Genomic DNA, 56,467 nt, shown 5'->3' on the forward strand with positions numbered 1-56,467 from the left:
TCGCAGCGCTCGCCAAGCTCGCCAAGGAATTCAACGCGCGCTATGTCGCGATCGCCGACACCTCCAAGCTCGCCGAGCTCAAGGCTGCGCTCGCGGGCACCAGTACCGAATGCGGCGCCGGCGAAAGCGCGGTGATCGAGGCCGGCGCGCGTCCGGCCGACTGGGTGATGGCGGCGGTCAGCGGCGCTGCCGGGCTGAAGCCGGCGCTCGCCGCGGTCGATCGCGGCGCGCATGTCGCGCTCGCCAACAAGGAGTGCCTGGTCTGCGCCGGCGACTTCTTCATGCAGCGCGCGGCAAAAGCCGGCGCCTGCATCCTGCCGGCCGATTCCGAGCACAACGCGCTGTTCCAGGCGCTGAGCTCAGGCAATCGGGACGAGCTCGTCCGCGTCATCATCACCGCGTCCGGCGGCCCGTTCCGGACCTGGAAGCCCTCAGACATCGAGCAGGCGACGCTCGAGCAGGCCCTGAAGCATCCGAACTGGAGCATGGGCCAGAAGATCACGATCGATTCGGCCTCCATGATGAACAAGGGGCTCGAGGTGATCGAGGCGTCCTATCTGTTCGCGCTCTCGCCGGACGAGATCGACGTGCTGGTTCATCCGCAGTCGATCATTCACGGCATGGTCGAGTTTTCCGACCGCTCGGTGGTGGCCCAGCTCGGCGCGCCCGACATGAGGACGCCGATTGCCCATTGCCTCGGCTGGCCCGATCGCATCAAGGGCCCGGCGGCCAAGCTCGACCTTGCCAAGATCGGCCAGCTGACCTTCGAAGCGCCGGACTTCGAGCGCTTCCCTGGACTGCGGCTGGCCTACGAATCGCTCCGGACCGGGAAGGGCGCGACCACCGTCTACAATGCCGCCAACGAGGTCGCCGTGGCCGCCTTCATCGGCGGCAAGATCCGCTTCGGTGCGATTGCCCGGCTAGTCGAGGCGACCCTCGAGGATTGGATCAAAGGCGGCAACCAGGCGCCTCTGACCTCCGCAGACGATGCAATCTCTGTTGACCATGTTGCGCGAAATAGGGCTGCCGCCCTATTGCCTCAAATTGCCTTAAAGGCATCCTAGTTGGTTCGGGACCAGGGCCTTGCGGCGCTGGGTGAGGGAATTCGATGATCGACTTTTTCGTCCATAGTTTCAATACGTTGAGCCATGGGCTCCTCGGCTACGCGGTTCCCTTCCTGTTCGTCCTGACCATTGTCGTGTTCTTCCACGAGCTCGGCCATTTCCTGGTCGCGCGCTGGGCGGGCGTACGCGTGTTGACCTTTTCGCTCGGCTTCGGCCCCGAGCTGGTCGGCTTCAACGACCGCCATGGCACCCGCTGGAAGATCTCGGCGATCCCGCTCGGCGGCTACGTCAAGTTCTTCGGCGACGAGAGCGAGGCCTCGACCCCGTCGGCCCAGACGCTGGCGTCTATGTCGGCCGAGGAGCGCGCCGGCAGCTTCCACCACAAGAAGGTCGGTCCCCGGGCGGCGATCGTCGCGGCCGGACCAATCGCCAATTTCATCCTGGGCGCGCTGATCTTCGCCGGAATGGCGCTCTATTACGGCAAGCCGAGCACGATCGCCCGGGTCGACGGTGTCGTCGCCAACGGCGCGGCGGCTGCCGCCGGCTTCAAGGTGGGCGACGTCGTCATCCAGATCGACGGCAAGCCGATCGAGAGCTTTGCCGACATGCAGCGAATCGTTGCGATGAACGCCGGTTCGGCTCTTACCTTCCAGGTGAAGCGCGACGGCGCCGTCGTCTCGCTGACCGCGACCCCGGCGCTGCTGGAGCGCAAGGACCCGTTCGGCAACAGCCACCGTCTCGGCGTTCTCGGCATCGAGCACAAGTCGCAGGCCGGGGAGGCCTCGACCACCCCGGTCGGCGTCGGCGAAGCGCTCAAGATCGGCGTCGAGCAGGTCTGGTTCATCATCACCAGCACTTTCAAGTTCCTGGGCTCGCTGTTCGTCGGCCAGGGCAATCCGAACGAGGTCAGCGGCGTCCTGGGAATCGCGAAAATGTCTGGGCAGGCGGCCAGCGCTGGGTTCCAGTTCGTGATCAATCTCTGCGCGGTGCTGTCGGTGTCGATCGGCCTTTTGAACCTGTTCCCGATCCCGCTGCTCGATGGCGGCCACCTGATGTTCTATGCGGCCGAGGTGGTCCGGGGCCGGCCTTTGTCCGAGCGGACCCAGGAAATGGGGTTCCGAATCGGGCTTGGCCTGGTGCTGATGTTGATGGTGTTTGCGACCTACAACGACATCCTGCGGATGGCAGCTTCCTGATAGGGGCTTTTTTGTGGCGTTGCTGTTGAGCAACGTCTTGGAATGAAATTGAAATTACGGCGCTTTCGGCCGTTTGCGGCGTCGGCGAAATTGGCTACAAGCGGCCTGAACTTGGGGAATCTCCGGACCGGCGTTGGGGTTGGGTCTGGCAGGGAATGATAAGGGCGCGTTGCGCGATGAAGTTTGGACTGCGACTCCGGGGGGGCTTGCTCGCGACCCTGATCTTGTTCGGCGCGCCGGTGGTTGCCCCGGTTGGGGCTGTTTTCGTGTCTTCGTCTGCGCTCGCCCAGACCGTTCAGTCGATTTCCGTCGAAGGGAATCGCCGCGTCGAGGTGGAGACGATCCGCTCCTATTTCAAGCCTGGTCCCGGCGGCCGGCTGGATCAGGCCGCCATCGACGACGGCCTTAAGGCGTTGATCGAGACCGGCCTGTTCCAGGACGTCAGGATCAACCGCGGTTCCGGCGGCCAGCTCATCGTCTCCGTGGTGGAAAACCCGGTGATCGGCCGCATCGCCTTCGAGGGCAACAAGAAGATCAAGGACGAGCAGCTCACCGCTGAAGTCCAGTCCAAGGCCCGCGGCACCTTCTCCCGCGCCATGGTGCAGTCGGACACGCTCCGTATCGCCGAAATCTATCGCCGCTCCGGCCGCTACGACGTGCGCGTCACGCCCGAGATCATCGAGCAGCCGAACAACCGCGTCGACCTGATCTTCACGGTCGAGGAGGGCGTCAAGACCGGCGTCCGGTCGATCGAGTTCGTCGGCAACAATGCCTTCTCGTCCTACCGCCTCCGCGACGTGATCAAGACGCGCGAGACGAACCTGCTGAGCTTCCTCGGCAGCGGTGACGTCTACGATCCCGACCGCGTCGAAGCCGATCGCGACCTGATCCGCCGATTCTACCTCAAGAACGGCTTCGCCGACGTGCAGGTCGTGGCGGCGCTGACCGAATACGATCCGGAGAAGAAGGGCTTCAACGTCACCTTCAAGATCGAGGAAGGTCAGCAATACCGCGTCGGCGCGGTGGATTTCCGCAGCAGCATTCCGAACTTCGATCCGAGCTCGATGCGCGCCTATTCGCGCCTCAATGTCGGCTCGCTCTACAACGTCGAATTGGTCGAGAAGTCGGTCGAGGAGATGCAGATCGAAGCCTCCCGCCGCGGCTATGCCTTTGCCGTGGTCCGGCCCGGCGGCGATCGCAACTTCGAAGCGCACACCGTGTCCGTCGTGTTCAACATCGACGAGGGCCCGCGCACTTATATCGAGCGCATCAACCTGCGCGGCAACACCCGCACGCGCGACTACGTGATCCGCCGCGAGTTCGACATCTCGGAGGGCGACGCCTACAACCGCGCGCTGGTCGACCGTGCCGAGCGGCGCCTGAAGAACCTCGACTATTTCAAGAGCGTGAAGATCACGACCGAGCCGGGCTCGTCGAGTGACCGCGTCATCCTGATCGTCGACATGGAAGAAAAGTCGACCGGCGACTTCTCGGTCTCGGGCGGTTACTCCACCACCGACGGCGCGCTGGCCGAAGTCTCGATCTCCGAGCGCAACCTGCTCGGTCGCGGCCTGTTCGCCAAGGCTGCGGTGACCTATGGCCAGTATGCGCGCGGCTACTCGCTGTCGTTCGTCGAGCCGTACCTGCTCGACTACCGCGTCGCGCTCGGCCTCGACCTCTATCAGCGTGAGCAGAAGTCCAACAGCTACATCTCCTACGGCACCAAGACGCTCGGCTTCTCGCCGCGCCTCGGCTTCTCCTTGCGTGAAGATCTCTCGCTCCAGGTGCGCTACTCGATCTATCGGCAGGAAATCACCCTGCCGGGCTACCTGGCGAACTGTAACAACGTGGTTGGTTCGGCGGCCTTCAATCCCAGCCCGGCCTTCTCTGCTGCCACCGGTATACCTCTGGATCCGTCCACCAACGGCCTCGGCTGCTACAACGATGGCGAAGCCTCGCTGCCGGTGCGCAAGGAGCTCGCCAACGGCAAGACGCTGACTTCGGCGCTCGGCTACACGCTGACCTACAACACGCTGGACAACAACAAGAACCCGACCGACGGTCTGCTCGTCGACTTCCGGCAGGACTTCGCCGGCGTCGGCGGCGACGTCTCCTATCTGAAGTCGGTCGTCGACGCGAAGTACTACACTCCGCTCGTGTCCGACATCGTCGGCCTCGTCCGCTTGCAAGGCGGCATGCTGAACAAGATCGGCACCGATCTGCGCATGCTCGACCACTTCCAGATGGGCCCGAACCTCGTCCGCGGCTTCGCCCCGAACGGCATCGGTCCGCGCGACTTGAACCCGTTCGGCACGCAGGATGCGCTCGGCGGCACCCAGTATTGGGGTGCTTCGTTCGAATTGCAGATGCCGTTCTGGTTCCTGCCCAAGGAAGTGGGTCTGAAGGGCGCCGTCTATGCCGACGCCGGCGGCCTCTACGACTACAAGGGACCGACGAGCTGGACCACCACCAACGAGGTCAATGCGCCGGGATGTATCCCGTCGAGCATCAATCCCTCGAGCACGGGGACCTGCACCGGTCTCGTCTATGACGACAGCAAGGTCGTTCGCTCGTCGGTCGGTGTCGGCGTGATCTGGCAGTCGCCGTTCGGACCGCTGCGCTTCGACTACGCCGTGCCGCTCAGCAAGGGCAAGTACGACCGCACGCAGGAATTCCGGTTCGGCGGCGGCACCACGTTCTAATTCGATCAGCACGGCACGATCCGGATCACCGGAACCGGTTTCGGAAAGGGATCGTGCCGATCCAGGACATGAGGCATGATGCGGCCTGACCGCTTCATGCCGAAGCCGGACCGCGACGGGGTGGAATGGCGCAGCCGATCTTCTTCACAAAGCCGCCTGCCGCAGCGTTGGCCGACATTGCCACGCTGACAAAGGCGCAGCTGGTCGACCCCGCGAGGGGCGGCCACGTCATCACGGGCCTTGCTTCGCTCGACGAAGCGGGCCCGATGCATCTGGCGTTCTTCGACAACCTCAAATACGCCGATCAGCTCAGGGCGACCAAGGCGGGGGCCTGTCTGGTCAGTCCGCGCTTCGAGGCCGAGGTGCCCGAACATGTGGCCGTGCTGCGGGTGGCGCAGCCATTCCGCGCCTTTGTCCGGATCGCGCGGGAATGGCACGCCGACGCGCTGCGGCCGCAATCCTGGGTCGGCAACGACGGTATCGCGCCATCGGCCATCATCGATCCCACGGCCCGGCTCGAGGACGGAGTGGTCGTCGACCCCCTGGCCGTGATCGGCCCGGACGTCGAGATCGGCAGTGGCACTGTGATTGGCGTCGGGGCGGTGATCGGTCCCGGCGTCAAGATCGGCCGGGATTGCAATGTCGGCGCCCGGACCGCTATCCAGTGCGCCCTGATCGGCAACAACGTGCTGATCCATCCCGGCTGCTCGATCGGCCAGGACGGCTACGGCTTCATCTTCTTCGGCCCCGAGGGCCATCTGAAGGTGCCGCAGACCGGGCGCGTGCTGATCCAGAACGACGTCGAGGTCGGGGCCAACACCACGATCGACCGCGGGTCCTTGCGTGACACCGTGATCGGCGAGGGGACCAAAATCGACAATCAGGTCCAGATCGGCCACAATGTGACGATCGGCCGGCACTGCCTGCTCGCGGCCCAGATCGGGCTCGCCGGCAGCCTGACCATCGGCGACAACGTGGCGCTCGGAGCGAAGGTTGGCATCAACAATCACCTCAAGATCGGCGACGGGGCGCAGGTGACGGCGATGAGCGCGGTCAAGGACGACATCCCGCCGGGCGGCCGCTGGGGCGGGCACTTCGCCAAGCCGACCAAGCAATGGTTCAAGGAGATCATCGCGGTGGAGCGGCTGGTACGCGACAGCAAGGCCGATCCGAAGGACGAGGGACGGGAATGACGGCGGAATCACCTGTTAAGTTCGAGCTGGTGGACATCAACGCGATCCTCCAGACACTGCCGCACCGCTTTCCGATGCTGCTGATCGACCGCGTGATCAACATCCGCGCCGATTACAGCGGCATCGGCATCAAGAACGTCACCTTCAACGAGCCGGCGTTCCAGGGACATTTCCCCGAGCGTCCGGTCTATCCCGGCGTCATGATGATCGAGGCGATGGCGCAGACCGCGGGCGTGATCGGCATCAAGTCGGTCGAGGGCACCGAGAAGCCGCGGGCGGTCTATTTCCTCACCATCGACAAGTGCAAGTTTCGCAAGCCGGTACTGCCGGGCGACACGATCGAGTATCACATGCGCTCGCTCGGCCGCCGCAAGACCATGTGGTGGTTTCACGGCGATGCAAAGGTCAACGGTCAGGTCGTTGCCGAAGCCGACGTCGGCGCCATGCTGACCGATTGAGCGGCACTGGGCTCAGGTGCAATCGTAGCGGCTGCCGGTCGTCTCCCGCCTGATAGTCCGGTTGAAGAACTGGCCCATGGAGGGCGCGCCGAGGAGGCGTTCGACGGTGTCGGCCGTCACGCCGCAATAGCGGTGATAGGCGCCGTTGCTCGCGACGATCAGGTCCTGCTGCGCGCGATCGTAACAGACCCGCTGAAGCACCGTGCTGCGGGTGATGTCCCGGCACTCGAATGTCCGCAGATCGACCAGGCGGCGTTCGCTGGTCTCGACCGCCTCCGACACGATCGGAGTATCCGCGAGCTGCGCCAGCAGAAGGATCAGGGCCCTGACCACGATCGTTGAAGCTCCACATGAACCTGGCGGGGACGGGAAGGCCGCGTCATCCGGCACTTGAAACACGGCGAGATGATACGTCACTGGACAGATCGGGCATAGTCGCGCTAACCAGCCGAAAACCGAGCGACTTCAATACATAACCCGACCTTCTTGACGAGTAAGATTGGCTTGATGAGCAAGATTGATCCCACCGCGCGGATCGCGGACGGCGCCGTGATCGGCGAGGGCACCGAGATCGGACCCTATTGCATCATCGGCCCGAACGTCGTCATCGGCGCGAACTGCAAGCTGATCGGGCAAGTCACTGTCATTGGCCATACCTCGCTCGGCGATGGCTGCGTGATCTCGCCGTTCGTTGTGCTCGGCGGCGCCCCGCAGGATCTCAGCTATAAGGGAGAGCCGACCCGGCTCGAGATCGGGTCTGGCTGCACCATCCGAGAAGGTGCGACGATGAATGTCGGCACGACCAAGGGTGGCGGGCTGACGCGCGTCGGCAACGGCGGTTATTTCATGAACAATAGCCATGTCGGCCACGACTGCATGGTCGGCGACAACGTGATCTTCGCGACCTCGGCAACGCTCGGCGGTCATTGCGAGATCGGCGATGCCGTTTACATCGGTGGCCTGTCCGCCGTGCACCAGTTCACCCGCATCGGGCCCTACGTCATGGTCGGCGGGGTGTGTGGCGTACGCGACGACATCATTCCGTATGGATTGGTCAACGGCCAATATGCGGTATTGGAGAGTCTCAACCTGATCGGCATGAAGCGTCGCAAGTTCACCAAGCAGCGGCTTGCCACCGTACGTGCGTTCTACCAGAAGCTATTCCATGGCGCCGGCACCTTCGCCGAGCGGCTGGAGGCGGCGCGGCCGCTCGCGGGCGAGGACCCCGCGATTGCCGAAATCCTCGACTTCATCGGCAAGGGCAAGCGCCCGCTCTGTCTTCCCGCCATCGCGAAGTGATCTTGGAGTGATCTTGGGATGGCCGCGGGCACGACATCGGCGGCTTTGCAGGTTTCGTCACCGGTCGGCATCGTCGCCGGCGGCGGTGCCATGCCGTTCGCGGTCGCCGAGTCGCTCGCCGCGCACGGCATCACGCCGGTGCTGTTTCCGCTGCGCGGGGCCTGCGATCCCCAGCGAGTGGAGAAGTTCCGGCATCGCTGGATCTCCGTCGGCCAGCTCGGACGCGCGATGCGGCTGTTCCGCGAGGAGGGCTGCCGCGACCTGATCTTCATCGGCACGTTGGTGCGGCCTTCGCTGTCCGAGATCCGGTTCGACTTCACGACGCTGCGCCTGCTCGGCAATGTCATCCGCGCCTTCCGCGGCGGCGACGATCATCTGCTGTCGGGTGTGGGCCGCATCCTCGAGCAGGACGGCTTCCGGATGGTCGGCATCAAGGACGTTGCGCCGGATCTCCTGATGCCCGAGGGCTGCATCAGCCGCGCCTGGCCGAGCGATGCCAGCAAGGCCGACATCGCGCGCGGCCGGGCGGTGCTGACCGCACTCGGCCCGTTCGACATCGGCCAGGCCGTGGTCGTGATCGACGGTCATGTGGTGGCGGTCGAGGACATCGAGGGCACCGACGCGCTGCTCGCCCGCGTCGCGCGGCTGCGCGAGGAGGGCCGCATCCGCGCCGCCACCGGACGCGGCGTGCTGGTGAAGGCGCCGAAGAGCGGCCAGGACCTGCGCTTCGACCTGCCGACGATCGGTCCGCGCACCATCGAGGGCGTCGCGGCTGCCGGCCTTGCCGGCATCGCCGTCATCGCGGGCAACACCATCGCCGCCGAGCCGCAGGCCATGATCGCGCTTGCCGATGCCAAATATCTCTTCGTCATCGGCCTGCCCGCGTGATGTCGCGTGATCCCAAGCGCAAGATCTTCCTGATCGCGACGGAGGAATCCGGCGACAGGCTCGGCAGCGCCTTGATGAAGGTGCTGCGCCAGCGCCTTGGCGACGGCGTGCAGTTCGTCGGCGTCGGCGGCCGCACCATGGCGCGCGAGGGCCTGGAATCGCTGTTTCCGATTGAGGAGCTCTCGATCGTCGGGTTTGCCGCGGTGGTGCAGCAATTGCCGAAGATCCTGCGGCTGATCCGGCAGACCGCCGACGCAGTGACCGAGGCCGCGCCCGACGTGCTCGTCATCATCGACAGCCCCGACTTCACCCATCGCGTCGCCCGCCGCGTGCGCGCGCGCAATCCCGCGATCCCGATCGTCGACTACGTCTCGCCGCAGCTCTGGGCATGGCGGCCAGGACGGGCGCGGACCATGCTCGGCTATGTCGACCACGTGCTCGGCCTGCTGCCGTTCGAGCCCGAGGAATACCGCAAGCTCGGCGGCCCGCCCTGCAGCTATGTCGGCCATCCCCTGATTGAGCAATTGGGCTCGCTGCGGCCGAGTGCGGAGGAGCAGGCGCGCCGCGACAGTGAGCCGCCGGTGCTGCTGGTGCTGCCCGGCAGCCGCCGCAGCGAGGTCAGGCATCATCTCGACGTGTTCGGCGCAACGCTCGGTCGCTTAAGGGGTGAGGGCTGTGCGTTCGAACTGATGCTGCCGACCATGCCGCATCTCGAAGCCACCATCCGCGAAGGCATCGCGAGCTGGCCGGTCAAGCCTCAGATCGTGATCGGCGAGAACGAGCGGCGTGCGGCCTTCCGCATCGCTCACGCCGCGCTGGCGAAATCCGGCACGGTGACGCTCGAGCTCGCGCTGTCGGGCATTCCGATGGTGACGGCCTATCGCGTCGGCGCAATCGAGGCGTTCATCCTGCGACGCGCGATCCGTGTCTCCTCGGTGATCCTTGCCAATCTCGTGATCGGCAAGGATGTCATTCCCGAGTATTTGCAGGAGGAATGCACGCCGGAGAAGCTGGCGCCGGCGCTTCGGGACGTGCTGACGGAGTCTCCGCTGCGCCGGCAGCAGGTCGAGGCCTTCGCCAGGCTCGATCAGATCATGTCGACCGGCAACACATCGCCGAGCGTGCTCGCCGCCGACATCGTGCTCGCAACGATGCGCCAGGGTCGGCGAACGAGCCAGGGTGTTTCATAGAAGTCTGCTTGAGCCGCCCCCTCCAAAGCGTGAGCTGCCCTCCAAAGAGCAGACGCCAAGAAACGCAACAGCGAAGGCGTGAGTTACGCTAAAGCGACGTGGATCACTTCTGTTGCGAAGGCAGACTAAAGTGAAACGCCGCCCCCTGTGGTTCATTGGCACCAGTCCAAAGTCGTCCTCCGTGCGCCTCGATGATCGATTGGCAAATCGACAAGCCCATGCCGGTTCCGTCCGGCTTGGTGGTGTAGAAGGGCTCGAACAGGCGGTCAACGATTGCGACGTCAAGTCCAGGTCCGGTATCCCGTACGGCGACAACAACGAGATTTGAAGCATCTGCAGCCGTGCTGATCCGCAGCTCTCGTCCGCCAACGTCGACACAGTTCATTGCCTCGATCGCGTTGAGGATCAAATTGAGAACCACCTGTTGCAGCTGAACGCGATAGCCCTTCACGAGCGGCAAGCCCGGAGCGAGGTCGGTCTGGATCGAGACATCATGTTTGAGCAGCTCGCTACGGGCGATGGTGATCACGTCCAGGATTGCACCATTGACATCGACGCTCTCCTTCGGCGCCGGAGCTTTCTTGATCAAGGAACGGATCCAACTGATGATCTCGCCGCCTCGCTTGGCTTCTGTGACGATGGATACGAGCGCCTGCTGTGCCTTTTCGAAATTCGGAGATTGTGTTCCTAGCCAGTTCAGTGCGGCCTCTGCGTTGCAGAGCACCGCGGTGATTGGTTGGCTTAGTTCGTGTGTCACCGAAGCCGTGACCTGGCCCATTGCCGCCGCGCGATTGGCGTGTGTTAGTTCAGCTTGCATCTCGCGGAACGTCTCGGCGGTTCGCTTGCGTTCGGTGATGTCGCGGCTCAGACAAATGATTCGTGACTGTCCGACTTCGCAGAACTCGCGCATACGAACTTCGACGGGAAACACAGTGCCATCCTTTCGGCAATAGCGCCTCTCGAGCGTAGCGATGCCGCCGGCCTTGAGACGCTCGCGGTTGCGACGCCAAGTCGCTTCATCCATCTCCAGATCGAACAAGGCCGCAGTTGCCCCAACCAGTTCGGTCCGGCTGTAGCCGAGACTTTCGCAGGCATTCCGATTCACATCGAGAACGTGACCATCTTCACTGTGCAGCATGAACGTATCGGTCGCGTGGTCCACGAAGGTACGGAAACGGGCCTCGCTCTCGATCAGCGCCTGTTCGGCGCGCTTGCGCTCCGTGATGTGGCGCCCCACACCTCGGTAACCCACGAAGTTCCCTGTCTTGTCAAAGATGGGCAGCCCAGAGACGGAAATATAGCGCTTGCCGCCGTCGGGCATCGGCCGCGCGAGCTCGAAATCCCGAAACGGGAGGTGAGCGTCGAGTATCTCCCGGTGTTTGCGCCAGCCATCTGCGTCAGGTTCGAGATACGGGACCTCCCATCGTGTCCTGCCGATCTCGGAGACCGGCGGCTCGGGAAGCGTCTCGGCGAACTCCTGGCGGATGAAGCGATGCTCCGCGTCCGTTTCCCAGTACACATCGAAGGAGAATTGCACCAGCGTGCGAAAGCGCTCCTCGCTCTCGCGCAGTGCCTCCTCGGGGCGCTTGCACTCATTCGAATCGAGGGCGACCGACGGCACTTCAATCGCATGTTGCATGATCATCTCTTGCTCACGCGTGATGGATCAATCGACAGATTTCTCGTGCCGGATCGCGTCCCCCCGGAGCCGATCAAGATCGATCGGGAATATGCCGTTGGCGACTATACTCCCGTATACAGAGCTTCTCTATAGCGACGTGGCTGTGACGACCCCGAGCCGAAACAACGCGAGCTAAAACCCGGTTCCATCAACGTATGCGTGTGAGGTGGGCCCTGTTTCTGTCTCGCGGGTGGCCGACGCTCATTTGCAAAGTAACGACGCGGCCGACATGGACGGGAGGGCAAGGACGTTCGTGGTGAGCTCTTAACCAGTGTTTCTGACCGCCTCAGCCAGAATGGCGTAAAGCTGCTGCCGGCTGAATTCTTTTGGCAGCTCCCTCTCTGCTGTACTCGGCGACACCCTCCGCGCGATGGGACGGGCGCAAGCGGCCGACGACGGCCTCAGCTTCGGGGCCGGCCTTATCTGGGGCTGCGCTGTGGGCGGCTTGTGGCCGCGCTTCAGGCCCAGACGGTTCAGCATACCGCATACCGCGTTACGACTGCAGCCGAGATGGCGCGCAATCTGCGCCGCGCTCTGCCCCGCGGACCAGAGCCTTTTGAGAAGCGCTATGTCTTTCGCATCCCAGCCCATGAGAGATAGTATAACGGCGACTGCCAGACACCGGCTAGTCTAGTCTTCGTCCGGCTCGCGCACGACCGCCGGTTCGTCGGCATCATCTTGCTCATCCTCGTCTTCGTCCTCCTCGTCTTCATCCTCCTCGTCTTCATCGGGATCCCTGGGTGGCATCACGATGCGCATCCGCATGAGCAGTTTCCTGGCTGTGGTGGAAAATGCTTCGGAGGTGTGTTGCTTCATGGCATTGTGCTCCTCGAAAATTAGCGCAGTCGCCAGATTCTTGGCCGGCATATGCCGGTGCCGGGGCGCGACCGCCGCAAACGCGATGCAGGTCGGGTAGACTGCACGATCAGCGGGCGGCGGGCCATGCAACAGGCAGCGTTTTCGGCTACTTGATGCCCGAAGACCCATTGGGCTCTAAGTTCACCAAAACCTCGCCGGCAGCGATTTCAGGAACTCCAAGATCGAGGTCGGGTAGACTGGCTTGAACAAATGCCAGTATCTTGGCGTTCGCTGCGTTGGCGCTTTCGCGGTCGTCAAATATCATCACCGCGATACCGACACCGTCGCCCGCATCCAGCACATGGTAAGATTTGAATCCCCGCGATTGTCTTAGGATCTCACCGACGCCGCTCTTGGCGCGACGAGCGGCGTCGGCGACCGAACGAACCTTACTGTACTTGCGAATGACCATGTACATGGGGCCACCACGCGCCATACGCTCCTTCGCATCAAAGCATTTCGGTCCCGCTCGGACTAGTGCCAACTTCCGGGATGGGCCACAGCGTCCGGCTGGCGGACCGCAACGCGCCTGTCCAATGAGCCGTCCTCGCCCGAAGCGGCGAGGTGCTGAGGCTCAGGAGCCCTCGAACTTGAACGACACGTTGAGCTTGGCGCGATAGGCCTCAACTTTTCCCTTGTCATCCAGTTGCATATCGAGCTTGACGACCTCTGCAATGCGGAGATCTCGGAGAGATTTAGCAGCTTGCTCGACTGCGTTAGCGGCCGCCTTCTCCCATGAGTCGCTGCTGGTACCGACCAGTTCAATGACCTTGTAGACGCTATCGGGCATGTTCGTCCTCCCAATCGCTAGGAGCAGGAAGTCTAGCACTGGGATCTCGACGCTGATACATCTCGGGATGCCGCGGAAAGGGTCCGATTGGCTGTCACTTTCCTGTTCGACCCAAAAGAAGAACTCGGGTCGTCCTGTCGGAAATTATGTTCGCATTTTCAGCCCGAACGAACGCGGACAGGTATCTTCTTCGCGCTCTCCGGCTTCCGAGTATAATTTTGCGCGCCTAAGTCGTCATTGCCGCCAAGGTTCCGATCCATGAAGCGATGGCACCGCGTAAGCGTCAGCAGCTTGGTGATTGCCCTGAGTCTGGTGTGTGCCGGGGCCCTGGTGGTCAATCAATCGCACGTGCCATCGGAAGCCATAGCGTCATCGGTCACACGTACTCCGGAGCTTATTGAGCGTGCGTGGCACCTGCCCGTGGCAGCAACATTTGAACGACACGTTGATTGGCAGTCAAATGGCTCTCGCTGCGGACCTGCCGCTGTTGCAAACGCGTATCGGTCCCTTGGCGAGGCGGCAAGGACGGAAGGCAAGGTGTTGGCCGGGACGTGGAATTGCTGGACAGGCGTATGCATCATGGGGCTCACGCTTGACGAACTGGCCAACGTCGCCCAGTCCAACACCAGCCGGAAAGTTACTGTCTTGCGTGATCTCAGCGAAAACCAGTTTCTGGAGCATCTCCGTCGCTCCAACGATCCGCGGCGACGCTACATCGTGAATTTCGATCGCGCTCATATTTTTGGTGCTGGTAGTGGACACCATTCCCCAATTGGAGGCTATTTCGAAGCCGAAGACCTCGTTTTCGTGCTCGATGTCAATTTCGATTTCCAGCCGTGGCTAGTCGAACGGAAGCGGCTGTTCGACGCTGTAAATACGTTTGACGGCGATAAGAAGAGGGGACTGCTGTTCATAGAGTGACATCCCGCTCCATGTCGCCTCGTGACCCTTAGCCGGATCATTTGAGGCAGTTGGGATGTCGTCTATCGGCGGTGGACAGAACGCGGGGGGCCGTCTTGCCTCGACTGGCGCTTGTGCGCCCTATGACGGCCCGCCACTTGCCGCCGGGGTCTCGCTCCACGCGTACACTGAGCGCGACATACTGACCCCGGGAGGACATTTGGGCGGCAACCAGGCGGACGACACGCTAACTCGGGACCGCATGCGACCCGTGAATTGGCCACTTCCGGCGTCCGCGCAACTCGCCGTAGACGCAGAGCAGGCCGAGTGTTCTATTTCGGAGTTCCGGTCTGGCCACCCGAACCGGTGGTCTGCTCACTTCCCGGCCGGCCCGGAGGATGCGCCGAAGCGGCCGGCTTGTCTTGATCGGCCACGTATCCGGACTCTCCGGAGTTGCGGGTCTTGATCCCTTTGTCCGCATCGCGCTGCATCTGCTCGTTGGGCTGGCCAGCCTTGAGCTCCCGGTCCACGTCGCGCTTCATCTCCTCCTTGGTTTGCTCACTGGGTGCGGCCTTTTGCTGTTGGGCCGTTGCTTGGAAGCTCATTGCGCTTCCGGCAACTACAATCAATGCGAGAATTGCTGTTCGCATGCTTCTCCTCCACGGCTTGCTCCGGCCCCTAAACGCGCGAACCTCCCAAGGTTTCCTAGTTCCAATCACTATTGTCGAACGTCACGTAGGGCTAAGCAAAGGGCACTCGAACGGTCTTATGCGCACCGGCCTAGGCGAGTCCGCCATCAACCCTGAAACACTGGCTGGTGATGCGCTGGCTTTCGTCGGAGGCGAGGAACAGTGCCATATTGGCAATGTCTTCGGGCGTTACCGCATCGGGCACCGCCTGGCGCGAGCGTATCTCGGCGATGACCCGATCGTCCGGATACCACAGCCTGCGCTGGCGCTCGGTGATCACCATGCCCGGCGCGATCGCGTTGACGCGAATGCGGTCGGGGCCGACGGAGCGCGCCAGCGAGTTGGTGAAGCCGACGATCGCCGCTTTCGCCGCGGCATAGACCGGCAGCGCCGGCGCGCCGCGCATCCAGGCGATCGAGGACATGTTAATGATCGAGCCGCCGCCGCGCGCCTGCATCTGTGGCACCACCGCTTGCGCCGCGAAGAAGACGTGCTTGAGATTGACGCCGATCATCCAGTCGAACTCGGACGGCGTGACCTCGGCGAGAGCTTGGCGCTGATCGTTGGCGGCGTTGTTGACGAGAACGGCGGCGTCGCCAAGCGAGCGGCGGGCTTCTGCCATCGCGCTGCGCAGGGCATCGATGTCGAGGAGATCGCAGGGCACGAACAGCGGCGCAGGCCCGGACGAGGCCGCTATTTCCCGCACCAGGGCTTCGCCGGCGTCCTTATCGATGTCGAAGAAGGCGACCCGGGCGCCTTGGCCCGCGAAGGCCCGGACGAAGGCGGCGCCGATGCCGCTGGCGCCTCCGGTGATCAGCACCACGCTGCCGGCTAGGCTGGAATAGGTCGTCTTCGTCATGCGATCAGGCGCTCCGTCTCGGGGTCGAACAGGCAAATGCGGCGGGTGTCGAGCGCGAAGGCGGCGGACGCGCCGGGCGCGGGGCGGATATCCGGCGAGACTCGTGCCATCGCGGGCTCGCCGCCGAGCCGCAGGAGCACCATCGTCTCGGCACCGGTGGGCTCGACCAGCTCCACCGGCGCCTCGACGAGGACAGGCGCTTCGCTGGAAAACGTGCGGCTCCCCTCAGCGATGCATTCCGGCCTGATTCCGAACACCACCTTGCGCCCGACAAAGGGTGCTGCGGCGTCGTACCCCGTAAGGCGCAGACGAAGCTCGTCGGGCCGTCCCGCGCCGATCACGACGACCGGACCGTCATTTTCGGCCTCGAGCCGCGCCGGCATGGTGTTCATCGGCGGCGAGCCCATGAAGCGTGCGACGAACAGATTGGCGGGATAGCGGTACACGGTGTCGGGATCGGCGAATTGCTGCACGCTGCCCTGATGCATCACGGCGATCCGCGTCGCCATCGTCATCGCCTCGATCTGGTCGTGGGTGACATAGACGATGGTGGCGCCGATGCGCTGATGCAGGCGCTTGATCTCCATCCGCATCTCGACGCGCAGCTTGGCATCGAGATTGGAGAGCGGTTCGTCGAACAGGAAGAGCAGGGGATTGCGCACCAGCGCGCGTCCCATCGCCACTCGCTGGCGCTGGCCGCCGGACAATTGCGAGGGCTTGCGGCCGAGCAGCGGCTCGATCTGGAGCAGTTTTGCGACGTTGCCGACCGCAGTGTCCTGCTCGGCTTTGGGAACGTGACGGCATTCCATGCCGAAGGTGATGTTCTGGCGCACGGTCATCGAGGGATAGAGCGCGTAGGATTGGAACACCATGGCGATGTCGCGGTCCTTCGGCGCGACGTCATTGACGACGCGGCCGCCGATTTCGATCGTTCCCGCGCTCGGGCGGTCGAGCCCGGCGACGATGTTGAGCAGGGTGGACTTGCCGCAGCCGGACGGGCCGACCAGCACGGTGAACTCGCCGCTCTCGATGTCGAGCGCGATGTCCTTCAGCACCTCCAGATTGGCGTAACGCTTGGACAGGGCGCGAATGCTCAGTGCTGCCATGACAACTCCTCATTTCACGGCCCCGGCAGTCAGGCCGCGGACGAAGTACTTGCCGCCGAGCAGGTAGATCAACAGCGTGGGCAGCGCGGCGATGATCACCGCTGCGCTCTGTACGCCATGCTGCGGGATATCCGCGACGGCGGCGGACAGCGCGATAAGCGCTGCGGTGACGGGCTGCTGCTGGCCGGTGGTGAACGTCACGCCATAGAGGAACTCGTTCCAGATATGGGTGAACTGCCAGATCACCGTGACGATCAGGATGGGACCTGAGAGCGGCAGGATGATGCGCCAGAAGATGCGGAAGAAGCCGGCGCCGTCGATGCGGGCGGCCCTGATCAGTTCATGGGGAATGGCGACATAATAATTCCGGCAGAACAGCGTGGTGAATGAGAGCCCCTGAATGGTGTGAATCAGCACGAGGCCGGTCAGGGTGTTGATGAGGCCGACGTCCCGCAGCACGATGGTCCAGGGCAACAGGCGCATCTGCTGGGGGAGGAACAGGCCCAGCGTCACGATGCCGTAGATCCAGTTGTCGCCGCGAAAACGCCAGAGCGACACAGCGTAACCGGCGATTGCGCCGAGCAGGGTGGAGAAGATCGTGGCGGGAATCGTGACCAGCGCGGAGTTCAGCATGTAGGGCCGGATGCCGGCGCAGGTCTCGGCGACACAGAAGCCGCTCCAGGCTGCGGCGTAGTTGCTCCAGGCCAGATGCTGCGGCCAGCCGATCATCGATCCCTGCGCGATCTCCTCGTTGGTCCGCAGCGAGTTCAGCACCACGACCACGAGCGGCGCGAGCCAGGCCGCGGCGATCAAGAAGACGGCGAGATAGATCAGGATCCGGGTCGGTGCGAAGCTGCGGTCAGGCATGGGCGCCTCGCCGTCGCTGGATGTATCGCCACGCCGCGTAGGGCAGCAGCACCGCGAGAAGAATGAGCAACATCAGCACGGCCGCCGCCGCGCCGCGGCCGAGCAGGCTGCGCTGGAACATCAGGTCGTAGACGACGAGTGCCGGCAGCTGGGTCGCGATTCCCGGTCCGCCGTTGGTGAGCGCGCGCACGAGGTCGAAGGTCGAGATCGCGAACTGCAACTGGATCACCACGACGGTGACCGTGATCGGCCACAGCGACGGCAGGATGATACGCCGGTAGGTTCGGACCGGTCCCGCGCCGTCGATCTGCGCGGCCTTGATGATGTCGGGATCGACCGAGCGAAGGCCGGCAAGGAACAGCGCCATGGCAAAGCCGCAGGATTGCCAGATCGCGGCGATGACAATGGTCCAGATCGCCATGTCGCGGTCGATCAGCCAGTCGAACTTAAAGGAGGTCCAGCCGAGGTCGTGCACCAGCTTCTGGATCCCGAGACCGGGATTGAGCAGCCAGCTCCAGACCGTGCCGGTGACCACGAAGGACACCGCCAGGGGATAGAGGAAGATGGAGCGCAGCACGTTTTCGCCACGAATGCGCTGATCGAGCAGGATCGCGAGGATGAGGCCGGTCGCTGCGCTCAGCAGCACGAAAGCGCTGCCGAACAGCAGCAAATTGTCGAAGGCGATTTGCCAGTTGCGCGATGCCGTGACCGCCGTGTAGTTGCGCAAGCCGACCCAGCCCGCAACGGGAACGAGGGTGGACGGCGTGAACGAGATCCAGATGGTCCAGAGCGAAAACGAGACGAGGTGCGTCGCCGACAGCAGCAGCGGCACCCAGATCGTCAGATATTCGGGCAGCCGACGCACCCATTCGGGAAGCGCCGGCCGGCCCGGTCTCATCGTGGCGGCATTGCTCAACGCGCGCCCTCGACGGCCTCGGCGAGGCGGGTGGCTGCCTGCTCCGGCTTGATCGTCTTGTTCTTCACGTACTCCGTGATTACGTCGATCATCGCCGCGGTCATTCCGTTTTCCTGCGCCATGTTGTGCGCCATGCTGAGGACGGCCTGATTGCTGGCGATGGCCTCCTTCAAGGCCTTCGAGGTTGTTCGTTGCCCCTCCGACCAGCCTTCGCCTGATAGATCGACGTCAGTGCGCACGGGGATGGAGCCGGTGATCTGCGAGTACATGGTCTGGATCGCCGGATCCATGACGAGCTGAGCCATCAGGGTCTGGCCGGCTTGCAGGTCCGCCTCCTTGCGCTGCCAGAAGATGAAGGCGTCGGCATTCAACAGGAAGACCGGCTTGCCGTTGTCGCTCGGGCCTGGCGCAATCATGAAGTCCTCGAGCTTGAAGCCGGCATTGCGCAATACGCCCTGCGCCCATCCGCCCATGATCATCATGCCCATGTCGCCGTCGATGAAGCGCTTCAGGTTGGTCGAGAAATGCTGGGCGCCGACGTTGGGGTCCATCCAGTCGGCGATCTTGCGCACCTGGGCGAACGCGGCCTTGATCTCCGGACCCTCGAGGGCCTTCTTCTCGAGATTCATGATGGCCGCGCGATAGGCGAGCGGACTGATGCCCGCGAGAGCCGCCTCGAATTTCTGTCCGTCGTCCGGGCGGGTGCCGCCATTGGCGATGGGAGAAGCGACTCCGCCCGCCTTCATCTTTTCGGCGAGGTCGTTGAAGTCGGCCCAGGTGACGGGGACCTTGTCCGCCTTCGCCTTGTCCATCGCGCGCTTGGACAGGAAGAGCATGTTGGTGCTGTAGATCTGTAGCGGCAGCGCAATCCATTTGCCGCCGGGCTTGTGCAGCTTTGCAAGGTCCGGAGCGACGACCTTCTCGTAGCCGGCGGCCGCGACGAGGGCATCGAGATTTACGGTGGGCGCAATCTTCGACCAGGCCGCAATCTCGGGCCCCTTGAGCTGCGAGCAAGCCGGCGGATCGCCGGCCATGATCTGCGCGCGCAGCTTGTTCATCATCTCGGTGGTGAAGCCGGGGACGGGCGAGTGCTGCCAAACGCCGCCCTTCTCCTCGAATTTCTTGCCGAGCGCCGTAATGGCCGCCCCGTCGCTGCCCGCCGACCATTGCGAGATCGCGGTCAGTCGCGGCTTGGCCGCGCCTTGCGCGCGGGCAAGGTGCGGAAATGCGAGCGCGGCAGCAGATCCAGCGAGCAGACGACGCCTTGTTGTTGTGATCGGCATGGCAGTTCCTCCCGGTGTGAAATCTTTCGCGCTTTACAGGCCGTTTGGGCTCAGCGCATGTCAGGCCGCCTCCGTCGATGCCGCGGGCATGCCGCCACGGCTGGCGAGACAAAAGGCGGCGAAGGCGAGCGCAGCCTGCGGATCGTTGCCGGTCGACGGCGGCACGAAGGCGAGGGAGACCTGCGCCAGTTTGCGTCCGCCCAGCAGGCAGGCGTCGATGCCATCGACCAGTGCTTGCCGATCCTCTTCAGCGAGAAGCGACGGCCAGCCGCTGATCGCAACGCCGCCGCACGGCTTGACGTTCAGCGTATTGCCGATCGCAAGGCCGAGCCGGAACAGCCGACGGCGCAAATCCTGCCGCACGCGCGATGAGATCGGGACCGTGTTGACCCATTCGTTGCCGAGCTGGAGCAGCTCGGTCTCGGAAACGCCGAGAAGCGCAGCCAGCGCGGGAATCGACGTATAGGCCTCGACGCAGCCGTGATGTCCGCAGCGGCAGCGCGGTCCGTCAGGCCCGAACACCATGTGGCCGAGCTCGATTGGCTGCAGAGCATCGGTCTCGGCCGGATCATCCATCCAGGCGCCGGCGACGCCGTGGCTGACGAGCACGAACAGATGCGTGTCGTTGAACGGGTAGTTTTCCGTGCGGCAGCGGTGAAAGGTGGCATGCGCGACAACCGAATTGGTGAATTCGAGCGGCACGCCGGCGAACATCTCGCCGAACATGTCGCTGATGCGAGCGACGTCGCAGGGAATGATCGGATTGGCCGATATGCTGAGACGGCCGAGGCCGGGAATCGAGACGCCGATCTGCGAGAGGGTGATCCGGCGGCGCCGCGTCCAGTCGCGCAACAACGTCATCGCTTCGCGAAATGCCCGGCCGACGGTCTCGACGTCAGGCGTCTTCGGGAGCGGCACACGCTCGGTGTAGTGCAGCTCACCCGACAGGCCGCCGACCCCGACGCTGAGCCGCTGCGTCGTCAGCTCGAAGGCTGCCAGCGCCACCGCGTGGTCCAGCGACACGAGACCGGTCGGGCCGCCGACGTAAGGGGCAGGGCGCCGCACTTCCTCGATCAGGCCTTCGGCCTTCAGGTCAAGCAGGATGCGCGACAGGCTCGCTTCCGACAGACGCACGGCCTTGGCCAGTGGCGGACGAAACGAGCCGCCCGACTGAAGCAGATGAGTCAAAATGGCAGCGCGCGTCTGCCGCCGACTTCTCGGCTGCTCCGGCATTTCCATCCCTGTCGTCATTCTTACTTAGAGTAAGAATGCGCGCGGAGCATTTAGGCTGTCAAGGCGCTTGCCGCCGTGAGCATGGACTTGTTGTTGTGCGCGGCAGCACGAGGAAAGTGCGGGCGCAAAACAAAACGGCGCCATCTTGCGATGGCGCCGCTGCGAAAGGCGTGATGGCCTGACGTTAGCGCTTGTCGATCGGCACGTAATCGCGCTTGGCGACGCCGGTGTAGAGCTGGCGCGGGCGGCCGATCTTCTGTTGGGGATCCTCGATCATCTCGCTCCACTGGCTGATCCAGCCGACGGTGCGGGCGACCGCGAACAGCACGGTGAACATCGAGACCGGGAAGCCCATCGCCTTCAGCGTGATGCCCGAATAGAAATCAACGTTCGGGTAGAGCTTGCGGTCGATGAAGTACTGGTCGCTGAGCGCGATCTTCTCGAGCTCCATCGCCACCTTCAGCATCGGATCGTCGCCATGGCCGGTCTCCTTGAGCACGGCATGACACATCTTCTGCATGATCTTGGCGCGCGGATCGTAGTTCTTGTAGACCCGGTGGCCGAAGCCCATCAGGCGGACTTCGGAATTCTTGTCCTTCACCTTGGCGATGAACTCGGGGATCTTGTCGACCGTGCCGATCTGATAGAGCATGTTCAGCGCGGCTTCGTTGGCGCCGCCATGGGCCGGGCCCCAGAGGCAGGCGATGCCGGCCGCGATGCAGGCGAACGGGTTGGCGCCCGAGGAGCCGGCGATGCGCACCGTCGAGGTCGAGGCGTTCTGCTCGTGGTCGGCGTGCAGGATGAAGATCTTCTCCAGCGCGTCGGCGAGCACCGGGCTGACCTTGTAGTCTTCGCAAGGCACCGCGAAGCACATGTTCAGGAAGTTCTCGGCAAAGCCGAGCGAGTTCTTCGGATAAACGAAGGGCTGGCCGACGGTGTATTTGTAGGCCATCGCAGCCAGCGTCGGGATCTTCGCGATCATGCGCATGGAGGCGATCATGCGCTGCTTCGGATCGTTGATGTCGGTGCTATCGTGATAGAACGCGGCGAGGGCGCCGACGGCGGCAACCATGATCGCCATCGGATGGGCATCGCGGCGGAAGCCCTGGAAGAAGCGGGCCATCTGCTCGTGCACCATCGTGTGATGGGTCACGCGGTAGTCGAAATCCTTCTTCTGCGCGGCGGTCGGCAGGTTGCCGTAGAGCAGGAGGTAGCAGGTCTCCAGGAAGTCGCCATGCTCGGCGAGCTGCTCGATCGGGTAGCCGCGGTATTCCAGCACGCCCGCGTCGCCGTCGATATAGGTGATCTTGGACTGGCAGCTCGCGGTCGAGGTAAAGCCCGGATCGTAGGTGAACAGGCCGGACTGGCCGTAGAGCTTGCCGATATCGATGACGTCAGGCCCGACGCTGCCGCTGAGGATCGGAAGATCGAAATTCTTGTTTCCGACCGTCAGCGTCGCGGTCTTTGGGCTTTCTTTTGCGTCCATCAGAGGTCCCCGATGTGTGGTGAGACGGGCCGGAGCCGGAGACCCCCAGGGCGACCATGGGGGCAGGCCGGATGTTCCAGAATGTGGAGGAGATGGGTATATTATTGCTATGTGCGCTGCAAGATCGCCGCACGCATGGTCGACTTACGTCGTAGACTGATCCCTAAGTCGGCCGAGGCTTTCCTGGCGTCCAAGCACCTCCAAAACCTCAAATATACCAGGGGACGTCGTCCGTCCGGTGAGCGCCGCCCGAAGCGGCTGGGCGACCGCGCCGAGCTTGAGACTATTTTCCTCGGCAAAGGCGCGCAGCGCGGCCTCGGTGGTGGCGCCGCTCCACGTCTCGACTTTCTCCAGCGCGGAATGTAGCTGGCCGATCAGCTTGCGGTTCTCGGGCGTCAACAGCGCCTGCGCCTTGGGATCCGGCGCCAGCGGCCGGTCGGCGAAGATGAAATGGGCGCCGTCGATCAGCTCGATCAATGTCTTGGCGCGCTCCTTGAGCGCCGGCATGGCCTTGAGCAGCTGCGCGCGCGTGGTGTCGTTTAACTTGGCCTTGATCTCGTCGCGGCTCGGCACGACGTGGTCGAGCACGTCCTCGAACATCTTCACGAGCGATTGATCGTCGGCGTGGCGGATGTAGTGGCCGTTGAGGTTTTCCAGCTTGGCGAAATCGAAGCGGGCGGCGGCGCGGCCGACGCTGCCGAGATCGAACGCGTCGATCATCTCCTCGGTCGAGAAGATCTCCTGGTCGCCGTGGCTCCAGCCGAGCCGGACCAGGTAGTTGCGCAGCGCAGCCGGCAGGTACCCCATCGCGCGGTAGGCATCGACGCCGAGCGCGCCGTGCCGCTTGGAGAGTTTCGAGCCGTCCGGGCCGTGGATCAGCGGGATATGGGACATGCTGGGCAGCTCCCAGCCCATCGCATCGTAGATCTGCTTCTGGCGGGCGGCGTTGATCAGGTGGTCGTCGCCGCGGATCACATGGGTGACGCCCATGTCGTGGTCGTCGACCACCACGGCGAGCATGTAGGTCGGGTTGCCGTCGCCGCGCAGCAGGACGAGATCGTCGAGGTTCTCGTTCTGCCAGACCACGCGGCCCTGGACCTGGTCCTCGATCACGGTCTCGCCGGTCTGCGGCGCGCGCAGGCGGATGGTGGGCTTGACGTGGCTCGGAGCCGTGGCCGCGTCGCGGTCGCGCCACATGCCGTCATAGAGGCGGGTGCGCCCCTCGCTGCGCGCCTTCTCGCGCATGGCGGCGAGCTCTTCGGCGGTGGCGTAGCAACGGTAGGCCTTGCCATCGGCGAGCAGCTGCTCGGCGACCTCGCGGTGCCGGGCGGCGCGGGCGAACTGGTAGATGACCTCGCCGTCCCAGCCGAGCTCGAGCCACTTCAACCCGTCGAGGATGGCGCCGATCGCCGCTTCCGTGGAGCGTTCCCGGTCGGTGTCCTCAATCCGCAGCAGCATCTTGCCGCCGTGCTTCTTGGCATAGAGCCAGTTGAACAGCGCCGTGCGGGCGCCCCCGATATGGAGGAAGCCGGTCGGCGAGGGAGCGAAGCGCGTGACGACGGAATCGGACATTCTTGGCAGGGCCTATGCATTGGAGGCGGTGGTGTATAGCAGGAACGGGACATAACTAAAGGGCGACGGCGGACCCGGCAGGCCTTGCTTAAGCTCTTGTAAGCTCTTGGCGCGGCCACGCGAATTTGGCAGAAGGACCGCTGATTTCCCTACAGGATTTTCGTAATGACAGAACCGGTGGCAGCTGAGGTTGGGCGCGATTTCATTCGTGACATCATCCAGGCCGACCTCGATCAGGGCAAATACAAGGAGATCGTGACCCGGTTCCCGCCGGAGCCGAACGGCTACTTGCATATCGGCCACGCCAAGTCGATCGCACTCAACTTCGGCGTCGCCCAGGAGTTTCCGGGCCGCTGCCACCTGCGCTTCGACGACACCAACCCGGTCAAGGAAGAGCAGGAATATATCGATTCAATCCAGGCCGACGTGCGCTGGCTCGGCTTTGACTGGGGCAAGAACCTGTTCTTCGCCTCGGACTATTTCGACCGCCTGTACGAATGGGCGGAGCAGCTGATCCGCGACGGCCTCGCTTATGTCGACGACCAGACCCAGGAGGAGATCCGCCTCTCGCGCGGCACGTTGACCGAGCCCGGCAAGAATTCGCCGTTCCGCGAACGCTCCGTGGAGGAGAACCTCGACCTGTTCCGCCGCATGAAGGCGGGCGAATTCCCCAACGGCGCGCGCGTGCTGCGGGCCAAGATCGACATGGCCGCGGGCAACATCAACCTGCGCGACCCCGTGCTGTACCGCATCCTGCATGCCCACCATCCGCGCACCGGCAACGCTTGGTGCATCTATCCGAGCTACGACTATGCCCACGGCCAGTCGGACGCCATCGAAGGCATCACGCATTCGATCTGCACGCTGGAGTTCGAGGACCACCGGCCGCTCTACGACTGGTTCATCGAGAAGCTGCCGGTGCCCTCACAGCCGCACCAGTACGAATTCGCGCGGCTGAATCTCACCTATACGCTGCTGTCCAAGCGCGTGCTGACCCAGCTGGTCCGCGACGGCCATGTCGCGGGCTGGGACGATCCGCGCATGCCGACCATGGCGGGCATGCGTCGCCGCGGCGTGCCGCCGGCTGCACTTCGCGAGTTCGTCAAGCGCATCGGCGTCGCCAAAGCCAACAGCGTGGTCGATGTCGGCATGCTGGAGTTCTGCATCCGCGAGGAGCTGAACCGCACGGCGCAGCGGCGCATGGCGGTCTTGAAGCCGCTCAAGGTGGTGATCGAGAATTATCCGGAAGGGCAGACCGAGGAGCTCGAGGCGATCAATCATCCCGACGATCCCTCGGCCGGCACGCGGAAGATCACGTTCGGCCGTGAGCTCTATATCGAGCAGGACGACTTCATGGAGAACCCGCCGAAGAAGTTCTTCCGCCTGTCGCCTGGCAACGAGGTGCGGCTGCGCTATGCCTATTTCGTCAAGTGTACCGGCGTGATCAAGAACGACAAGGGTGAGGTGGTAGAGCTGCGCTGCACCTATGATCCCGCGACCAAGGGCGGCAACGCGCCCGACGGCCGCAAGGTCAAGGCGACCATGCACTGGCTGCCGGCGGCGGCCTCCAAGCCGGCGGAGATCCGCATCTACAACCAGCTGTTCGCCAATCCGAGCCCGGATGCCTCGAACTTCGCGACCGATCTCAACCCGAACTCGCTGGAGATCCTCGCCGATGCGCGGGTCGAGGCGTCCGTTGCGGAGAGCAATTCGACCGAGCCGATGCAGTTCGAGCGCCAGGGCTATTTCGTGCGTGACAAGGACTCGACGCCCGGCAAGCCGGTGTTCTCGCGCACGATCGGTCTGCGCGACACGTTCGCGAAGGAAGTCGCCAAGGGTTGAGAAGGGCTGAGCAGGACATGAGCAGCGAGGCCGACGCCATCGTTTCCGCCATCATCGCGAAATGGTGCGCCGGCTTCGCGACGCTCGATGCGGCCGCGCTGTCCTCGCTCTATGCGAAGGACGCATTCTTCTTCGGCTCCAACCCGAAGCTCTATCGCGGCCGGGACGGCGTCGCCGAATACTTCAACGGCCTGCCGCGCTGGCGCAGGCCAAGCGCCGCGTTCTCCGATGTGCACGCCGCGCAGGCCGGCCCTGATCTGATCAACATGGCCGCGACCATCACGTTCGATCTCGCGGGCGAGCGGGATGATCTCGTCGTCAAGATGAGCTGGGTCATCATCCGCGAGGACGGCGAGTGGAAGATCGTCAATCACCACGCCTCCTCGCAGGCGCCGCTGATCTAGCAACGGGCGCCAGCCCGGAGAAAAGTAGGGCGCTCTTCGCCTGTTCCCGATCCGTACCGCTATTCGTGCAGCCGCACGGTCCGGTAGCCTCCGCAGCCGTCGCGTATCGTAAGGTGCAGGGGAATGGCGGAGCCGGGCCGGCCAGGACGGTCCCAGGGAGTTGCCGGGACGTGGCCGGTCGGCCGCGCCGCCCCGGCCGGCGGCTTGGCGCCAGCGGGCCTCGGCATCTGGCCGGCGATCATCGAGACGCTGCGCCAATGGGCTCGGGGCGAGGCCGGGCCTGGCCGGCTGTTGCCGTGGGTGCCGGTCGCCTTCGGCGGCGGCATTGCGCTTTATTTCGCCGCCGATCATGAGCCGGTGCTGTGGGTGGTTGCCGCCACAGCCATCGCGCTGATGCTCGGCGCGGTGCTGCTCCGGCGGAGCCGGCTGTTTGCGCCCGCCATCATGCTCGCGGCGGTCGCGGCTGGTTTTGCCGTGGCGACCTGGAAGACCGCGCGTATCGCGCACACCGTTTTGGCAAAACCGCTCTATTCGGTGTCGCTGTCGGGCTTCGTGGAAGCGCGCGACATCCGCGAGCGCACCGATCGCTTCGTGCTGCGCGTCAGCGCGATGGAGGCGCAGCGCAGCGACGTCAAGCTCGAGCGCGTCCGCCTCTCGGTGCGCAAGGGCACGGCGCCGGAGGTCGGCAGCTTCGTGCAATTGAAGGCGCGGCTGATGCCGCCGATCTCGCCGGTGCGCCCCGGCAGCTATGATTTCTCGCGCGACATGTTCTTCCAGGGCATCGGCGCCTCCGGCTTCGTGATGGGCGCGATCACGGCGTCCACACCGCCGGATGGCGGCGGCCTGCGGCTGCGCTATGCCGCCTTCATGCAGGGCCTGCGCGACGCGATCGACGCGCGCATCCGCGCAACGCTCGAAGGCGACAACCGCGCGATCGCGACGGCGCTGCTCACGGGGCGGCGCGATGCGATCACCGCGCCCGTGAACGATGCCATGTTCGTCTCGGGACTCGGCCATGTGCTGTCGATCTCCGGCTATCACATGGCGGTCGTCGCCGGCGTCGTCTTCTTCGCGGTGCGCGCGCTGCTGGCCTTGATCCCGGGGCTGGCGGCCGGCTCTGCCATCAAGAAATGGTCGGCCGCCGCGGCGCTGGTCGCGGCCGCGTTCTACCTGTTGCTGTCGGGCGCGGAGGTTGCGACGCAAAGATCGTTCTTCATGACGGCGGTGGTGCTGATCGCAGTGATGGTCGACCGCCGCGCCATCACCTTCCGCACGCTGGCGGTTGCCGCGCTGATCGTGCTTGCGGTCGCGCCGGAGGCGTTGGTGCATCCAAGCTTCCAGATGTCGTTTGCGGCAACGCTCGGGCTGGTGGCGCTGGTGCAGATCGGCATGCCGAACCTGCTCGCCTCGCCCGATCATTCCGCGACGGGGCGGATCGCGTTGTGGGGCGGCCGGGAGATCGCGATGCTGTTCCTGGCCTCGCTGATCGCGGGGCTCGCGACCACGCCATACGCCGCCTTCCACTTCCATCGCGTGACCCCATACGGCGTGCTCGCCAATCTCGGCGCCATGCCGGTGGTCTCGGCGCTGGTGATGCCGGCCGGGCTGTTGGGGCTGCTCGCGGCGCCCTTCGGGCTCGACGGCGTGTTCTGGTGGTTGATGGGGATCGGCATCGAGTGGATGGTCCTGGTCGCGCGCTGGGTGGCGGCCCTGCCGGGCGCCGTCGGCCGCATTCCCGCCTTCGGGATCGCGCCGCTGATCGCAGCGAGCCTCGGGCTCATCGTGATGGGCCTGTTGCGCACGCCCTTGCGCTGGTCCGGCGCCCTGGTGCTGCTGGCAGCGATCCTCTGGGGACTGTCGGTGCGGCAGCCCGATATCCTGATTGCCGGGGATGGCGCGAGCGTCGCGGTCCGGGGCGGGGATGGGCGCTTGCAGGTGATCCGCGCCAGCAAGGACAGCTTCCTGCTGAAGGAGTGGTTGGCTGCCGATGCCGATCCGCGCGATGCCGGCAACGCCTCGTTGGCGAGCGGGGTGTCGTGTGACGAGTCCGGCTGCGTGGCGCCGCTCGCGGACGGACGACTGATCGCGTTGGCAACGCGTATCGACGCGCTGGCCGATGATTGCAGCCGCGCCGCGCTGGTGGTGACGGCGCGGCCTGCGCCACCCGATTGCGCGGCGATGGTGGTCGATCGGGCGCGTCTTGCCAGTCAGGGCGCACTGGCTCTGACGAGACGCGGCAAGGGCTTTTCGGTGCAGGCGGTGAGGACGAGGGGAGCAAGCCGTCCCTGGCTGCCGGCCGGCGCCGGCGAGGGGGATTTCGACGGCAGCCTCGTGCCGAAGGCGGCCGTGCCCCGCAACCGGGACGCAACGCCATCGGAGGCCGACTTGCAGGCCGACGATTGACGCGGATCACAAATACCAGGCCAGCACGGCGTCAAGCCTTCCGTTGCCGATAACCGGCAGGGCCACCATTCGGCTCAGCCCGGCTGCGCAGGCTTCGGAGCCGGCGATCGAGCCGTCACAGGTGAGATCGTCGTTGAGCGCGGGCATGCCGGCGGCCCAGGCGCCGCCGATGCTGCCTTCGCCCCTGGCGATGGACTGCGCCGCATAGCGTGCGGCGAGGTCGGTCTGCGCGCTGCAATCGCCGGCGCGAAAGACCAGCGCCGAACGGTCCTCGTTCGGGACCCAGATCTCGAAGCGTCGTGCAATCGGCGTTGCCTGCGCGGAGAGGAATGTCAGAACCCAGGTCTGGTCGGTACCGGTTCGGTAGGGCACGCCGACGCCGAGATTGATCCCGACCTTGGCGGCGTCCTCCCAGCGCAGGAAACTCTTGGCGTCGTGCAAGTCCTTGATGATCAGCGGCAGGCCCGCCTTCCAGGTGCGTCCGGGCAGGCCGAAGCCGCGCGGAAATCTGGTGTGGCGGGAGTTGAATTCGAACATGTCCGCGGTGCCGTAATAGCCATCGACGAGCCCCATCTCATGCGAGAGATCAGGATCGTTGTGCCAGAGTTCGATCGCGCCGACATGCGCCTCGTCGTCGCCGCAGAACAGCACCAGCACGGCTTGCAGGAATTCGCCCGCGAACACCGGCACCGCCACGCCGCAGGTGAGGCCGGCCGCAGCGGCCTGATCGGTCCGCTTGAAATAGGAGTTGGCGAATTTCGTGAGGATGACGGGGTGGCCACAGGCCCAGGCCTTGCCTGGAAGTCCCTCGTCATATCCGAAGTGCAGCTCTTCGCTGACGGCTTTGAACGCGGACAGCCCATCGTCGTAGAGGCCGCCGCCGAATTCCAGCCGCATGCGCGTCCGGTCGGGTACCCAAAGTTCAACGACGCGAATGAAGGTCTTCATCGAGCGTGTCCGCCGCCTCAAACCACGACAGCATCGGTCATTTGGCTGCGGAGCGGACGTTCAAAATGCGGGCAGCACGGCCCAAACTTCGTGCGACGACGAGGCGCGGCGGTGGGCTCGCCGATCGAATGTCCTGAAACACAAACTTACCGGGCTCGCCGGCCTCGGCCGGCGATGGCAATTTCAATCCCGGGCTCGGCCTGTCGGCCGAAGGGCGTCAGCCGATCGGCAGGCGCGTGATCGTGGGCCGCGTGTCGGCGACGATCTGCGGCTTGTGCTCGCGCTCGGGGGCTGGCTGCGTCACCGGCAATTGCAGCACGGTCGCGCGCTGGCCTTCGACGAGCTGCGTCACCAGCACGTATTTGCCGTCGGGGAATTCGATCGCGTCATGATGGCGATCGGGAATGTGCGGGTCGATCTTGCCGAACTTGCCGACGCGAGAGTTCACGGTGCGCGTCCAGATCCAGCGGTTGTCGTAGCGGACATTGTCGGCGAAAGCGAGCTCCGTCCCCGGCAGCAGACAGACCGCGACGGAGGGATCGGCTTCGGAAGCGAAACCGCGCGTCGAGGTGCCGCGGAAGGTTGTCGTGACGATCGTCTCGCCGACTTCGGCGGGGCGCGTCGCGACGGCATGCAGGCTGTAGTCACACATCGGGTGCTCCTCATGCTGGGATAGCGACCCGCGTCTCTTTCGAGGCGCAGGCCTCTATCAGAGTGGAAGCATACAACGCTCTGCTCGGTTATGGGCAAATCTGCGGCTCGCGTCCGCAGCGCGCGATCACATTATCTTTCCCGGATTCGATAGGAACAAACCTCGCGTCCTTGCATTCGGCCGGAGCTATCAGCACTGCCGGCACAACTCTACCGGCGAAGCAGAAATGGCTGCGCGCCTGCGCGGGGGAATGTCGCGCGGGAAGATGGACCGGACAGCCGGCGCAGAACCAGAGAAACCGTCCAGCCGGAGCGGACAAGTATCCGCTCCGATCCTGGATCGCCGATGCCGATCGAAACGCGCGCGGCGCTTGATGTTTCCCGTATCAGTACTTCCGGTAAAGCCCGATCAGCTTGCCCTGGATCTTCACGCGGTTCGGCGGAAGAATGCGGACCTCGTAGGCGGCATTGGCGGGCTCGAGCGCGATCGAGGCGCCGCGGCGGCGGAAGCGCTTGAGCGTGGCCTCCTCGTCGTCGATCAATGCCACCACGATGTCGCCGGTATTTGCGGTCTCGTTGCGCTGGATCAGCGCCATGTCGCCGTCGAGGATGCCGGCCTCGACCATCGAATCGCCGCGCACTTCGAGCGCGTAGTGCTCGCCCGAGCCGAGCATGTCCGGCGGCACGCTGATGGTATGGCTGCGGGTCTGCAGCGCCTCGATCGGCGTGCCGGCGGCGATGCGGCCCATCACGGGCACCGCGACGGGGCGCTCGCCCTCGTCCGCGGGCGGGCTGGAGCTCGCGCGCACCTTGCCGAGATTGCCCTCGATCACGCTCGGGGTGAAGCCACGGCGATTGCCGGCGGCGGCCTGGAGCTCGGGCAGCTTGATCACCTCGATGGCACGGGCACGGTTGGGCAGGCGGCGAATGAAGCCGCGCTCCTCGAGCGCAGTGATCAGGCGATGGATGCCTGACTTCGAGCGCAGGTCGAGCGCATCCTTCATCTCGTCGAAGGACGGCGGCACGCCGCTTTCCTTCAGACGTTCGCTGATGAATCGCAGAAGCTCGTATTGTTTGCGCGTCAACATCTCGACCAAAGTCCCCCGGTTGATGTCGTTCGATTCCGACACGATGAAGCCGGCACTAAGCCGCTACATCCTCGAAACAAATCATGAACGGACACTATATGTTCGATATGTGTTCCGCAACTGCTTAATTTATGGTGAACGCGGCCAAGCTCGCGGAATGCGTGTGGCTGGGCGGCTCAGACGGGCAGCCGGAGCACCTCGCAAGGCGTGCCGGCCTCGGCCTTCGGCGCGAACGGTGCGCGCACCAGAAGTACCTGTGCCGCAGCGAGATTCGCAAGAAGGGAGGAGTCCTGATGGCTGACCGGAAGGGCGACGCGCGTGCCGTCGTCGCGCTCCTCCAGCCGCGCACGCAGATAGTCCTCGCGCTGGTCGTTGGCGGCGAGATCGCGGCCCAGCACGGCGCGCTCGCGCCGATGATGAATCGCTGAACGGCCCGACAGGGCGCGAATCAAGGGGACCATGAACAGGAAGGCGCACACGTAGGACGACACGGGATTGCCGGGCAGGCCAATCACGCGCATCGCGCCTATCCGACCGTGCATCATCGGCTTGCCCGGCCGGATCGCGATCTTCCAGAACGCCATCGCGATGCCTTCGCCCTTGAGCGCCTGCTGGACCAGGTCGTGGTCGCCCACCGAGGCACCGCCGGTCGTGATCAGGATGTCGGCGCCGCTCTCGCGCGCGCGGCGGATGCCGGCGGACGTCGCCTCCAGCGTATCGGCGGCAATTCCGAGGTCGATGGTCTCGGCGCCCTCGCTGCGGGCGAGCGCATGCAGGGCATAGCCGTTGGAATAGACGATCTGGCCGCGACCAGGCGTGGTGCCCGGCATCACGAGCTCGTCGCCGGTGGCGAGAACGGCAACCCTCGGGCGGCGGATGATGGCGAGATGCGGATGATTCATTCCGGCGGCGAGGGCGAGATCGCGCTCGGTGAGGCGGATTCCCTTGCGCAGCAGCACGTCGCCTTCGCGGAAGTCGACGCCTGCAGGGCGGATGTGCCGGCCGAAAATGGCGGCTTCCTTGATCGTGACATGTTTGCCGTCGGCAGCCGTGTCCTCCTGGATCACGACGGCATCGGCGCCGTCGGGAACGACGCCGCCGGTGAAGATCCGCACGGCTTCGCCGGGGCCGACGCTTCCCGCGAACGGCCGGCCCGCCGCGACCTCGCCGACGACGGTCAACCTCGAATCGTATGCCGCGTCGGCCGTGCGCACGGCATAGCCGTCCATCGCCGACATCGCCTCCGGCGGCTGCGTGCGCCGCGCCGCGACATCGCGGGCGAGCACACGATGGTAGGCCTCGTCGAGGCAAACCATCTGTTCAGCCAGCGGCTCGACGCCGGCCAACACCGCAGCAAGCGCGTCAGAAACCGGCATCAGGGCCACGGGCGAACTCCTGCTGAGCACATCAGTCAATGGGCGGCGAGAGTTCTAGCCGAGTGCAGCCGTGAGGCAAAGCAGCACGCGGGATGATCTATCCTGCATGGTCGCAGGGGGTGGAGGAGGTCGGCTCAACTCCGCCGCGGCATGATGCGGAAGGCGAGACAGACCGGAACGAGGATTGCCATGGCAAGGACGAGAATGACGAGCGCCACGGCCAACATCGTTCAACGCCCCGTCGGATCGCCCGGACTGATGTCCGCGACGTCGGGCGGCTTGGGACCCTGATCCTTGTCCGGCAGCGGGTCCGCCTGGGATTTTAGGTCGGCGGCCTTGCTGATCAGCTTGGCGGAGAGGTCAGAATCCGAGGTGGTTCTGGCGAATTCGAGCAGGAGAGAGGCTTGCTTGGTGAGATAGGTCTTGCCCAGCACGTCGATCAGTCCAATGTAGAAGTCCCAACGGACTCATGAGTCCGAAGGGTGGTATTCCGTTCCCGGAACTCTGTATAAAAATGCACAAAGTGATCAGGTTCCACATTTTCAGCGGTTTTTGTTCCGGCAAGTGAGCGCGCTCCGGGCTTTCCCGCGGCTCAGATCCCCAGTGCTTTCAATACGTTCCCGACATCACGCGGCGAGGTGACATGCACGGCGGTCAACCCGCGCGCCCGTGCTCCCTCGATGTTCTCGGCGAGGTCATCGAAGAACACGATGCGCTCGGCCGGCACGCCGATCGCCGCCACGACATGGTCGAAGGCCTCGGCATCCGGCTTGCGCAGGCCGATGCTGGAGGACAGATACAGCTCGCGGAAATGGCCGAGCAGACCGGCATATTCCTTCGAGAAATGGTTGACGTGCGGCCGATTGGTGTTGGAGAAGGCGTAGAGCGGCATCTGCTTCGCCGCGCGCGGCAGCAGCTCGGCGATATCAGGCATCTCGCCGGCGAAAATCGCGTTCCAGCCTTCCAGGAATTGCGCATCCGAGATGCCGATCCCGAGCGAGGACCGCAGCGAGGCGAAATAGTCCGCATCGCTGATCTTGCCCATCTCATGCAACCGGTAGGCCTCGTCGCGCACATAGCGCGCGATGATGGCCTCGGGCTGGCAGCCGGCATGTCCCGCCCAGCAGGCGATCGCCTTGGAGAAGTCGATGTCGAGCACAACGCGCCCGAGGTCGAACAGCAGCGCATCCGCGCTGCCGGGAGAGAGCGATGTCATTGCGTCCTTTTCACTTCAGTATGGCGCGTCAGTAACGATAGGGCTCGTGGTCGAACAGCGGGAACGCGCTGAACACGCTGGGCGCGTTGGTGGCGGCCGCCGGATGCAGGCAGGATTTGTCGAGCTCGGCGAATGAGGTGGCGCCCAGGAGGCCGAGGCAGCGCAGCACCTCGTCTTCGAGCAACTCCAGCATCCGCGCGACGCCGGCTTCGCCGGCTGCCGCCAGCGCCCAGCATTGCAGCCGGCCGATGCCGACGAGGTCGGCGCCCGCCGCAATCGCCTTCACGATGTCGGTGCCGCGGCAAAAGCCGCCGTCGACCATGATCCTGGCGCGGCCCTTCACGGCGTCGACGATCTCCGGCAGCACGTGCATGGCGCCGCGGCCGTGGTCGAGCTGGCGCCCGCCATGGTTGGAGACGTAGATCCACTCGACGCCGTGATCGAGCGCGATCTGCGCATCCTCGGCCGTGGCGATACCCTTGAGGATCAGCGGAATTTTGAACGTGTCCTTGATCATCTTCACGGTCCGCCACTCCAGGCCCTTCTGGAAATCGCCGCCGGTGGCGCGCAGGCGGCTCTCGCGAACGTAGCGCTTGGCGATGTCACGTTCACGACGGCTGTAATGGGCGGTGTCGACGGTCAGGCAGAAGGCGGCATAGGCGTTCTTCTCGGCCCGGCTGACGACGTCGGCGACGAAGGCATCGTCGCCGCGGACATAGAGTTGATAGAGACGCAGTGCATCGGGGGCAGCCTCGGCGGTCGTCTCGAGGCCGGGCTCGGACACCGAGCTCAGCATGTGCGCCGCGCCGAACCTGCCCGCAGCGCGCGCGACGCTCGCCGCGCCATCCGGATCGAAGATCTCGAGTGCGCCGACGGGAGCCAGCACCACCGGCAGACGCAGCTTGCGGCCGAACTGCTCGACGCTGCCATCGATCCTGCGCACGTCGCGCAGCACGCGCGGGCGGAAGGCGATCTCGTCGAGCGCCATGCGGTTGCGCCGCATCGTGGTCTCGGTCTCGGCGGCGCCGATGATGTAGTCCCAGGCATTCTGGTTGAGGTTGGCGCGCGCCTTCCGGATGAACTCGTGCAGGTTCTGGAACGGCTCGTCGCTAGCGCCGAGCTCGACGTTCCGTTCCGGCCGGATGCGGGGCGCTTCATTCATTGTTGTCCTCCCGAGAATTTGAAGTCTTGTCGCCATCGCCTATCGCGTCCGGCCCTCCAAAACCATCCTAAAATCGCATAGCTGCGAAGCGTGGGCGGCCCGGACCGGTGTCGTGTTGCTTCGAAACAGTTTCGGAACGTTGCCAAAAGTTTAGGCCAAGGCGAAGGGATTTCTTCGGTGTACCCGCCAGCGCGGCATCCCGGCCTTGAAGAAACCAGAATGGTATTGTGAGAGATGGACTGGATCGCCATTTGCATGGCGTCTCCCAGCCTCAAGAGAAACGCCAAGCACAAAAGGCACCTTCATGCGGAAAACCCTGCTGTTCCCCCTGGGCACGCTCACGGGAGCGTGCCTGACCCTTCTGGTAGCCAGCCCGCAGGGCGGCGTATGGGCAGCGCGGGCGGCAGTGAGTGCGGGTGATGCTTATTCCCAGCTCAATCTGTTCGGCGCGGTGTTCGAGCGGGTCAAGGCCAGCTATGTCGAGAAGCCGGACAATGCCAAGCTGATCGAGGGGGCGATCACCGGCATGGTGACCTCGCTCGACCCGCATTCGCGCTACATGAACGCCAAGGCCTGGACCGAGATGCAGGAGACCACCTCCGGCGAGTTCGGCGGGCTCGGCATCGAGGTCACGATGGAGGATGGCCTCGTCAAGGTCGTCTCGCCGATCGACGACACGCCGGCTTCGAAGGCCGGCATCATGTCCGGCGACCTCATCGGCAAGATCGACGGCGAGGCCGTGCAGGGCATGACGCTCGAGCAGGCGGTCAACAAGATGAAGGGACCGGTCGACACCAAGACCAAGCTGACCATCATCCGCAAGGGTGCGGATGCGCCGCTCGAGGTTGCGATCACGCGCGAGATCATCCATGTGCGTCCGGTGCGCTTCCGCGTCGAGAACGGCGACATCGGCTATATCCGCATCACCTCGTTCAACGAGCAGACCGCCGACGGCCTGAAGAAGGCGATCGCCTCGGTCTCCAAGCAGGTCCCGCCGGAGAAGCTCGCCGGCTACGTGGTTGATCTGCGCAACAATCCGGGCGGCCTGCTCGACCAGGCCGTGTCGGTGTCGAGCGCCTTCTTGCAGCGCGGCGAGGTCGTTTCGACCCGCGGCCGCAGTCCGGAAGAAACCCAGCGCTTCACCGCCCATGGCGGCGACCTCACCAAAGGCAAGCCGATCGTGGTGCTGATCAACGGCGGCTCGGCCTCGGCCTCGGAGATCGTTGCCGGTGCGCTGCACGACCACAAGCGCGCGACGTTGATCGGCACGCGATCGTTTGGTAAGGGCTCGGTGCAGACCATCATTCCGCTCGGCTCCGGCAATGGCGCGCTGGCGCTGACCACGGCGCGCTACTACACGCCGTCGGGCCGCTCGATCCAGGCCCAGGGCATCGCGCCCGACATCGAGATCCTCCAGGACGTGCCGCCCGAGCTGAAGGGGCGGATGGACACTATGGCGGAATCCCAGATGCGCGGGCATCTGTCGGCCGACGGCACCGAGCAGACCGGATCGCAGTCCTACGTTCCGCCGGAAGAGAAGGACGACAAGGCTCTGCACGCAGCCTACGACTTCCTCCACGGCGTTACGGCAAATGCGGTCGCCGCCAAGCGCGCGACGAAGGCTGCAGTGCCGAACTAGATCTTACGACGTTCCGGATCATGTTTCGCCCGGGAGCGGAGGACCGCTTCCGGGCGATTTCGTTTGCAGCGCCGTTTCGACCTAACCGACCTCGCGGCGGCGGCTCTCGCTGCCTTCGCGCCGGGCGAGCCGGCTGCGATGCAGCGCGAACAACTCCAGCATCTTGTCGGCGGGCTTGGCGGCGCTGAACAGATAGCCCTGCATCTCGGAGCATCCGAGGGTGCGCAGCAGGCGCTGCTGCTCCTCGGTCTCGACACCCTCGGCCGTCGTTGTCATGCGACGGGCGGCCGCCAGGTTGACGACGGCTTGAACGATGCTGGCGGAGCCGTCGGGACGGGCGATGTCCTCGACGAAGCAGCGGTCGATCTTGATCTTGTCGAACGGGAAGCGGTGCAGATAGCTCAGTGACGAGTAGCCGGTGCCGAAATCGTCGAGCGCGATGCGCACGCCGATGGCGCGGAGCTGGTGCAGGATGGCAAGCGCGGCATCGTCGTCGCGGATCAGGACCGCCTCGGTGATCTCGAGCTCGAGTCGGCTCGCCGGCAGGTTCGACGTGGCGAGCGCCGCCATGATCTTCAGCGCCAGCGTGCCGCTCTTGAACTGCACCGGCGAGACGTTGACGGCGAGACGGATGTCGTCGGGCCAGCTTGCCGCGTCCCGGCACGCGGTCGCCAGCACCCATTCGCCGATCTCGTTGATCAGGCCGGTATCTTCGGCGATCGGGATGAAATCCGCCGGCGAGACCCAGCCGCGCTCGGGATGGCGCCAGCGCACCAAAGCCTCGCAGCCGGTGATGCGGTCGTCCTTCAGGCCGAGGCAGGGCTGGTAATAGACCTCCAGCCCGCCTTCGCGGCCGCCTTGCGCAATGGCGTGGCGCAGGTCGCCCTCGAGCTGCCGGCGTTCGCGGACCTTGGCGTCCATGTCCGGCTCGAAGAAGCGGTAAGTGTGGCGTCCGGCGGACTTGGCCGCGTACATTGCCATGTCCGCATTCTTCAGGATCTGGTCGAGCGCCGTGCCGTGTTCCGGCGCGAGCGCGATACCGATGCTGGCGTCGCTGGTGAGATGATGGCCCATGCAGTCGACCGGCGTGCGGATGGTTTCGAAGACGCGCGCGACGAGCTCGTTGACCTGATCCAACGACGTTACCGCGCCCTGCACGATGGCGAATTCGTCGCCGCCGAGTCGCGCCACAAAGTCTGCGGGACCCGCACAGCGGCGGAGGTTGGTCGCGATCGATTTCAACAGCTCGTCGCCGACGAGATGGCCGAGCGCGTCGTTGACGCCCTTGAACTCGTCGATGTCGATGTAGTGCACCGCGGTCTGCTCGCCGTCGCGCGCCGCGGCCAGCTCCTGCCGCAGATGCTCGTGGAACATGGCGCGGTTGGGCAGGTCAGTCAGTGCGTCGTAATGGGCGAGGTGGGTGATGCGCTCCTCGATGCGCCGGCGCTCCGTGATGTCCTCGTGGGTCGCCACCCAGCCGCCATCCGCGAGCGGCTCGTTGAGGATGTGGATCGAGCGGCCGTCGGCGGTATCGACCACCATGGAGTTGCGGAGATGAATGTCCTTCAGGACGCGCGCGGCGTAGGCATCGACGTCGCCGGTAAACGAGCCGGTCGTCTTGCGATGGGCGATGATGTCGCGAAAGCTGCAGCCGGGCTTCACGATCTCGGCCGACAAGCCGTACATCTCGATGTAGCGCTGATTGCAGACCACGAGCCGCTGCTCGGAATCGAACAGCAACAGGCCCTGCGTCATGTTGTTGACGGCGCGGTCGAGCCGCTGCTTCTCCAGCGTCAGCTGTTCGCGCGAAAGGCGGTGCTGCTCCAGCAGCTTGCGCACGACGGCAATCAGCACGCCTGCGATCGCGAGCGCGGAAGAGGCTGCGATCGAGATCAGAATGCCGATCTGCTCGCGCCAGTCAGCCAAGGCCGCTGCGCGCGTCGTGGTGGCCATCACCAGGATCGGGAAGTGGGGCAGGGCACGGGAGGAGATCAGCCGGTCCTCGCCGTCGACGGGGCTGTTGAAGCGGCCGGCGAAATGATCGAGCCCGAACACCCTTTGATGCTCGAACGGTCCGGTCTTGAAGTTTCGCCCCATCAATTCGCCGGACTGCGGATAGCGGGCGAGCAGTGTGCCGTCGCGATGCAGCATCGAGATCGTCGCGCCTTCGCCGAGCACCACGGAGGCGAAGAACTTCTCGAAATTGGCAGGTTCGATCCCGCGTCCGACCACGCCGAGGAACTCGCCGCGTGGCCCGACGACCCTCCGGGCCACCAGAATGGTCCACGCGCCGGAGATGCGGCTGTGCAGCGGCTCGATCAGGACATCAGGCGCATAGGGATCGTACTTGAAGGTGCGGAAGTAGGCGCGATCGGCGACATTCACCTTGGGCGTCGGCCATGCGGTCGACGAATTGATCAGATTGCCTTCGGCATCGATGATGTTGAGGCCGCCCATATAGGGCAGCGCCTCGATCTTCGACCGCAGCATCCGGTGCACGTCCTCGCCCGAGAGGCGCTTGCGATACTCCTCTCCGGTGGTAATTCCGGTGGTGCGGACGTAGTCGACGAAACCCTTCTGGATGACGGCGAAATCCTGCAATTGCTGATCGAAATGATGAGCAAGCAGCAGCACGGTGTTTTCCAGCTCGCGACCGGAATTGCGCAGCGCCCGCTCCCGGAAGTTCTGCGCCATCAGGACCGAGCCTATGGCGATGGCCGCGATCAGCAGCGTGCCGCCAACCACAAGCCAGCGGATCGGGCCGCTGCGCACGAAGACCTGGTCAAAGAGACGACTGCCGAGTTTCATCTTCATGCTGGATTCGTTGCCGCGCACACGTCAGGATCAATTCAGGACCCCGAGAACATCCGTTGGTTTACGGTGACGGTGTGGAAGCAAAGTTAGGAAGCGCGGTTAACGAGACGTGAATACCCGCGCGCAAAAGCAATCCATGCGCGCGGCGCGAAAGTGGGGCGCTAACGCAAGCCCGCTTCAGGCGCGGTAATGGCCGGATTTGCCGCCGAGCTTCTCGACCAGATGGATGCCCTCGATGCGCACGCCGCGCTCGACGGCCTTGATCATGTCGTAGATGGTGAGGCAGGCGACCGACACCGCCGTGAGCGCCTCCATCTCGACGCCGGTCGGTCCCGTCACCTTCACGGTGGCCCGTACCACGCAGCCCGGCAGCTTGGCGTCAGGCTCGATATCGACAATGACCTTCGACAGGGCGAGCGGATGGCAGAGCGGGATCAGCTCCGAGGTGCGCTTGGCGGCCATGATGCCGGCGATGCGCGCGGTGCCGAGCACGTCGCCTTTCTTGGCGTTGCCGGACACGATCAGATCGAGCGTCGTCTTGGTCATGACGACGCGGCCCTCGGCGACCGCCAGCCGCTCCGTCGCTGGCTTGTCCGAGACGTCGACCATCCGCGCCTCGCCGGAGGCGCCGATATGGGTGAGGGCGGGGCCGGCCTTTGCTTTGGCCTGCTTCGTCTTGGCTGAAATGGTCTTCGCCGGCTTGCGCGCCATGTCAGCGCGTGCCCGCCGCGCGTGCCGTCGCCTCGCGCGCGAGCAGCGCGCGCGTCGCCGCCGTGACGTCGGCCTGCCGCATCAGGCTCTCGCCGACCAGGAACGTCGACATACCGACGCGCTCGAGCCGGGCGAGGTCGGCGGGCGTGAAGATGCCGCTCTCGCCGACCATCAGCCGGTCCGAAGGGATCAGCGGCGCCAAGGCCTCGCTGGTCGCGAGCGTGGTTTCGAAGGTCCGAAGATTACGGTTGTTGACCCCGATCATCGGCGAGCGAAGTCTCAGCGCCCGGTCGAGCTCGGCGCGGTCATGGATCTCGATCAAGACGTCCATGCCGTAGGCGAGGGCGGCGTCTTCGAGGTCTCTTGCCGCGGCGTCATCGAGCGCCGCCATGATGATCAGGATGCAGTCGGCGCCGTGTGCGCGGGCCTCGACCACCTGATAGGGATCGAACAGGAAATCCTTGCGCAGCACGGGGAGCGAGGTTGCTTCGCGCGCGGCTACCATGAAGTCGAGATGGCCCTGGAACGAGGGCGTGTCGGTCAGCACCGACAGGCAGGCAGCGCCGCCGGTTTCATAGGCCTTTGCGAGTGCCGGCGGGTCGAAATCGGTGCGAATGAGTCCCTTGGAGGGCGAGGCCTTCTTGATCTCGGCAATCAGCGCGTAGCCGCCCTTGGCGTGCTTTGCCTTGATCGCGCGCAGGAAGCCGCGCGGCGCGGAGGCGGCCTTGGCCTGCGCCTCGACGGTGGAGAGCGGACGCGCTCGCTTCGCCGCCGCGATCTCCTCGCGCTTGTAGCTCTCGATCTTGGTCAGGATGTCGGACATGCGGGAGTTCAGCTCTTGGAGACCGTGACCAGGTGCTTCAGCTTCGCGTTGGCTGCGCCGCTGTCGATCGAGCGGACGCCGATCGCGACGCCCTCCTTGAGGTCCTTGGCGCGGCCGGCCACGACCAGCGCGGCGGCTGCGTTGAGCAGCGCCACGTCGCGATAGGGGCTCGGCTTGCCGTCGAGCACGCTCTGCAACGCGATCGCGTTGGCATCGGCGTCACCGCCTTTGAGCGCACCGGCCTCGCAACGCGGGAGCCCGGCTTCCTCCGGCGTCACCTCGAAATTCCGGATCTCGCCGTTGTGGAGCGCGGAGACGAAGGTCGGGCCGGTGAGGGTGATCTCGTCGAGACCATCGGACCCGTGCACCACCCAGGCGGAGTCGGAGCCGAGATTCTTCAGCACCTGCGCCAGCGGCTGTACCCATTGCCTGGAGAACACGCCGACCATCTGCCGTTTCACGCCGGCCGGATTCGACAGGGGACCGAGCAGATTGAAGATCGTGCGCGTGGCGAGCTCGACCCGGGTCGGGCCGACGTTCTTCATGGCGGGATGGTGGGCGGGGGCAAACATGAAGCCGATGCCGCATTCGCGCACGCAGCGGCCGACCTGCTCCGGCTTGAGATCGATCTTCACCCCGAGCGAGGCCAGCACGTCGGCGGCGCCCGAGCGCGACGACAGCGCGCGGTTGCCGTGCTTGGCCACGGGCACGCCGGCGCCCGCGACGATGAAGGACGCGCAAGTCGAGACGTTGACCGAGCCGGAGCCGTCGCCGCCGGTGCCGACGATGTCGACTGCCTCCGGCGGCGCCTGCACGGTCAGCATCTTCGCGCGCATCGCCGCGACCGCGCCGGTGATCTCGTCCACGGTCTCGCCGCGCACCCGCAGCGCCATCAAGAGCCCGCCCATCTGCGAGGGCGTGGCCTCGCCGCTCATCATGGCATCGAAGGCGGAAGCGGCTTCGTCACGCGACAGGCTGGCGCCGGTCGCCACTTTTCCAATGATCGATTTCAGGTCGTCCATCGCGTGCTTTCAACTCACTGGTTCGCGCCGGTCACCTGCGCGAAGGCGGCCTGATTAATGGTGGTCCCGATGTCGGTTTCAAGCTTGTTGACGTAGGAAGCGACCTGCTCCTCGGTTTGGGCGCGGTCGAGGCTCTCCTTCAGCTTCTTGACCGCGTCGGAGGCAAAGTCGACCGCGGGATCGACGATGTCGGTGACGCGGAACACGATCACCTCGCTGCCGCCGCTCACGGCCGTCTGTCCGATGCCGTCCTTGGCGGTGCGGAAGGCCGCCGCCACGACGGTGCCGGGCACGCCGGCGGGCGAGTCGTCGCGCTTGAAGCCCGTCGCGGTCTCGACCTTGGCGCCGACGGCGGTGGCCTCGTCGGCGAGCTTGCCGCCCGCATCGAGCTTTTGCACCATCTCGGTCGCCTTGGCCTTCAGCTTGGCGGCGATCTGGTCCTGGCGCCAGCGCGCCTCGACCTGGTCGCGGACCTCGTCGAGATTGCGGTCCCGCGAGGGCGTGATGGCGAGCACGTCGTACCAGACATAGCCACCCTTGAACGATATCGCGTCGTTGTCGACGCCGACGTCGGTGTTGAAGGCCTGCGAAACCACGTCGAGGCCCTGCGGGATGTTGGCGACCGGCTGGCCGTTCGGGGCGCGGCCGGAGCGGTCGACGGCCTCGATGGTCACGGCGGTGAGGCCGAGCTTCTGCGCCGCGTCGATCACGCTGGAGCCGCCGCCACGCTCGTCTTCCATCTTGTCGCGGAGGTCGGCGACCTTGACGCGTGCACGCTCAGTCGCGATCTCGCGCTTGATGTCGCCGGCAAGCTTGGCGTAGTCGGCCTCGGCGCCCGGCTCGATCTTGTCGACCCTGACGATCGCAACGCCGAGCCCGCTCTGGATCGGCTGGCTGATCTCGCCGGCAGGCAGCGCGAACGCGGCATCGCCGACGGCGGGCGCGAGCGAAGACTTAGTCACAAGCCCCAGGTCGACGTCGGAGGCGCTCAGCCCGCGTTCCTTGCCGATGTCCTCGAACGACGTGCCGCCGACGAGGCGCTCGCGAGCGGCCTGCGCTTCGGCAACGTTCGGAAAGACGATCTGCTGGATCTGGCGCTTCTCAGGCGTGCCGAGCCGGTCCTTGCGCTGCTCGAACATCTTCCGGGCATCCTCGTCCGAGACCTCGGTCCATTTGCCGATTTCTTCCGGCGAGACCACGACGAAGGAGATCTTGCGATATTCGGGCGCGCGGAACTGGACCTTGTGATCCTCGAAATAGGCGGCAAGCGCCTCGGGCGAGGGCGGGTCGATCGGACCGGCCTGCGCGGCGTCGAGCCGGACGAATTCAATCGAGCGTTGTTCGTTCTGGTAGCGCGTCAGGACGTCGACCATGGCCTTCGGGGGCTCGAGGCCGGCGCCGACCGTGCCGGTGATCTGCCGGCGCAGCGATACCTTGCGCTGCTCGGCGACATAGCGCTGCTCGGTGTAGCCGAAATTGCGGATCAAGGCTTGGAAGCGATTGGGGTCGAAATTGCCGCCGATACCCTTGAAGTTGGGGTCGTTCATGATGAGCTGGCGGATCTGCTCGTCGGATTGGCCGAGGCCGAGCCGGCGCGCCTCTTCGTCGAGCGCGGCCTCGGCAATGGTCTGCTGCAGCACCTGGCGGTCAAGGCCGAACGCGCGCGCTTGGTCGGGCGTCAACGGACGGCCGAACTGGCGGCTGATCTGTTGCAGGCGGTCGGTGTAGATCTGGCGGAACTCGTTGAGCGAGATCTCGGTGCTGCCGATCTTGGCGACCGTGGACTGGCCGAAGCCCTTGAAGATGTCGGCAATGCCCCAAATGCCGAAACTGATGATCAACACGCCCATCACCACGGCCATAACGATCTTGCCGAGCCAGTTCGATGAGGCCTTGCGTATTCCTCGGAGCATTTGGTCCAACTTGTTTGGTCAGGAGGGGAACGGGAGCGCGTCTTAATGCAGATTCCGCAAAAGCGCGTCACCAAATTGATAGATCATCATAAAGTGGCGGCTTTCCCCCCGCAACCTCGCCCCGGGCGACCACTTGAGGCTGCGGCGAAAGGGCCTCTGGTCTCTGGAACTGCAGGAGCACCTCTGCTAGCGCATGAACAAACCTCATTCTGCTGGACATTGACATGACCGACGCCATCCGACCGCTGATCGCGGGCAATTGGAAAATGAACGGCCTGAAAGCCCAGGCTGCTGAATTCGACGCCATGCTCAACGGGGCGGCAGACGTGGCTGGCAAGGCCGACCTGCTGGTCTGCCCGCCGGCGACCCTGGTTGCGGCGTTCGCCGAGAAGGCGCGCGGCAAGAAGGTCGCGGTCGGGGCCCAGGACTGCCACCCCAAGGCCTTCGGCGCCCACACCGGCGATATCGCCGCCGAAATGCTCGCCGATGCAGGCGCGACCGCCATCATCGTCGGCCATTCCGAGCGCCGCGCCGACCACGGGGAGGGAGACGCGCTGATCCGGCAGAAGGCCGAGGCGGCCTGGCGCGCCGGGGCCGTTGCGGTCGTCTGCATCGGCGAAACGCAGGGCCAGCGCGACGCCGGCCAGACCCTGGACATCCTGCGCGGCCAGCTCGACGGCTCGCTGCCAGAGGGCTCGACGGCGGCCAATCTGGTCGTGGCCTATGAGCCGGTCTGGGCGATCGGCACCGGGCTGACCCCCACAGCCAAGGATGTCGAGCAGATTCATGGGTTTATCCGGGAACTCCTGACCATCAGGTTCAAGGCTGAGGGCGCGACGATGCGAATCCTCTACGGCGGCTCGGTCAAGCCCTCGAACGCGGCCGAACTGATGGCGGTGAAGAACGTCAACGGGGCTCTGGTCGGCGGTGCCAGCCTGAAGGCGGCCGATTTCCTTGCGATCGCTAAGGGCTGCCCCTAGCTAAGTCCAAACCGCGGGACCGGGCCCGATCGGGGGTGGCAATGCCACCTCCGATCGTGTAACACCGCGCAACTTCAGGAAAACCCGCGAAGCGCGATCGGCCGCCGTCAGGCGCCGCCCGCTTGTGACGGAAGGATATCATGCAGACCGTTGTCATCGTCATCCACCTCATGATCGTCGCCGTCATGATCGGTGCCGTCCTGCTCCAGAAGTCGGAAGGCGGCGGCCTCGGCATGGGCGGCGGCGCGGGCTTCATGTCAAGCCGCGGCACGGCGAACCTTCTGACGCGGACCACCGCGATCCTGGCCGTCGGCTTCTTCCTCACCAGCCTGTTCCTGTCCTGGTATGCCGGTTACGACCGCAAGCCGTCGTCGATCATCGGCCAGCCCTCGCAGACCCAGCCGGCCGGCGGGTCGCCGATCGCGCCGCCGACCTCGGGCGGCATCCTGGATTCACTGAAGAAGGCCGACGAGCAGCAGCAGGCACCGGCTCCGACCGGTCCTCAGGTGCCGCGCTCGCAATAAAGCAGGGGGGCCATGCAGGCCAGTGGCTACCGTCCTGCATAAACAATCCCCATCAAGGCACTGTCATCACTCTTCGTTTCGGCTCACCCACAGGCCCGCAAAATCTTTGGGGCGGAATACGAATCGCTTTGGCGAATCGTATTTAGGGGATTAGAGGTTAAGTCCCATGGCGCGGTACATATTCATCACCGGCGGCGTGGTTTCTTCGCTCGGCAAGGGTCTGGCTTCGGCGGCACTGGGTGCCTTGCTGCAGGCCCGAGGCTACAAGGTCCGCCTCCGCAAGCTCGACCCCTATCTCAACCTCGATCCCGGAACGATGTCGCCGTATCAGCACGGCGAAGTGTTCGTGACCGATGACGGCGCGGAGACCGATCTCGATCTCGGTCACTACGAGCGCTTCACCGGCCGTCCCGCGACCAAGGCCGACAACATCACGACCGGACGCATCTACCAGGACATCATCTCCAAGGAGCGCCGCGGCGATTATCTCGGCGCGACCATCCAGGTTGTTCCGCACGTCACCAATGCCATCAAGGAATTCGTCCTCGACGGCAACGACGATTACGACTTCGTGCTGGTCGAGATCGGCGGCACCGTCGGCGACATCGAGGGCCTGCCGTTCTTCGAGGCGATCCGCCAGCTCAAGAACGAGCTGCCGCGCGATCACGCCGTCTACATCCATCTGACGCTGCTGCCCTATATTCCCAGCGCCGGTGAGCTGAAGACGAAGCCGACGCAGCACTCCGTGAAGGAGCTGCGCTCGATCGGCATCCAGCCGGACATCCTGCTCTGCCGCACCGACCGCGAGATCCCGAAAGAAGAGCGGCGCAAGCTCGGGCTGTTCTGCAACGTGCGCGAAAGCGCCGTGATCGAGGCGCGCGACGTCGACAACATCTACGCGGTCCCCGAGGCCTACCACAATGCGGGCCTCGACGACGAAGTGCTCGCTGCCTTCGGCATCGCCTCGCGGATTCCGCCGGAGCTGCGCAGCTGGCAGGAGATCAACGAGCGCATCCGCAATCCCGAGGGCAACGTCACCATCGCCATCGTCGGCAAGTACACCGGCATGAAGGATGCGTATAAGTCGCTGATCGAGGCGCTCTCGCATGGCGGCATCGCCAACAAGGTGAAGGTCAATCTCGACTGGATCGAGAGCGAGATCTTCGAGAAGGAGGATCCGGCGCCGTTCCTCGAGCACGTCAACGGCATCCTGGTGCCCGGCGGATTCGGCCAGCGCGGCGCAGAGGGCAAGATCAGGGCGGCGCAGTTCGCGCGCGAGCGCGACGTGCCGTATTTCGGCATCTGCTTCGGCATGCAGATGGCGGTGATCGAGGCCGCGCGAAACCTCGTCGGCATCGAGGACGCCAACTCCACCGAGTTCGGCCCGACCAAGGAGCCGCTGGTCGGCCTGATGACGGAATGGCTGCGCGGCAACGAGCTCGAGAAGCGCTCGCAGGCAGGCGACCTCGGCGGCACGATGCGGCTTGGCGCCTATCCTGCAACGCTCAATCGCGGCAGCCGCGTCTCGCAGGTCTATGGCGGCGCGACCGAAATCTCCGAGCGTCACCGCCATCGCTACGAGGTCAACACCGCCTACAAGGACCGCCTCGAGCAGCACGGCTTGAAGTTCTCAGGCCTCTCGCCCGACGGCGTGCTGCCTGAAATCGTCGAGTACGAGGATCACCCCTGGTTCATCGGCGTCCAGTTCCACCCCGAGCTGAAGTCGCGCCCCTTTGAGCCGCATCCGCTGTTCGCTTCGTTCATCGAGGCGGCGGCGAAGCAGAGCCGGCTGGTGTAGCCGGCTCGGTCTGCCCTGACAAAGTCTTGCTCGCACGTCCGGCTACGCGGCCGCGATGTCCATCCTGCGGCAGAAGCAAGATGCCTTGATCGGCACCTCCGCGCGCGACTGGGCGAGGTCAAGTCGCTGCTTGATCAGCGGCCTCTCGGCGCTGTCGCCACGCCGCATGAGACATTCGTGCAAGCCGTGAAGCGACCACAGATTGTCGGGATGCTGGCAGGCCCCGGCTCAGCTTTCCATCGAGGCCGAGATCGGAACGGTACACTGCCTCGGCTTCCTCGATTCGTCCCTGCTCCAGCAGCAGCGCGCCGAGTGCGTGACGCGGTGGCTGCATCCATCCCCACGGCTCGTCATAGGGCAAGGCGTCGCTGAGCGCGACCGATCTGCGCAGCTCCGCGAACGCGAAGTCGTAATTGGCTTTGCGATATTCCAGTTCGCCATTCAACATGGCTTCGGCCACGCCGAGCAGGGCGACGACCTTGTTGTTGTGCACGAGCCGGCTCTCCGGCACGCGTGTCTTCGCCTGAGCGAACAACGCTTTCTCGGTTTCGGCCTCAGTGACGTGGCCAAGCGCTGAATGAGCCACCGCCTTGGCGTAGTGGATCATTGCCGTCACGGAGCAGTATAGCTCGCGATCCTCCGGTAGCTGTTGGGCAATGATGTCGTGCCATTTGCCGAAACGCACGAGAACGTGCTGCTTCATCGTCAAGTAGCCTTCCAGGAAGTCCGCCATGGGGGGCGATTGAATGCGCAGCACTGGCTCGGGCACGGTGGCAATGAGTTCCTCGGCCGCTGCGATAGCGGGGGCGTATTGACCCAGGAACATCGCGCCGTAGATGGCGAAGTGGAAGTTGTGGATGACATAGACCAGGTAGACACCCGGATCGTCCGAATAAGCGAGGAATCTGCGGTCGGTCGCCAGCGCCTTCTGATTGTAGAGCAGGACGTCGTTGTACTGCCCGCACAGCACGTCGAGATGCGTCGGCATGTGGATCAGATGGCCGCTATCGGGGGCGATCCCGCGCAGCCGGTCCCCAGCCCGCATCGCCTTTTGCGGGAAGGGCGACATCTCCATGAGGTGGACGTAGAGATGGAGCAGCCCCGGATGATTCCACGCAGCCGGCCATCGATCGAAAGCTTGTTCGAGCACGGCCCTGCATTCCTCGGTGCCAGCGCCCTTGGTGGGTTCTCCAGACTCAAGGTCCCACATCAGCCACGGCGTCTCGTTCATGATCGATTCGGCAAAGATGGCTCGGACCTCGAGATCTTCGGGATACGTGGCGAAGACCTTTCGCATCTCTCGCGTGAAGGCCTTGTCCCACGGCGCCATGTCCTCGATCGCTTCACGCTGCGGATAGCGCGCCGACAAGGCGCGGATCAGCGCTTGCTCGACCGGGCTCGCCCTCTCCGCCTGCGCGAGGGCGTCCTGCGTCGCATCGTATGATCCCGCCAGCGCCAATTGACGGCCTTGTGCGTCATAGCGGACCCAGGGCAGGTTGTAGTTGGGACCCGCGGCGTAGCCGATGCCCCAATGCGCCATCGCGCAGCTGCTATCGAACTCGAGCGCCTTGCGAAAACATTTGATCGCCTCGCCGTGGTTGAATCCGAACACCCAGTTGAGCCCTCGGTCAAACCAGAGCTGCGCATCGGGCGAAGTCGTGGTGATTTTGCGGCTGTAGGGTCCGAGATCAAAATAGGTCATTGCCTTCGCCCCCTTTGATCGCTTCGGTCGTTTTGCCGATTGCTCTCGGGCCGTCGGCGGCTGATGCGCCCTGACCGAGCCTGCACATTATCAAGAGCGCCGGCCCCGCGCTATCGAGCTATGCGCGGAACGCCATGAGGGGGCCCCGGGTGAGGCTCAAGACAGAGTTGTGGCCAGCGGGTATAACCGCCGCTCCTGTCAGGGAGGGAGCAAGAATGATCTACGAAATGCGCGTCTATCGTTGCGTGCCCGGCCGCCTACCGGCATTGCTCAAACGGTTCGAGACCGCCACGCTCAAGATTTGGGAGAAGCATGGCATCAAGCAGGCCGGGTTCTTCACCACCCTGATCGGCGAATCCAACCAGGAGCTGACCTATTTCCTCGCCTGGGACTCGCTTGCCGAGCGCGAGAAGAAGTGGGGCGCGTTCATGACCGATCCGGACTGGATGAAGGCGCGCGCCGAGAGCGAAGCCGACGGCCAGATCGTCGCTAACATCGTCAGCCAGATCCTGACCCCGACCGCCTTCTCGGCGGTGAAGTAGCAGGCAGCGGGCAGGGAACCCTGGCGCAACCCTGATATTCGGACCGTCCGGGCGGAAGAGGGTTGATCCGACCCTCATGCCGGCTATGGTCGCGCCGAAACGAGGGATGTGCCTTGAGCTCTTCGAATTCAGCGGCGCCGGTCGTCACCATCGGCAGGGTCAAGTTCGGCAATGATTTGCCGATCGCGGTCATTGCTGGGCCCTGCCAGCTCGAGAGCCGCCAGCATGCGCTGGAGGTCGCCTCCGCGCTGAAGGAGATCGCGGAGCGGCTGAACATCGGCCTCGTCTACAAGACCTCGTTCGACAAGGCCAATCGCACCAGCGCGGCGGCGGCGCGCGGGCTGGGTCTTGCGCAGTCGCTGCCGATCTTCGCGGAAATCCGATCCTCGCTCGGCTTGCCTGTTCTGACCGACGTGCACGAAGCCGCGCAATGCGCCGAGGTGGCGCAGGCTGTGGACATCCTGCAGATTCCAGCCTTTCTGTGCCGGCAGACCGATCTGCTGCTGGCGGCGGCCGCGACCGGCAAGGTCGTCAACGTCAAGAAAGGTCAGTTCCTGGCACCCTGGGACATGGCCAATGTCGTGACCAAGATCACGAGCGCTGGCAATTCCAACGTGCTCGTCACCGAGCGCGGTGCGTCCTTCGGCTACAACACGCTCGTCTCCGACATGCGCGCGCTGCCGATCCTGGCGCGCACCACCGGCGCGCCCGTGATCTTCGACGCCACTCATTCGGTGCAGCAGCCGGGCGGGAAGGGGACGTCCTCGGGCGGCGAGCGCGAATTCGTCCCGGTGCTGGCGCGTGCAGCTGTCGCGGTCGGCGTTGCCGGCGTCTTCATCGAGACCCATGCCGATCCCGATCGCGCGCCTTCCGACGGTCCTAACATGGTGCCGCTGCGCGAGTTCGAAGGGCTCATCGCCCGGCTGATGGCGTTCGACGCACTGGCAAAGAATCCGCGCTGATGCAGCAGAGCGAGGCGGGGCCGCAAGATCACGGCTTGCCGGCGGCGCTCTACGTCATCTCAGGCGCAAGCTTTGCCGCCGCCTTGTCGGCGCGCGCGCTCGATCCGGTGCTGCCGCACGTCGCCGACGATTTTGGCGTCAGCATCGCGACCGCCGCGGGCTTTGCCGCGGTGTTCGCCTTCACCTTCTCGATCATCCAGCCGATCATCGGGGCCGCCGCCGACCTGTTCGGCAAGACGCGGCTGATGATCGGCTGCCTCGCGCTGCTCGGCCTCGCCAACATCCTGGGCGCATTCTCGACGTCGTTCTCGGTTCTGTTTGCGACCCGCATCCTCGCGGGCATCGGCTCCGGCGGCGTATTTCCGGTGGCGCTCAGCCTGACCAGCGATCTCGTCGGTCCCGAGAAACGTCAGGTTGCGATCAGCCGCACGCTCGCCGGCGCCATGACCGGCAATCTGCTCGGCGCCTCGGCCTCAGGCCTGATCGGTGATTTCCTCGGCTGGCGCGGCGTGCTGGCGGTGCTCGGTGTCCTCGTGATCATCGCATCGATCGCGGTCGCGGCCGGCTTTCGCGGCGCCAAGGTCAAGCATCCGCCGAAGACGAGCCTGTCGGCGCTGAAGGCCGGCTATCGCACCATCTTCACCAATCCCAATGCCTATGTCTGCTACGCAGCGGTGTTCATCGAAGGCTGCTGCGTGCTCGGCCTGTTTCCCTACATCGCTTCGTTCCTGTTCGAGCTCGGCCAGACCTCGCTGTCGATCGCCGGCATCGTCATCGCCGGCTTTGCGGTCGGCGGCCTGTTCTACACGCTGACGGTGTCGCGCCTGCTGCCTTGGCTCGGCGTGAAGGGCATGATGATCGCAGGGATGACGCTGGTGGCGTCACAGCTCATCGCCGTCGCCTTCGGTCCACGCTGGGAAGTGCAGGCGCTGAATCTCGTCGTGATGGGCTGGGGCTTCTACATCGCCCATGGCTGTCTCCAGGTCTTCGCCAGCGAGCTCTCGGTCGAGGCGCGCGCCACCGCAATGTCGCTGCATTCGTTCTTCTTCTTCATGGGGCAGACGGTGGGGCCGCTCGCCTACGGCTTCGGGCTCCAGCATGCCGGCAAGATGGCGACCCTGTCGGCGAGCGCCGCGATCATGGTGCTGCTCGGCCTCGTCTGCGCGCGGCTGCTCAAGCAGCGGGCGCCGTCAGATGCGCGCGTCTGAGGGCGCGTCCGGACGAAGCGCCCTCTCAAAAAGCTTCGCAAGCAGTCCTTGTGGCGCTCAGGCGCTCGCGTAGGCCTCCTGCCAGAGGTCAAGCACCTCGTGACGCGTAATGCCACGGGTGATGAACACGATGCGCGAACGGCGGTCGGCAGCATGGGGCCATTTTGCAAGCGCCACCGGCGGATGGAAGACGTGGTGGACGCCATGAACCGCGACCGGCGTCTCTTCATCGCGAAGATTCAAGATGCCCTTGACCCGCAAGAGGTCCTCGCCCCGGGTGGCGCGCAGATGCGCGAGCCAGCGCGATACGGCCATCCAGTCAAGGGGATCGTCGAATGCGATCATGAAGTTAAGGATCGAGGCATCGTGGCTATGATGCTCGTGATGGGCATGACCGTCATCATGATGGTGGCCGCTCTCATGTGCAGCCTTGGCGACGTCGGCGAACGCCTGCTCGTTGAGCCAGCGCTCGATATCGGCTGTCTTCTTTTCGGGGTCAATGAGGGTGGCGCCGAACAGTTGAGCCGGATCGACCTCGCCATGCGCCACGTTCTCGATCCTGGCGCTGGGATTGAGCCGACGAAGCCGCAAGTCCAGTGCGTCAGTATCGTTGACCAAATCGCGCTTCGTGATCAGCAGCCGGTCAGCGAGCGCGACCTGCTTCACCGCCTCGTATTGGCGGTCGAGCTGCCGCGCTGCATTGACCGCGTCGACGGTGGTCACCACGGTGTCTAGCCGAAGGAAATGCGAGACCAAAGGGTTGTTCAGCAGCAGCTGAGCGATGGGGGCGGGGTCAGCCAACCCCGTTGTCTCAACCAGAATCCTGCGGAACGGCGGGACCTCGCCACGATCGCGGCGCACCAACAGCGCGCGCAGGGTCTCTTCCAGATCGCTGCGAATAGTGCAGCAAATACAACCACTCGCAAGCACGGCGACTTCGCCGTCCACGCGTTCCACGAGGAGGTGGTCGAGGCTGACCTCGCCATATTCGTTGATGATGACGGCGCTGTCCTTCATCGCGTCGTGGCGCAGCAGGCGGTTGAGCAGTGTGGTCTTGCCGCTGCCAAGAAAGCCGGTGATCAGTGACACCGGAGTCCGCTCAGCGGATTTGTCGCTCTCGAAAAGGCTCATCGGCGTCCTCAACCCTGGTCTTATTTTTGTCGCTGGACAACAGCCTAATGGAGGACGAGCATTCCGAAAACAGGATCTTAAGCCCGATCTCAGCGGGCACAACCCGGGAGGAAACGATGGACGATGCCAAAGGCGATGAAGAGAAGGGCGGTGCCGCGACCGATCGGCGGACCTTGCTGCGCACGGCAGGCCTTGCTGGTGCGGCTGGGGCGGCATTCGCAGGTGCGATGCACGGCAAGTTCTCACTCGCACCGATCACCGCGGCCCAAGCCCAAACGCCGGCGATGCCAAAGGGCGTGGACAAGCCTTGGTGGCCCTCGAAATGGGGCAAGGACGACGAGGCTGGCGCGTCGAACCACATCACGCCGGCGAAGGTTCTCGATGCCGTGAAGTGGATCAAGGATGGCAAGATCTACAAGATCGGCCGCGTTTACGAGCAAGGCATGCCGTTGTTCGGCGCCCGCGCATTTTCGTTGCGCATTCCCGGCGGGCCGACTGGCGGCCCGTTCGGCGACAACAAGCTCGTCTATCACGACGAGTTTCTCGCCACCGAAATCGGCCAGACCGGCACACAATTCGACGGGCTCGGCCATATCGGTATCCAGTTGGGCAAGGACGGCGACAAGAGCGAGATGCGCTTCTACAACGGCTTCACTGCCGCTGAGATCGGCGACGCCTACGGCCTGAAGAAGCTTGGCACCGAGAAGCTCAAGCCGCTGTTCACACGCGCCCACCTGATCGATATGGTCGCGCTGAAGGGCGGCATGATGGATGCGGGCCAAGAGATCACCTCGGCCGATATCAAGGCGGCGCTGGCGAAGCAAAGCATCGCGGAGAGCGACATCAAGCCGGGCGATGCGATCATGTTCCACACCGGCTGGGGCTCCCTGTGGATGAAGAACAATGATCGCTACAATAGCGGCGAGCCTGGGATCGGCCTCGATGCCGCGAAGTGGATCATCGAGAAGGATCTCGCGCTGACTGCGGCCGACACCTGGGCGGTCGAAGTGGTGCCCAATCCCGACAAGTCGCTCGCCTTCGTGGTTCACGCCGAATTGCAGACCAAGCACGGCATTCTCAACCACGAGAACCTGATCTTCGACGAGTTGATTGCCGACAAGAAGTACCAGTTCGTCTACTGCTTCACGCCGTCGCCGATCAAAGGCGCGACCGGCAGCAATGGCTGTCCGATCGCGATCACCTGAGGCGGATAAAAAAGCGGGTGGGCGGGACGTCCCCGCCCACCACGCGAGCTGCGGAGCGGCGTGCGGCTCGCCTCGCATGGTCCCGGCATGGAATTCGGCGAGATGGCGATCCTGGAGCACAGCCGCAGCGCCGACGTCTTCGCCGACACGCCTGTCACCTGCCTCGAACTGCCGCTCGACAGCTTTGCCGATTACCGCCGCCTGCACCCGGAAACGTCGTTGAAGATCATGCGCAATCTTGCCGCCATCCTGGCGCGGCGGCTGGTGCTGGCGAATGCCAAGGTGGATTTGCTGAGCGCCTACTGACTATACCGAGACATTGTTTTTCGTTCCCCTGATGCGACGCAGCGCGCCGCACTTGCGGCGTGGTGCGTTGCTGATCCGGGGTCCGGAATTCGTGGCGCTCGGTCCCGGCTGTGCGGGGCGCAGCGTTTCGCGCTGCACCTTGCGCGGAACACGGGTGGGGGCTGTCTCACTTCGTCCACGTCACACTGGGCGGAGGAGGCTAGCTCGCGCAGCTCTTGCGATACTCAGCCGGCGTGACGTTCATGTGTCTGCGGAAAATCCGATTGAGATGGCTTTGATCGGAAAATCCGCTCAAGAGCGCAATTTCCTTCAGGGCGAGCCGATCCTTGCGCAGATGTTGGCGGGCGCGCTCCACCTTGCGGCTCAGGACATAGGCATGCGGCCGCATGCCATAGTGCACCTGGAACTTGCGCGCGAACTGCACCGGCGAGCAGTTGCAGATGTTGGCTAGCTCCTCGAGCGTGATGTTCCTGGAGATGTTCTGTTCGACATAGTCCTCGATCAGCCTTGCATGCGCTGGCCTGAAGCGCCCCTGCGGACAGGGCAGCTTGAATTCCACCGAGGCGTATTTTCGCAAGATGTGCACGCTCGCCTGAAGTGCCAGCGCATCGTAGCAGAGCCGGCCGCCCGGGCCGCCTTCGGACACTTCCTGCACCATCCGGTCACCGATCCAGGTCAGCACCGGATCTTCGATCCTGAGCAGATCGTGGAGTTCGACGCCGTCTGACTCGCGGTCGAATGCCTCGCTCGCGGTCTTCGTCATCAGGCTCGGCGAGATGTAGAAATGGCTGACTTCGAGGTCATTGCTCCAGCGCCAGTTCGAAGGCTCCGCACGTGTCAGCAGGGTTGTGACACCGCGTCCGACGTGATCCTGCTTCCACGCGCCGGTCACACGGCGGTTCATTGACGTGGTGCCTTCGCGATAGACGACGATCAGGAAATTCTCGGACGGCGGCACCCAGATGTCGGACGGCGCATAGCGGAAGACGCGCAACCGAAAGTCAGCCTTGCCCACGGCGGAACTGTCCAGCATCAATTGGCCGGGAGCGTAGCGGGGGAGCTCCTCAACCGTGATTAATTGGCCCATCGCGCGCGACTCCTTCCCTGATTCTAAGGCGCGGTTGACCGCTTCTGCTTCTCATTGGCCGAACGGCGGAGACGAGCATAAGCCGGTTTTGCCATTTGCCAAGCGAGCCGCGTTGCCGAACTGCAGAACCGGCAACGGACGTCCGGCTTCGTTCAAAGAATTGTCCGATTTGTTCAAGCTCCAGCCGCCGGAATACTCATAGCTTCCCCCGTCCCGCACTGATGGGATCAACAATGACGCGCTGCACCACCATCCGATCGTATGACGGATGGGGAAGGTCGTGCGCACTCAAAAATCACCGAGGAGGAAGAAATGGCGGAAGCCCTGACCAAATCCAATGGAAGCAACGGTTCGCATGGACCAGCGAGATTCGATGCCGTGGTTGTCGGAGCCGGCGTCGCCGGGCTCTATCAACTCTATCGTCTGCGCGAGCAGGGATTGAGCGTCAGGGGGATCGACGCCGCGTCAGGCGTAGGCGGCACGTGGTATTGGAATCGATATCCCGGCGCGCGCTTCGACTCCGAGGCCTACATCTATCAGTATCTTTTCTCCGAGGAGCTCTACAAGGATTGGAGCTGGAGCGAGAAGTTTCCGGGCCAGCCCGAAATCGAGCGCTGGATGAACTACGTCGCCGACCGTCTCGATCTGCGCAAGGACATCCAGTTCAGTACGACGGTCAAGAGCGCGCACTTCAACGAGGCCACGCAGCGCTGGCTGGTCACGACCGACCGGGGCGACGTGATCGACACCCAGTTTCTGGTCACCTGCTGCGGCATGCTG

The 56,467-nt window shown here is 64.5% G+C and carries 52 protein-coding genes (2 of these 52 running past the window's edge); 22 read left to right on the forward strand and 30 right to left on the reverse strand.

From position 1 onward, the window contains the following. The 5 genes from dxr to fabZ form a co-directional block, all read left to right on the forward strand. A protein-coding gene (dxr, locus tag I6F20_RS04475) for a 1-deoxy-D-xylulose-5-phosphate reductoisomerase (RefSeq protein WP_225125195.1) crosses the window boundary here: on the forward strand, positions 1-1,064 show its 3' portion. The gene continues 160 nt to the left of window position 1, outside the view; the window shows 1,064 of its 1,224 coding nt (coding positions 161-1,224); the start codon falls outside the window, past its left edge; its stop codon occupies positions 1,062-1,064. Positions 1,065-1,108: 44 nt separating this feature from the next. Further along, positions 1,109-2,260, forward strand: a complete 1,152-nt coding sequence (gene rseP / locus I6F20_RS04480) for an RIP metalloprotease RseP (protein WP_225112540.1) — start codon at positions 1,109-1,111, stop codon at positions 2,258-2,260. A gap of 176 nt (positions 2,261-2,436) precedes the next feature. After that, positions 2,437-4,962, forward strand: coding sequence for an outer membrane protein assembly factor BamA (gene bamA / locus I6F20_RS04485; RefSeq protein ID WP_036010019.1), 2,526 nt, complete (start codon positions 2,437-2,439; stop codon positions 4,960-4,962). A gap of 125 nt (positions 4,963-5,087) precedes the next feature. After that, a complete protein-coding gene (gene lpxD / locus I6F20_RS04490; protein WP_036010017.1) occupies positions 5,088-6,155 on the forward strand; it encodes a UDP-3-O-(3-hydroxymyristoyl)glucosamine N-acyltransferase in 1,068 nt (355 codons plus the stop codon). Beyond that, a complete protein-coding gene (gene fabZ, locus I6F20_RS04495) occupies positions 6,152-6,613 on the forward strand; it encodes a 3-hydroxyacyl-ACP dehydratase FabZ (RefSeq protein ID WP_036010015.1) in 462 nt (153 codons plus the stop codon). The genes lpxD and fabZ overlap by 4 nt, the downstream gene beginning before the upstream one ends. A gap of 12 nt (positions 6,614-6,625) precedes the next feature. Here the strand turns inward: fabZ and I6F20_RS04500 are convergent, their stop codons facing one another. Continuing rightward, on the reverse strand, positions 6,626-6,946 hold the full coding sequence (locus I6F20_RS04500) for a KTSC domain-containing protein (protein ID WP_225125197.1): 321 nt from the start codon (positions 6,944-6,946) through the stop codon (positions 6,626-6,628). A gap of 174 nt (positions 6,947-7,120) precedes the next feature. Between I6F20_RS04500 and lpxA the strand changes: the two genes are divergently transcribed. The 3 genes from lpxA to lpxB are packed head-to-tail and all read left to right on the forward strand — an operon-like array spanning position 7,121 to position 9,990. Next, positions 7,121-7,912, forward strand: a complete 792-nt coding sequence (gene lpxA / locus I6F20_RS04505; RefSeq protein WP_225125199.1) for an acyl-ACP--UDP-N-acetylglucosamine O-acyltransferase — start codon at positions 7,121-7,123, stop codon at positions 7,910-7,912. Between the two features lie 18 nt (positions 7,913-7,930). Next, positions 7,931-8,800: an LpxI family protein gene (locus I6F20_RS04510; protein WP_225125201.1), complete on the forward strand. Its 870-nt coding sequence runs from the start codon at positions 7,931-7,933 to the stop codon at positions 8,798-8,800. Beyond that, on the forward strand, positions 8,800-9,990 hold the full coding sequence (lpxB, locus tag I6F20_RS04515) for a lipid-A-disaccharide synthase (RefSeq protein ID WP_109143618.1): 1,191 nt from the start codon (positions 8,800-8,802) through the stop codon (positions 9,988-9,990). The genes I6F20_RS04510 and lpxB overlap by 1 nt, the downstream gene beginning before the upstream one ends. Before the next feature lie 103 nt (positions 9,991-10,093). Here lpxB and I6F20_RS04520 read toward each other — a convergent pair whose 3' ends face one another. The 5 genes from I6F20_RS04520 to I6F20_RS04540 all read right to left on the reverse strand — a co-directional run bounded on the left by I6F20_RS04520 (position 10,094) and on the right by I6F20_RS04540 (position 13,319). After that, positions 10,094-11,635, reverse strand: coding sequence for a PAS domain S-box protein (locus tag I6F20_RS04520; RefSeq protein WP_225125203.1), 1,542 nt, complete (start codon positions 11,633-11,635; stop codon positions 10,094-10,096). Between the two features lie 300 nt (positions 11,636-11,935). Continuing rightward, on the reverse strand, positions 11,936-12,262 hold the full coding sequence (locus I6F20_RS04525; protein ID WP_036010004.1) for a GcrA family cell cycle regulator: 327 nt from the start codon (positions 12,260-12,262) through the stop codon (positions 11,936-11,938). A gap of 39 nt (positions 12,263-12,301) precedes the next feature. Further along, complete coding sequence (locus tag I6F20_RS04530) at positions 12,302-12,487, reverse strand: hypothetical protein (RefSeq protein ID WP_036025247.1); 186 nt, start codon at positions 12,485-12,487, stop codon at positions 12,302-12,304. A gap of 148 nt (positions 12,488-12,635) precedes the next feature. Continuing rightward, entirely contained in the window at positions 12,636-12,947 is a 312-nt protein-coding gene (locus I6F20_RS04535; protein WP_057030484.1) for a hypothetical protein, read from the reverse strand. A gap of 156 nt (positions 12,948-13,103) precedes the next feature. Continuing rightward, on the reverse strand, positions 13,104-13,319 hold the full coding sequence (locus tag I6F20_RS04540) for a dodecin family protein (protein WP_035699963.1): 216 nt from the start codon (positions 13,317-13,319) through the stop codon (positions 13,104-13,106). Positions 13,320-13,577: 258 nt separating this feature from the next. Here I6F20_RS04540 and I6F20_RS04545 point away from each other — a divergent pair, with 258 nt between their 5' ends. Continuing rightward, on the forward strand, positions 13,578-14,240 hold the full coding sequence (locus I6F20_RS04545; protein WP_225125205.1) for a phytochelatin synthase family protein: 663 nt from the start codon (positions 13,578-13,580) through the stop codon (positions 14,238-14,240). Between the two features lie 311 nt (positions 14,241-14,551). On the opposite strand, the gene I6F20_RS04550 is transcribed toward I6F20_RS04545, so the two are convergent. From I6F20_RS04550 to gltX, 9 genes are all read right to left on the reverse strand, one after another. Beyond that, entirely contained in the window at positions 14,552-14,869 is a 318-nt protein-coding gene (locus I6F20_RS04550) for a hypothetical protein (protein WP_156447357.1), read from the reverse strand. A 130-nt stretch (positions 14,870-14,999) separates the two neighbouring features. After that, entirely contained in the window at positions 15,000-15,767 is a 768-nt protein-coding gene (locus tag I6F20_RS04555; protein WP_036025234.1) for an SDR family NAD(P)-dependent oxidoreductase, read from the reverse strand. Continuing rightward, positions 15,764-16,873 (reverse strand): ABC transporter ATP-binding protein, encoded by a 1,110-nt coding sequence (locus I6F20_RS04560; RefSeq protein WP_225125207.1) that lies wholly within the window; start codon positions 16,871-16,873, stop codon positions 15,764-15,766. The genes I6F20_RS04555 and I6F20_RS04560 overlap by 4 nt, the downstream gene beginning before the upstream one ends. Positions 16,874-16,882: 9 nt before the next feature. Beyond that, positions 16,883-17,740 carry a carbohydrate ABC transporter permease gene (locus tag I6F20_RS04565; RefSeq protein ID WP_036010046.1) on the reverse strand — a complete coding sequence of 286 codons (858 nt, stop codon included), beginning with the start codon at positions 17,738-17,740 and terminating at the stop codon, positions 16,883-16,885. Further along, the gene (locus I6F20_RS04570; RefSeq protein ID WP_518513045.1) at positions 17,733-18,638 is read right to left on the reverse strand and encodes a carbohydrate ABC transporter permease; all 906 of its coding nucleotides are present in this window, start codon (positions 18,636-18,638) and stop codon (positions 17,733-17,735) included. Before I6F20_RS04570 ends, I6F20_RS04565 begins: the two co-directional genes overlap by 8 nt. A gap of 14 nt (positions 18,639-18,652) precedes the next feature. Continuing rightward, a complete protein-coding gene (locus I6F20_RS04575) occupies positions 18,653-19,939 on the reverse strand; it encodes an ABC transporter substrate-binding protein (protein ID WP_036025220.1) in 1,287 nt (428 codons plus the stop codon). A 60-nt stretch (positions 19,940-19,999) separates the two neighbouring features. Further along, positions 20,000-21,178, reverse strand: a complete 1,179-nt coding sequence (locus I6F20_RS04580) for an ROK family transcriptional regulator (RefSeq protein WP_193374984.1) — start codon at positions 21,176-21,178, stop codon at positions 20,000-20,002. Between the two features lie 178 nt (positions 21,179-21,356). Next, positions 21,357-22,658: a citrate synthase gene (gltA, locus tag I6F20_RS04585; RefSeq protein ID WP_036009984.1), complete on the reverse strand. Its 1,302-nt coding sequence runs from the start codon at positions 22,656-22,658 to the stop codon at positions 21,357-21,359. A gap of 144 nt (positions 22,659-22,802) precedes the next feature. Next, positions 22,803-24,230 carry a glutamate--tRNA ligase gene (gltX, locus tag I6F20_RS04590; RefSeq protein ID WP_225125209.1) on the reverse strand — a complete coding sequence of 476 codons (1,428 nt, stop codon included), beginning with the start codon at positions 24,228-24,230 and terminating at the stop codon, positions 22,803-22,805. Between the two features lie 165 nt (positions 24,231-24,395). Between gltX and I6F20_RS04595 the strand changes: the two genes are divergently transcribed. The 3 genes from I6F20_RS04595 to I6F20_RS04605 all read left to right on the forward strand — a co-directional run bounded on the left by I6F20_RS04595 (position 24,396) and on the right by I6F20_RS04605 (position 28,879). Next, a complete protein-coding gene (locus tag I6F20_RS04595; RefSeq protein WP_036009979.1) occupies positions 24,396-26,072 on the forward strand; it encodes a glutamine--tRNA ligase/YqeY domain fusion protein in 1,677 nt (558 codons plus the stop codon). A 17-nt stretch (positions 26,073-26,089) separates the two neighbouring features. Beyond that, positions 26,090-26,476, forward strand: a complete 387-nt coding sequence (locus I6F20_RS04600; RefSeq protein ID WP_036009976.1) for an SgcJ/EcaC family oxidoreductase — start codon at positions 26,090-26,092, stop codon at positions 26,474-26,476. Between the two features lie 123 nt (positions 26,477-26,599). Further along, a complete protein-coding gene (locus I6F20_RS04605; RefSeq protein WP_225125211.1) occupies positions 26,600-28,879 on the forward strand; it encodes a ComEC/Rec2 family competence protein in 2,280 nt (759 codons plus the stop codon). 6 nt (positions 28,880-28,885) lie between these two features. On the opposite strand, the gene I6F20_RS04610 is transcribed toward I6F20_RS04605, so the two are convergent. From I6F20_RS04610 to I6F20_RS04640, 7 genes are all read right to left on the reverse strand, one after another. After that, positions 28,886-29,827 carry a GAF domain-containing protein gene (locus I6F20_RS04610; protein WP_225125213.1) on the reverse strand — a complete coding sequence of 314 codons (942 nt, stop codon included), beginning with the start codon at positions 29,825-29,827 and terminating at the stop codon, positions 28,886-28,888. 217 nt (positions 29,828-30,044) lie between these two features. Beyond that, a complete protein-coding gene (locus I6F20_RS04615) occupies positions 30,045-30,479 on the reverse strand; it encodes a hypothetical protein (protein ID WP_025036527.1) in 435 nt (144 codons plus the stop codon). A 385-nt stretch (positions 30,480-30,864) separates the two neighbouring features. Continuing rightward, on the reverse strand, positions 30,865-31,566 hold the full coding sequence (lexA, locus tag I6F20_RS04620) for a transcriptional repressor LexA (RefSeq protein ID WP_036009965.1): 702 nt from the start codon (positions 31,564-31,566) through the stop codon (positions 30,865-30,867). Between the two features lie 176 nt (positions 31,567-31,742). Beyond that, the gene (locus I6F20_RS04625) at positions 31,743-32,951 is read right to left on the reverse strand and encodes a molybdopterin molybdotransferase MoeA (RefSeq protein WP_225125215.1); all 1,209 of its coding nucleotides are present in this window, start codon (positions 32,949-32,951) and stop codon (positions 31,743-31,745) included. A 221-nt stretch (positions 32,952-33,172) separates the two neighbouring features. After that, on the reverse strand, positions 33,173-33,376 hold the full coding sequence (locus I6F20_RS04630) for a hypothetical protein (RefSeq protein WP_036009959.1): 204 nt from the start codon (positions 33,374-33,376) through the stop codon (positions 33,173-33,175). 158 nt (positions 33,377-33,534) lie between these two features. Then, positions 33,535-34,158: an HAD family hydrolase gene (locus tag I6F20_RS04635; RefSeq protein WP_225125217.1), complete on the reverse strand. Its 624-nt coding sequence runs from the start codon at positions 34,156-34,158 to the stop codon at positions 33,535-33,537. Between the two features lie 28 nt (positions 34,159-34,186). Continuing rightward, a complete protein-coding gene (locus I6F20_RS04640; RefSeq protein ID WP_225125219.1) occupies positions 34,187-35,320 on the reverse strand; it encodes an alpha-hydroxy acid oxidase in 1,134 nt (377 codons plus the stop codon). 304 nt (positions 35,321-35,624) lie between these two features. On the opposite strand from I6F20_RS04640, the gene I6F20_RS04645 reads away from it, so the two are divergent. Then, a complete protein-coding gene (locus tag I6F20_RS04645; RefSeq protein ID WP_225125221.1) occupies positions 35,625-36,959 on the forward strand; it encodes a S41 family peptidase in 1,335 nt (444 codons plus the stop codon). 81 nt (positions 36,960-37,040) lie between these two features. On the opposite strand, the gene I6F20_RS04650 is transcribed toward I6F20_RS04645, so the two are convergent. The 5 genes from I6F20_RS04650 to I6F20_RS04670 all read right to left on the reverse strand — a co-directional run bounded on the left by I6F20_RS04650 (position 37,041) and on the right by I6F20_RS04670 (position 44,242). Then, entirely contained in the window at positions 37,041-39,773 is a 2,733-nt protein-coding gene (locus I6F20_RS04650) for a bifunctional diguanylate cyclase/phosphodiesterase (RefSeq protein WP_225125223.1), read from the reverse strand. Positions 39,774-39,950: 177 nt separating this feature from the next. After that, on the reverse strand, positions 39,951-40,484 hold the full coding sequence (gene moaC, locus I6F20_RS04655) for a cyclic pyranopterin monophosphate synthase MoaC (RefSeq protein WP_036025198.1): 534 nt from the start codon (positions 40,482-40,484) through the stop codon (positions 39,951-39,953). A 1-nt stretch (position 40,485) separates the two neighbouring features. Next, positions 40,486-41,307, reverse strand: a complete 822-nt coding sequence (gene trpC, locus I6F20_RS04660) for an indole-3-glycerol phosphate synthase TrpC (RefSeq protein ID WP_225125225.1) — start codon at positions 41,305-41,307, stop codon at positions 40,486-40,488. Positions 41,308-41,315: 8 nt separating this feature from the next. Continuing rightward, positions 41,316-42,329, reverse strand: coding sequence for an anthranilate phosphoribosyltransferase (gene trpD / locus I6F20_RS04665; RefSeq protein WP_036025193.1), 1,014 nt, complete (start codon positions 42,327-42,329; stop codon positions 41,316-41,318). A gap of 14 nt (positions 42,330-42,343) precedes the next feature. Then, entirely contained in the window at positions 42,344-44,242 is a 1,899-nt protein-coding gene (locus I6F20_RS04670) for a SurA N-terminal domain-containing protein (RefSeq protein ID WP_109143635.1), read from the reverse strand. 224 nt (positions 44,243-44,466) lie between these two features. Between I6F20_RS04670 and tpiA the strand changes: the two genes are divergently transcribed. From tpiA to pyrG, 3 genes are all read left to right on the forward strand, one after another. Beyond that, positions 44,467-45,222, forward strand: coding sequence for a triose-phosphate isomerase (gene tpiA / locus I6F20_RS04675; RefSeq protein WP_109143636.1), 756 nt, complete (start codon positions 44,467-44,469; stop codon positions 45,220-45,222). Between the two features lie 140 nt (positions 45,223-45,362). Beyond that, entirely contained in the window at positions 45,363-45,746 is a 384-nt protein-coding gene (secG, locus tag I6F20_RS04680) for a preprotein translocase subunit SecG (protein WP_036009912.1), read from the forward strand. 166 nt (positions 45,747-45,912) lie between these two features. After that, the gene (pyrG, locus tag I6F20_RS04685; RefSeq protein WP_057030501.1) at positions 45,913-47,544 is read left to right on the forward strand and encodes a CTP synthase; all 1,632 of its coding nucleotides are present in this window, start codon (positions 45,913-45,915) and stop codon (positions 47,542-47,544) included. A 118-nt stretch (positions 47,545-47,662) separates the two neighbouring features. Here pyrG and I6F20_RS04690 read toward each other — a convergent pair whose 3' ends face one another. Further along, positions 47,663-49,246, reverse strand: a complete 1,584-nt coding sequence (locus I6F20_RS04690; protein ID WP_225125227.1) for a hypothetical protein — start codon at positions 49,244-49,246, stop codon at positions 47,663-47,665. 215 nt (positions 49,247-49,461) lie between these two features. Between I6F20_RS04690 and I6F20_RS04695 the strand changes: the two genes are divergently transcribed. The 3 genes from I6F20_RS04695 (at position 49,462) to I6F20_RS04705 (ending at position 51,958) form a co-directional block, all read left to right on the forward strand. Further along, entirely contained in the window at positions 49,462-49,788 is a 327-nt protein-coding gene (locus I6F20_RS04695; protein WP_225125229.1) for an NIPSNAP family protein, read from the forward strand. 113 nt (positions 49,789-49,901) lie between these two features. Further along, a complete protein-coding gene (gene kdsA / locus I6F20_RS04700) occupies positions 49,902-50,750 on the forward strand; it encodes a 3-deoxy-8-phosphooctulonate synthase (protein ID WP_225125241.1) in 849 nt (282 codons plus the stop codon). Beyond that, positions 50,750-51,958 carry an MFS transporter gene (locus tag I6F20_RS04705; RefSeq protein ID WP_225125243.1) on the forward strand — a complete coding sequence of 403 codons (1,209 nt, stop codon included), beginning with the start codon at positions 50,750-50,752 and terminating at the stop codon, positions 51,956-51,958. Before kdsA ends, I6F20_RS04705 begins: the two co-directional genes overlap by 1 nt. 57 nt (positions 51,959-52,015) lie before the next feature. On the opposite strand, the gene I6F20_RS04710 is transcribed toward I6F20_RS04705, so the two are convergent. Next, on the reverse strand, positions 52,016-53,089 hold the full coding sequence (locus I6F20_RS04710; protein ID WP_225125246.1) for a CobW family GTP-binding protein: 1,074 nt from the start codon (positions 53,087-53,089) through the stop codon (positions 52,016-52,018). A gap of 116 nt (positions 53,090-53,205) precedes the next feature. Between I6F20_RS04710 and I6F20_RS04715 the strand changes: the two genes are divergently transcribed. Further along, positions 53,206-54,294, forward strand: a complete 1,089-nt coding sequence (locus I6F20_RS04715) for a cyclase family protein (protein WP_225125248.1) — start codon at positions 53,206-53,208, stop codon at positions 54,292-54,294. Between the two features lie 60 nt (positions 54,295-54,354). Beyond that, positions 54,355-54,600: a cyclic nucleotide-binding domain-containing protein gene (locus I6F20_RS04720; RefSeq protein WP_225125250.1), complete on the forward strand. Its 246-nt coding sequence runs from the start codon at positions 54,355-54,357 to the stop codon at positions 54,598-54,600. 199 nt (positions 54,601-54,799) lie between these two features. Here I6F20_RS04720 and I6F20_RS04725 read toward each other — a convergent pair whose 3' ends face one another. Beyond that, positions 54,800-55,687 carry a helix-turn-helix domain-containing protein gene (locus tag I6F20_RS04725; RefSeq protein ID WP_036009887.1) on the reverse strand — a complete coding sequence of 296 codons (888 nt, stop codon included), beginning with the start codon at positions 55,685-55,687 and terminating at the stop codon, positions 54,800-54,802. 312 nt (positions 55,688-55,999) lie between these two features. Between I6F20_RS04725 and I6F20_RS04730 the strand changes: the two genes are divergently transcribed. Beyond that, a protein-coding gene (locus I6F20_RS04730; protein WP_225125252.1) for a flavin-containing monooxygenase crosses the window boundary here: on the forward strand, positions 56,000-56,467 show its 5' portion. It continues 1,173 nt past the right edge of the window; 468 of the gene's 1,641 nt are visible here — the first part of the coding sequence; it begins with the start codon at positions 56,000-56,002; its stop codon lies beyond the right edge, outside the window.

The organism is Bradyrhizobium sp. IC3123, from assembly GCF_020193625.1.
In the GTDB taxonomy this organism is placed as follows: Bacteria; Pseudomonadota; Alphaproteobacteria; order Rhizobiales; family Xanthobacteraceae; genus Bradyrhizobium; species Bradyrhizobium yuanmingense.

What these genes read in the sequence shown, in the direction of transcription:
- rseP (WP_225112540.1), top strand. Translation starts at nt 1,109, where the DNA reads ATGATCGACTTTTTCGTCCATAGTTTCAATACGTTGAGCCATGGGCTC.
- bamA (WP_036010019.1), top strand. Translation starts at nt 2,437, where the DNA reads ATGAAGTTTGGACTGCGACTCCGGGGGGGCTTGCTCGCGACCCTGATC.
- lpxD (WP_036010017.1), top strand. Translation starts at nt 5,088, where the DNA reads ATGGCGCAGCCGATCTTCTTCACAAAGCCGCCTGCCGCAGCGTTGGCC.
- fabZ (WP_036010015.1), top strand. Translation starts at nt 6,152, where the DNA reads ATGACGGCGGAATCACCTGTTAAGTTCGAGCTGGTGGACATCAACGCG.
- lpxA (WP_225125199.1), top strand. Translation starts at nt 7,121, where the DNA reads ATGAGCAAGATTGATCCCACCGCGCGGATCGCGGACGGCGCCGTGATC.
- I6F20_RS04510 (WP_225125201.1), top strand. Translation starts at nt 7,931, where the DNA reads ATGGCCGCGGGCACGACATCGGCGGCTTTGCAGGTTTCGTCACCGGTC.
- lpxB (WP_109143618.1), top strand. Translation starts at nt 8,800, where the DNA reads ATGTCGCGTGATCCCAAGCGCAAGATCTTCCTGATCGCGACGGAGGAA.
- I6F20_RS04520 (WP_225125203.1), bottom strand. Translation starts at nt 11,635, where the DNA reads ATGATCATGCAACATGCGATTGAAGTGCCGTCGGTCGCCCTCGATTCG.
- I6F20_RS04525 (WP_036010004.1), bottom strand. Translation starts at nt 12,262, where the DNA reads ATGGGCTGGGATGCGAAAGACATAGCGCTTCTCAAAAGGCTCTGGTCC.
- I6F20_RS04530 (WP_036025247.1), bottom strand. Translation starts at nt 12,487, where the DNA reads ATGAAGCAACACACCTCCGAAGCATTTTCCACCACAGCCAGGAAACTG.
- I6F20_RS04535 (WP_057030484.1), bottom strand. Translation starts at nt 12,947, where the DNA reads ATGTACATGGTCATTCGCAAGTACAGTAAGGTTCGTTCGGTCGCCGAC.
- I6F20_RS04540 (WP_035699963.1), bottom strand. Translation starts at nt 13,319, where the DNA reads ATGCCCGATAGCGTCTACAAGGTCATTGAACTGGTCGGTACCAGCAGC.
- I6F20_RS04545 (WP_225125205.1), top strand. Translation starts at nt 13,578, where the DNA reads ATGAAGCGATGGCACCGCGTAAGCGTCAGCAGCTTGGTGATTGCCCTG.
- I6F20_RS04550 (WP_156447357.1), bottom strand. Translation starts at nt 14,869, where the DNA reads ATGCGAACAGCAATTCTCGCATTGATTGTAGTTGCCGGAAGCGCAATG.
- I6F20_RS04555 (WP_036025234.1), bottom strand. Translation starts at nt 15,767, where the DNA reads ATGACGAAGACGACCTATTCCAGCCTAGCCGGCAGCGTGGTGCTGATC.
- I6F20_RS04560 (WP_225125207.1), bottom strand. Translation starts at nt 16,873, where the DNA reads ATGGCAGCACTGAGCATTCGCGCCCTGTCCAAGCGTTACGCCAATCTG.
- I6F20_RS04565 (WP_036010046.1), bottom strand. Translation starts at nt 17,740, where the DNA reads ATGCCTGACCGCAGCTTCGCACCGACCCGGATCCTGATCTATCTCGCC.
- I6F20_RS04570 (WP_518513045.1), bottom strand. Translation starts at nt 18,638, where the DNA reads ATGAGACCGGGCCGGCCGGCGCTTCCCGAATGGGTGCGTCGGCTGCCC.
- I6F20_RS04575 (WP_036025220.1), bottom strand. Translation starts at nt 19,939, where the DNA reads ATGCCGATCACAACAACAAGGCGTCGTCTGCTCGCTGGATCTGCTGCC.
- I6F20_RS04580 (WP_193374984.1), bottom strand. Translation starts at nt 21,178, where the DNA reads ATGGAAATGCCGGAGCAGCCGAGAAGTCGGCGGCAGACGCGCGCTGCC.
- gltA (WP_036009984.1), bottom strand. Translation starts at nt 22,658, where the DNA reads ATGGACGCAAAAGAAAGCCCAAAGACCGCGACGCTGACGGTCGGAAAC.
- gltX (WP_225125209.1), bottom strand. Translation starts at nt 24,230, where the DNA reads ATGTCCGATTCCGTCGTCACGCGCTTCGCTCCCTCGCCGACCGGCTTC.
- I6F20_RS04595 (WP_036009979.1), top strand. Translation starts at nt 24,396, where the DNA reads ATGACAGAACCGGTGGCAGCTGAGGTTGGGCGCGATTTCATTCGTGAC.
- I6F20_RS04600 (WP_036009976.1), top strand. Translation starts at nt 26,090, where the DNA reads ATGAGCAGCGAGGCCGACGCCATCGTTTCCGCCATCATCGCGAAATGG.
- I6F20_RS04605 (WP_225125211.1), top strand. Translation starts at nt 26,600, where the DNA reads ATGGCGGAGCCGGGCCGGCCAGGACGGTCCCAGGGAGTTGCCGGGACG.
- I6F20_RS04610 (WP_225125213.1), bottom strand. Translation starts at nt 29,827, where the DNA reads ATGAAGACCTTCATTCGCGTCGTTGAACTTTGGGTACCCGACCGGACG.
- I6F20_RS04615 (WP_025036527.1), bottom strand. Translation starts at nt 30,479, where the DNA reads ATGTGTGACTACAGCCTGCATGCCGTCGCGACGCGCCCCGCCGAAGTC.
- lexA (WP_036009965.1), bottom strand. Translation starts at nt 31,566, where the DNA reads ATGTTGACGCGCAAACAATACGAGCTTCTGCGATTCATCAGCGAACGT.
- I6F20_RS04635 (WP_225125217.1), bottom strand. Translation starts at nt 34,158, where the DNA reads ATGACATCGCTCTCTCCCGGCAGCGCGGATGCGCTGCTGTTCGACCTC.
- I6F20_RS04640 (WP_225125219.1), bottom strand. Translation starts at nt 35,320, where the DNA reads ATGAATGAAGCGCCCCGCATCCGGCCGGAACGGAACGTCGAGCTCGGC.
- I6F20_RS04645 (WP_225125221.1), top strand. Translation starts at nt 35,625, where the DNA reads ATGCGGAAAACCCTGCTGTTCCCCCTGGGCACGCTCACGGGAGCGTGC.
- I6F20_RS04650 (WP_225125223.1), bottom strand. Translation starts at nt 39,773, where the DNA reads ATGAAGATGAAACTCGGCAGTCGTCTCTTTGACCAGGTCTTCGTGCGC.
- moaC (WP_036025198.1), bottom strand. Translation starts at nt 40,484, where the DNA reads ATGGCGCGCAAGCCGGCGAAGACCATTTCAGCCAAGACGAAGCAGGCC.
- trpC (WP_225125225.1), bottom strand. Translation starts at nt 41,307, where the DNA reads ATGTCCGACATCCTGACCAAGATCGAGAGCTACAAGCGCGAGGAGATC.
- trpD (WP_036025193.1), bottom strand. Translation starts at nt 42,329, where the DNA reads ATGGACGACCTGAAATCGATCATTGGAAAAGTGGCGACCGGCGCCAGC.
- I6F20_RS04670 (WP_109143635.1), bottom strand. Translation starts at nt 44,242, where the DNA reads ATGCTCCGAGGAATACGCAAGGCCTCATCGAACTGGCTCGGCAAGATC.
- tpiA (WP_109143636.1), top strand. Translation starts at nt 44,467, where the DNA reads ATGACCGACGCCATCCGACCGCTGATCGCGGGCAATTGGAAAATGAAC.
- secG (WP_036009912.1), top strand. Translation starts at nt 45,363, where the DNA reads ATGCAGACCGTTGTCATCGTCATCCACCTCATGATCGTCGCCGTCATG.
- pyrG (WP_057030501.1), top strand. Translation starts at nt 45,913, where the DNA reads ATGGCGCGGTACATATTCATCACCGGCGGCGTGGTTTCTTCGCTCGGC.
- I6F20_RS04690 (WP_225125227.1), bottom strand. Translation starts at nt 49,246, where the DNA reads ATGACCTATTTTGATCTCGGACCCTACAGCCGCAAAATCACCACGACT.
- I6F20_RS04695 (WP_225125229.1), top strand. Translation starts at nt 49,462, where the DNA reads ATGATCTACGAAATGCGCGTCTATCGTTGCGTGCCCGGCCGCCTACCG.
- I6F20_RS04705 (WP_225125243.1), top strand. Translation starts at nt 50,750, where the DNA reads ATGCAGCAGAGCGAGGCGGGGCCGCAAGATCACGGCTTGCCGGCGGCG.
- I6F20_RS04710 (WP_225125246.1), bottom strand. Translation starts at nt 53,089, where the DNA reads ATGAGCCTTTTCGAGAGCGACAAATCCGCTGAGCGGACTCCGGTGTCA.
- I6F20_RS04715 (WP_225125248.1), top strand. Translation starts at nt 53,206, where the DNA reads ATGGACGATGCCAAAGGCGATGAAGAGAAGGGCGGTGCCGCGACCGAT.
- I6F20_RS04725 (WP_036009887.1), bottom strand. Translation starts at nt 55,687, where the DNA reads ATGGGCCAATTAATCACGGTTGAGGAGCTCCCCCGCTACGCTCCCGGC.